Here is a 55,821-nt window from a genome sequence, read left to right as displayed (position 1 = left end):
GCCGCGACCGACCGAAGACCGGCCAAGGTGGTCACGCTGTCGGTCGGGACGGTCGCCCGGACGTAGCCGACCTTTCCGGTCACCGACCCGACAGTCCCGCCGGCCTTCTCCACCGCGGCGACGACGTCCTCGGTCGCGCCCTTCCGGGCCAGCATCAACACCGTGACAGACTTCTTCTTCGACGCCTGCGCCTGCTGCAGCAGCCTGGTGTCGGCGTTGCCCAGCTTCTCGGCCGCAGTATCCGACAGCAATTCGTCGGTCAGCGGCTGAAACTCGTCGGTCTTCCCCGCCTTGTAGATCGAGTCGGGGTTGTCGCGCCCGGCCCGGTCGTCGAGCCCAGCAAGGGGCGACCGACCCGGCCCCTGTGGCCCGTCGGGATCAGCGGGCTCGGCCTTGCTCGCGCCAGCGCTCCCGGAGCCAGTCCGGTTGGTCGGGTCGGCGGCTGCGGCCGCAGGCGCAATCAGCGCCGCGGCGATCAACACGGCCGACGCCGCGGCAATCGCACCTGTTCGTCTTCGTCGCGCCATCGTGCTCCTAACCAAGGAGTGAAACAGAACAGTGCGGCCAAACCCGCAGGCACGAGAACACCTGAGCCGCCTGGCCAATCTCGCAGTTGGGTCCGGGCAGGATCAACGGACCGAGTAGGGCGGATGTCCGCCATGGCGAATGCCCGCCACACTCGGAGCGGATCCACTGCTCCCAGTCGGTCGACCATGTCGGCGAGGTCCCTCAGCACCCGCCATCGGTGCGGATTGCTCGCCCAGAACCCAGCAGTTCATCCACGCATTCCGCGCATCCACATGTCTGGTGGAACTCACCGGCCACCTGGGCCTGTTCTGAAAGTCCGTATCCCAACCGAACGTGATCGCTTGATTTCTGCTGGTCAGGCATGGTCTAGCTCGGCATGAGGGAGGTATGCGGCGTCTTGTTTCGGCTCCGTGATCGAGGGGTGCGCGATGGCGTCAGTGCCGGGAGTGCTGGAGGAGCGGGAGACATCGGCCCGGGTTCGGGTGGGTGGGCTGTGGGAGGAAGTCGCCCGGCGCGCTGAGGTGTTGGAGGCTGCGACGATCGAGCTCGACCGGCGGGTGATCGCGCGGGAGGAGCTGGTCGAGGCCCTGGCGGCCTCGGCTGCCAGGACCACGGCCGTGACCGAGGCGGGGACGGAAACCGTGTCCTCGCCTGCGTCGGTACCGGGCTCGATCGTGCCGCCTTGGCGCGAAGGACTGCCGGTGACAGTGCTGGCGCTGGACTACAGGCGGATTCCGGGCGTGCTCGACAAGCGGCAGCCCGCGGGCCAAGGGCCGCTGAAGTTCAGGGAGATCACGGTTCAGCCGGGCTTGGAGGCAACGTCGGCGAAGGTCGAGGGGGTGCGCTCGAAGGCCCGGCGGCCGGCGAAGCGCGGGTAGCTCCTACAAGAGACGTCGGGGGCATGCAGCATCGATCGACGGCCCGTGACCGTGCCAGACGCCGGCCCATCCGCGTGACCATCGACCACCGAATCACCGCCTCGCTCCTGGCTGCCAACTTCTCGTAGTCCCGGGCCAGTCGGCGCGAACGCATCAGCCACGCGAACGTGCGCTCTGCCACCCAGCGCCTGGGCAGCACCACGAACCCCTCCATGTCTGTCGGTGTGCACGTCGAAGTGCCCAGCAAGGCACACGCGAACATGCTCACCGCATCGCACACCATGACAATCCAGGGCCCCGCCTTGGCCGGCGAAGCCAGCCCACCGTCCTACGCCTCCGGCGGTATGGCTGGCGCGGAAAGGTCGACAACGCGGGCAAGGGCGGCTGTGACGGGTGCGCAGTGGCCAGGCAGGTGCCTGGAGGCCCAATCGGCTGCCAGCGCCAGGAAGTCGGCCAGATCGCGCTCGGCACCGGCGAGCAGCTTGCGTAACGCGGCGACGGACAGCTCGATCACCGGACTGCCGCTCTGCTCGGCGTTGACAGTGAGCCGGACGGTGTCGCCGAAACGCTCCGCAACCGGTGACACGGGGTCGTGGCCGAAACCGAGCAGGCTGCCGCCGTCGATGAACTGGTGCCAGTCGCGCCAGTCCTCCAGTCCATCACAGCAGCCAGGCAGGAAGGTGACGCCTGTGGAGTCGTCGGTGACCCGCAGGCCGCCGGCGGCGACGAGGTTGTCGAACGTCAGCAGTCCGTGAAGGAACGAGCCAAGTGCGTCGACCGGACGAGGCGGGCGGTCGCCGTCGGGGTCGATGTCATTGCAGCCGGCGATACGCCTCACCGCCGACCCGACCTCGGCGGGTGAGAGCTCACCGCTGAGAGGCAGAAAGCCAAACGACTCGACCTCGGCGACAGGCCAGAGGTCGAAGCCGTCAGGTTCGTATATCTCCAGGACGGGCTGCATCACGATCACGGGCAAAGTGTTCCGCATCCCCCGCCCGTATCGCCTCCCGATTACGACCCCGGGATTCGACGGGGGATCCGGGCTCCTCTCGCGTCTGCGCAGGGGATGCTCCAGGAGCGGCCAGTTCGTTTCCGGCCCGGGTGGCCGCGATGTCCAGGGCGCAGTCGACCGGATCGGTGAGAGCGGGGCGCCCCGTACACATCTCTCGTACGGGGAAGCAAGCGGCAGGAGCGTCCTCAGGGCGCAGGGCAAGCGGGGCGTACGTCCGTAGCCGCACCGGATCTCCGAGCGGCGGCCAGGCAGCGTGTTGAAGCTGGATGCGGCAGCTCGTGTACACCCTCTACCTCCCGCTGGGCCCACACAGCAAAACACTTCAGCCCGTCCCCATCCGGGAGACGGGCTGAAGTGTTTTCGGGCCGGCATTCCGACAGAATTCCCGGTGGATCCATGGCTCTCGCTGGAATTCGATTGCGCGCGGGGCTTACTGGGTCACCGGTCTTCTTGGAGTTTGAGGAGTTCGTGAATAGCCCTTGATGCGCCAACTCGTCGTACGTATCCATTTGCTCGATACGGCCTTGGTTGAGCACGATGATGCGGTCGGCGAGGCAAGTATTGGCCAGGCGATGGGTAATGGGTGATGAAGATGGTGGCCCGTCCGGCAGCACGCACGGCCGGGCCGGCTTCGGCCTCTTGCGGAAACGAGTCCAGTCGGCATCCTGACGGGCCCGTCACGAGCTCTGCTGGAGTCGCTCCGCAGTCTGAGCAGGGGTGTCGTAGTAGCCAGGCCGTGCCAGCAGGACCGAGCTGAAGTAGTAGCCCTGCTCTTCCTCTGGTTCGTCGTCGGCTGCGAACGGGCGCCAGAAGCTCAGGAGCAGGTCAGAGGCAATGAAAGACGCTGGATCGTCGGGGTCTGCCTCGATCGAGGTGTACTGGCTCATGCGTTGCACCAGCTCGCGGGCCGGGATTGCGAACACGTCCAGGCCCCGGAAGATGACTCGGTCTGTCTGCCTCGACGGCCTCCCGAGCTCAACGGCTTCGAGCATGTCTCGCGTGCAGTGGATGCTGATCATCAGTCCACTGGGACGGAAGACGTGCTGACCCGACCGGTCGGACTCCGAGACCGCGGAGAGATCGCGGAGCGAGTCCAGCGCCGTATTGGCCCATTGCCGCGTCATACCGATCCGCAATGGGCCAAAGCCGGTTGGTGGGGCGAGGTCGAAGTCCATGCGGGCATGATCCCAAACAGGTCTGTCAACGAGACACGAAGGGCCATCCGGTCCCGAGACGTTACAGAGCGTGAGAGCTCCACAGAAGTTGGACCAGAACCTGAGTTGAACAGCAGTTGGCGATCAACTCGCTCGCAGATGTTCACGGGAAATGACGGTGCTGCCGTCAGTGAGGGCGTTCGCGTCGGTCGCGGGGATGACCGGCACCTCCGGGAAAGCAGGCACGGTAATCTCGGGCCATGCCCGAGACACCGGTGGCGCACTTCTACGACGAACTGGCCGACGACTACCACCTGATCTATTCGGACTGGGACGCGAGCGTCCGTCGGCAGGGGGGCGCCCTGGACGCCCTGATCGGCCAGGATCGTGCAGCGGTCCTCGACTGTTCCTGCGGCATCGGTACGCAGGCCATCGGCCTGGCGCTGCACGGGCATCGCGTCACCGGGACCGACCTCAGCCCCCGCGCCGCCGCCCGCGCTGCCTGTGAGGCCGCCCGCCGGAGCCTGAGCCTGTGCACGGCCGTCGCCGACATGCGACGCCTCCCGATTCCTGACGGCCGGTTCGACACCGTCGTATGCGCCGACAACTCGCTGCCTCACCTGCTGACTGAGCAGGACGTGCACGCCGCCCTGACCGAGATGCGCCGCGTGCTGCGTCCCGCCGGCCTGCTACTGGTCAGCACACGCCCCTACGACGATCTGCTGCGCGACCGCCCGGCCTCGGCACCTCCACAAGTCCACCGGACCGCCGACGGCGAAGAACGAACCGTCACGTTCCAGCTCTGGCACTGGCACGACGACGGCGAGCACTACGACCTGGAACACTTCCAACTCCTTCCGGCAGGCGGAGAGTGGCGCGTCCAGGTCCGCCGGACCACCTACTGGGCACTCGGCCAGGACCGGCTGGCCGGCCTCGCAGCCGAGGCCGGGTTCGTCGACCCCGAATGGCGGATGCCGCAGGAGACCGGCTTCTTCCAGCCGCTGCTCGTGGCCCGCGCCGGTGAGTAGGTGCCTCCACCCCGGCACGGGAGGGCAGCGGGGCTCCGTTTCGGGATGATCTCCTGGTTCGCACGGACGCCGTCTCTCTGGAGGCGTGCCTGGAGGTCTGTCTTCCGCGACTGCGTGAACTTGGCTTGGTGATTCCCGATTGACGGTTCGGTCCAGAGCGGGCACCAGCCGTGATCGAGCTTCCCGAAGGGTCATGGTGGGACTGGGGCATTGTTGCCTGGGACCCCGGGCGGTTGCGTCTGGGCGCCGGGCACGACATTTCGTATGCCCACGGCCTGGAGCTGGTGTTCAGCGACCCGGTCTTCGTCACGTGCCCGGCCGTCTTCCAGGAACCGGTGTTCCGTGCGCCGACGCCTGACGAGCTCCGACTCATTGCCCGGCAGGTCGGTGAGACATCTCCCGTACTGATTGCCTTCGAGGCCGATGCGGGCGGGTCGAGTCTCGCCTCCGGCCTGGTCGCGGCCGGGCAGCTCGACATCGTCCAGGGAACCGTCTTCCGGTACTGGCGCGAGAATCTGGCGGTCGGGGAACGTCTGGCTCCCTGGGTGGAGCCTCCGGCTTGATCGATCCTCGGCCTATGCGGCCGCCGCACCAAGGGCTTCGCCCGAAGACGGGAAAGCGGCGAATTCGTCGAACAGCCGGCGGTTCTTGAGGCAGGGGTCGGCGTACAAGTGAACGTGGCTCTGGCAAGATTCTCGTATCCGGAGATCACCTTGACTTGGGTGTCGACCCGGTCACGTTCGCTTGAGGTGATACAGACCCATCCCTCTCCAGGGCCACCTCAGCACCGTCGGGGCTGCTCCAGTCTCCAGCGAGTTCTCTGGCCGAAGCGTTGTTGTAAGGGCTGGTGATGCCCTGGGCGACAGCATGGCGGTATTCGCGCAGGGCTCAGTTCTGCGGTGCGACCACACGGCACCCCTTCATCATCGGCGTGAAGGTCGGCGCTCGCCGGGACAGCACGCTGACCGCGCTGCAACTGCGGGTGGTGTCGAACACGAGCGCGTAGGCAACCACGGCCCGGCGGTGATGTTCCACAGCGTCGGCGAGTCGACGGCCGTCCACCGCGCCCCGCACAAGAAGGTCGACGCCTACGCCGTCTACACCCACACCGTCCCGGCGGGTGCCTTGCGGGGCTACGGCCTCGGTCAGGTGATGTTCGCCGTCGAGTCCGCGCTCGATGAGCTCGCCCGTGCCCTCGGCATGGATCCTCTGGAGTTCAAGGCGAAGAACATCATCGAGCCGGGCGAGGCGGTGATCACCCCGGGCGGCGAGGAAGAGGACCGGTACATCGCCGGCTACGGCCTCGACCAATGCCTTGCCATCGTCCGCCGCGCCCAGGCGGAGCCTGCCACCGAATCCGTCCCCGAGAACTGGCTGGTCGGCGAGGGCACCGCCCTGGCGATGATCGCCACCGGCCCGCCCGGCGGCCACATCGCCGACGCACTGGCCTTCCTCCTGCCCGACGGAAGTTCCGAATTGCGCTTCGGTACCGCGGAGTTCGGCAACGGCACCACCGCCGTGCACCGCCAGATCGCAGCGGGGAGCTCGCCACCACCGTCGATCGCATCACCGTCCGCCAGTTCGATACGGACGTCGTGAAGCACGCCACGGGCGCCTTCGCCTCGACGGGCGTCGTGGTCGCGGGCAAGGCCACCCTCCGTGCCTCACGCGCCCTGGCCGATGTGCTTCTCGACTTCTCCGCCGCCCACCTGCGCGTCCCGCACGCCGACTGCCGGCTCACCGAGGAGGCAGTGCTCCGCCCCGGCGGACGCCTTCTGCCCAAGGAGCTGTACGCAGCCGCGCAGACGGTCGGGGTCGGCGTCGCCGCCGACGGACACTTCAGCGGTACCCCACGCTCGGTCGCCTTCAACGCGCAGTGGTTCCGGATCGCCGTGGACCCGGACACCGGGGAGATCCGCATCCTGCGCAGCGTGCACACCACCGACGCGGGCAAGGTCATGAACCCGATGCAGCCGCGGCCAGGTCGAGGGCGGCGTCGCCCAGGCGCTGGGCGCCACCCTCTTCGAGAACGTCCACATCGACGAACGGGGCGAGGTCGAGACGGCTGCCTTCCGCCGATACCGGCTCCCCCAGTACGCCGACATCCCTCGCACCGAGGTCCACTTCATGGAGACGGCCGACGCCATCGGCCCCCTCGGCGCCAAGTCGATGAGCGAGAGCCCCTTCAACCCGGTCGCTCCTGCCATCGCCAACGCACTCCGGGACGCGACGGGCGTCCGGTTCACCCGGCTCCCGCTCACCCGCGACCAGGTGTGGCTGACACTGGCGGATCAGAGCGTGAGCAGTTCCTCGTAGAAACCGCCGAACTCCCGGTCACGGTCGACGAGATGGATCTCCAGGATCCAGTGGCAGCGGCGCCCGGCCTTGTCGGTGCGCCGCATCGGGGTGTCATTGGCGGCCGCGATGTACGACTCGGTGTCCGCTCCGTCGATCCACTCGTGCGGGAACTCCCCGACCAGGTGCCCGGCATGCCAGCCGCCCAGTTCCCAGCCGGCCTGCGCCGCCAGCCGCTCGACCTCGGCGTGCAGCCGCGCGCCCGTGATCTCCGGGTCGGCCTCGAAGAAGCGGCGGCCCGCCGTGAAGACCTTCGGGAGGTCTTCGTACAGCCGGTGCTTGACGGGGTCGCCGCCGAGGACGAAGGTCCGCCCGAAGTCGGCCTCGTACTCCTCGAAGATCGGCCCGAAGTCGGCGAACACGATGTCGTCCGCGCCGATCACCCGGTCCGGCGGATTCTCCCGGTACGGCATCAGCGTGTTCGGCCCGGAGCGCACGATGCGCTTGTGCCAGTGCCGGGTCGTGCCGAACAGCTCGTTCGCCAGGTCCCGGATCCGGTCGCTGACTTCCCGTTCCCCCTCGCCCGGCGCGACCAGCCCGCGTTCCTCGATCTCCGCGAAGAGCCGCGCGGCCTTCGCCTGGGCGTCCAACAGCCGTGCCGAGCGGGTGGATTCGTCATCAGCCATGGAGCAGACCGTAGCCATGCGGATCGCCTCGGGCAACGGGATTCCGGTGCGGGTAGGGTGCTGGCGCGTGAGTGGGGCGATGCGCAACAGACTCAGGTCGATCCCGGTCTTCGCGAGCGTGGAGGCTGCCGCGTTCGGCGAGAAGGAGTTCCCGGACAACCCTCTTCCACTGGTGGCGGAGTGGATCCTCCCGGCGGATGCGGCCGGGCAGCTGGAGCCGCATGCCATGAGCCTGTGTACGGGTCGGCCCGTCGAGCCGGGTCCTGATCGTCAAGGACATCGACGACGGGTACGTGTATTTCGCGACCCCGCCGACAGCCGCAAGGGCCCGGAGATCGCCGAGAATCCACATCTGTCGGCCCACTTCTACCGGCCCTCCGTGGGACGACAGGTACGGATCGTGGGGACCGCGGCCGACCGGGGCCGGGCCGCCTCCGAGGGCGACATCGCCGAGCGCGGCCGTGGCTCCTGCCTCGCTGCCCACCTGCACCGTCGGGGCCCGCTCGCCGACCGGCAGGATGTGCTGGCCGAGTTCGAGCGCCTCGGCGCGGCCCATCCGGACGAAGTACCGTGCCCGCCGAGCTGGACGCTCTACGCCATCACCCCCACCGAGGTGGGGTTCTGGCAGGCGAGCATCGACCGTGTCCACCACCGGATGGGTGTACCGCCGGGCCGAGGCCGGACAGTCCACCTGGCGCCACGAACTGCTCTGGCCCTGACGGCGCGCGGCGGCGGACGGGGCCAGGCGGACGCGGGCGGGGTCGTCACGCCCAGGAGGCGTAGCCGCCGTCCACGCGAATCGCGTCGATGCCGCTGATGTGCCGGGCGCCGCAGCGGTCCTGGGGCAGGACGAGTTGGGCGCCGGCGCGGTCGAGCGGCGTGCCGTCGATGGTGGCGGCGAGCAGTACGGGCGCGCGGCCGAAATCGGGGTCGATCTCCGCCCAGGACAGCAGGGTGTGGTGGCCGTCCGCGCCGGACACCGCGATCAGGAATCGCAGGCGGTCCTTGCGGCGGGCGGGGTCGAAGAGGGGACCGGCCGTCGACAGGACGTCGTGCAGGAGCGGCCCGGTGAAGCGGTGGTGCTGGGTGCCGCTGGTGGCGCACTCGAAGCTGACGTCGGCCTCGTGCTGCGGCCAGGCGAGCAGATCGGCCACCGTCAGGCGGGCCGGACGGGTCAGATCTCCGGTGAGGGCGAGTTCCGCGATCGTGTCCGCCAATGCAGTGGAATGACTCATGGGCTACCACCTCCCGGATGCCCATACCCGGATGCCCATCCCGTACAAACGCACATGCAATCCAAAAAGATCGAGGCTCCGGCTCATGCGAAGACACAGAAGACTTTCACCTTGCATCTGCGGCATTATCATCAGCGCATGCACACCTACCGGATCGGGGACGCGGCCGCCTTGCTCGGCGTCAGTGCCGACACCGTGAGGCGTCTGGTCGACGGCGGGAAAATCACCGCCGAACGCGACGAGACCGGCCGCCGGATCATCCCCGGGCCGGCCCTCGCGGCCTATGCCCGGCAGTTGCACCGTGCGGAGCGGGATTCCACGGGCTCATCGGCCCGCAACCGCTTCTCCGGCATCGTCACCGATGTGATCCTCGGCGACGTGTCGGCACAGGTGGAAATCCAGGCCGGGCCGTTCCGGGTGGTGGCGATGGTCAGCCGCGAGTCGGCTGAGGAGCTGAAGCTGGAGCCCGGTGTTCCGGCGATTGCCGTGATCAAGTCGACCAACGTGGTCGTCGACAGACCGTAGACATGTCCATCAGGACCAGAGGGAGTGGACCCGTGATAACCCGTACTGCACGCCGGACCCTGCAGATGACTGGTGCAGGCACCGCCGCGCTGCTGGCACTGAGCGCCTGCTCCTCGTCCGACGATTCCTCGTCGGTGAAGTCGGACTCCTCCGCCTCGGCCTCCGCCTCGGACAAGCTGTCCGGCACGGTCACCGTGTTCGCCGCGGCCTCGCTGAAGGAGAGCTTCACGACCCTGGGCAAGGAGTTCGAGAAGCAGCACCCGGGTACGAAGGTGACCTTCAGCTTCGGCGGCAGCGACTCCCTCGCCGCGAGCATCACCGGCGGCGCACCTGCCGACGTGTTCGCCGCGGCCAGCCCCAAGACGATGAAGATCGTCACCGACGCGGGCGACGCCTCCGGCACGCCCGCCACCTTCGTCCGCAACCAGCTGGAGATCGCCACCCTGCCGGGCAACCCCGACAAGATCTCCTCCCTCAAGGACCTCACCAAGTCGAGCCTGAAGGTCGTGCTCTGCGACAAGGAGGTGCCGTGCGGCGCCGCCGCCCAGAAGGCCCTCGACGCCAGCAGTCTCAAGCTCACCCCGGTCTCGTACGAGCAGGACGTCAAGAGTGCCCTGACCAAGGTCGAGCTGAAGGAGGCCGACGCGGCGGTCGTGTACAAGACCGATGTGAAGGCAGCCGGTGACAAGGTGGAGGGCGTGGAGTTCCCCGAATCGGCCAACGCCGTCAACGACTACCCGATCGCCCTGCTCAAGGACGCCCCCAACGCCGATGCCTCCAAGGCGTTCATCGCGCTGGTGCAGTCCGCCCAGGGCCAGAAGGTCCTGACCGGGGCCGGGTTCCTGAAGCCGTGACCTCGACCACGAAGCCCGACGCCGCGACCGGCACCCTCCGGGGTGGGCCGCGGCGTCGGCGCGTCCGGACGGGTGGCGGCAGCGGTGCACCGCTGCCTCTGCTCGTACCCGCACTGATCGGCCTGGCGTTCCTGATCGTGCCACTGATCGCCCTGCTCGTACGGGCCCCGTGGCGCAACATGCCCGAGCAGCTGACCAGCGCCGAGGTGTGGCAGGCGCTCCGGCTGTCGCTGATCTGTGCCACCGCCGCCACCGCCGTGAGCCTGGTCATCGGGGTTCCGCTGGCCTGGCTGCTGGCCCGGGTCGAGTTCCGCGGTCGTGGCCTCGTGCGCGCTCTCGTCACGCTCCCGCTGGTCCTGCCGCCGGTCGTCGGCGGTGTGGCGCTGCTGACGTCGCTCGGCCGCAACGGCATCGTCGGAAAGTGGCTGGACGCCTGGTTCGGCATCACATTGCCGTTCACCACGGCAGGGGTCGTGGTGGCGGAGGCGTTCGTGGCGATGCCGTTCCTCGTCATCAGCGTCGAGGGCACACTGAGGGCCGCCGACCCGCGGTACGAGGAAGCGGCGACCACTCTGGGCGCGTCCCGCTTCACCGCGTTCCGCCGGGTCACACTCCCGCTGATCGCGCCGGGCATCGCAGCCGGCGCGGTCCTGGCGTGGGCCCGCGCGCTCGGCGAGTTCGGCGCGACCATCACCTTCGCCGGCAACTTCCCCGGCCGTACCCAGACCATGCCCCTCGCCGTCTACCTCGCCCTGCAGAGCGACCCGGAGGCGGCGATCGCCCTCAGCCTGGTGCTGCTTGCCGTGTCCATCGCGGTGCTGGCCGGACTGCGCGACCGTTGGATGACCGCCGGATGACCGAAACTCACGACCTCCACACCGGCACTGCCCCGAACGGGCTCGACGCCCGACTGGTGGTGGACCGCGGTGCCTTCCGCCTCGACGTGGCGCTGACCGTCGCGCCCGGCGAGGTGGTCGCCATGCTCGGCCCGAACGGCGCCGGCAAGACCACGGCGCTGCGCGCGCTGGCCGGCCTGACACCGCTCACCGGCGGTCACCTGTGGCTGGACGGCACGACGCTGGAGCGTACACCTCCGGAGTCCCGCCCGGTCGGCGTCGTCTTCCAGGACTACCTCCTCTTCCCCCACCTGACCGCCCTGGACAATGTGGCGTTCGGGCCGCGCTGCCAGGGGGCGACCAAGGCGGAGGCACGCGCGCAGGCCGCCGAGTGGCTCGACCGCCTGGGACTGGCGGATCACACCGGTGCCAAGCCCCGGCGGCTCTCCGGCGGCCAGGCGCAGCGCGTCGCCCTCGCCCGCGCCCTCGCCACCCGCCCACGCCTGCTCCTCCTGGACGAACCCCTCGCCGCACTCGACGCCCGTACCCGCCTGGAGGTCCGCACCCAACTCCGACGCCACCTGGCAGAGTTCGAAGCAGTGGCCGTACTCGTCACGCACGACCCACTCGACGCCATGGTCCTCGCCGACCGCCTGGTCGTGGTCGAGCACGGCGAAGTCGTCCAGGAAGGCAGCCCAGCCGACATCGCCCGCCACCCCCGTACGGACTACATCGCGCAGCTCGTCGGCCTCAACCTCTACCGGGGCCACGCGGACGGCCACACGGTCCGCCTCGACACCGGCCCTGCCATCACCACCGCGGAGATCCTGTCCGGACCGGTCTTCGTGGCGTTCCCCCCGAGCGCCATCACCCTCCACCGCAGCCGCCCCAGCGGCTCCAGCGCCCGCAACCTCTGGCGCTGCGAGGTCGCCGGCCTGGAGACCCATGGCGACCAGATCCGCGCCGCCCTGACCGGCGATCTCCCGCTCGCTGCCGATCTCACCGCGGTCGCTGCTGCCGAGCTCGGCCTGCATCCGGGCGCGGAGGTCTGGGCGACGGTGAAGGCTGTGCAGACCCACGCGTATCTCGTCTGAGAACGCGCAAGGACCGGAGACGGCGATCTGCTTCTGAAGGTCTCGGTCCCGCTGCGGTACAGCGACCTCCCCGCCGACCGACGCCCCCGCCACCCCTGGCAGGGCTGGACGAACGAGTACGACTACGCGGACCATGACGACAGGTACTGCCACGCCTGCGAGCCCGAGATCAAGGACCGCCCCGCCGTTCTCACCGTCTCGCACATCCTCATCCCCACCACCGGCTGGAACCTGCCCGCCCCGCAGCACACCGAGGGTCGCGCCCTGGTCGACAGTGGCGCGGCCTGCGCCGCCGCGCGGTCGCACCGGGGCTTGAGGGCCAGTGGGTGTTCCAGCGCGAACGCGCCTGAGTCGAGGGGCGCAGACCGGCCCGAGGCGGCCACGGCCATTCGCAGAAGGGTCCACCGAGTGCTGCCCTTCGTGCGAATCCACAACAGGGGGCAGCCGACCAGCCAACTCCTTCATGGCTTCGGTGACTGACCTTCGACAGGGCCCACCGGATGTAATTGTGCTATTCCGCAAACAGCAACTGAAACGAGACACGGAAGGGGCAGCAGAGCCTTTCTGATGACCAACCAAATTTCTCCCGCCTCACCAGAGCACATTGCGCGCGCCTAAGGCTTGTCCCGCAATTGATCTCGGAGTGGCCAGGCGCGATGCTGTCCCAGTTCGGTCCGTTCGCCTATCCGGCGAGGACGAGGTTGTGCAGGCGGGCAATGCCGGCCATGGCGTGGTGGACGCCGTCTCCTCTCAGGCGGCAGTCGCGCAGAATCTTCCAGGTCTTCATGCGGGCGAAGGCGTGCTCGACGCGGGCCCGGACCTGTTTGTGTGAACGGTTGTGCTCCTGCTTCCAGTCGGGCAGGTCCTCGCCTTTGCGTCGCCGGTGGGGCATGACGAGTCCGGTGCCCGGATAGCCCCCGTCAGCGATCGTCGTGGTGGTGCCGACGGCGGCCTTGGCACCGGATTCCTCCCATGCCTTGCAGTCGTTGCGGTTGCCGGGCAGAGGCTGGCCAACCAGGACGACGAGCCGGGTGTCGGCGTCGATGACGACCTGGTGATTGGTTGAGTACCGGTAGTTCTTGGACTGCTCAGCCACTGTGTGGTCCCGGGTGGGCACCAAGGTGCCGTCCACGATGAGCACGGTGTCCTTCCGGAACCGCTTGCGCGGCTGGAGTGCGAGCAACGGGCCGAGATGGTCGATGATGCGGTCTGCCGCCGACTTCGACACCCCGAACAGCGGGGCAAGCTGGCGCATCGTCAAGTTCGTGCGCCAGTACACCGCGATCAACAACGCTCGGTCTTCCAGCGGAAGACCCCATGGACGCCCCTTGCGGATCGCGTCCGCTCCGTCGCGCCGAAGCGCGGTCACCAACTTGGCGAACTGGCGCGGGCTCAGCCCGGTGAACGGGCCTATCCAAGACGGCTCTGACGCCGTGATCACACCAGCCACGTCATGATCATTCCATCCCGTCCCGACCGGATGGAAGAGCCGTCAAACCTCTGGGATGAAGGACGGCTCGATACCCATCGCAGCGACGCCCTCACGCACAGAGCGGTCGAACTCCTTGATCTCCGCCACGAGAACATCCCAGACGATGGGCGAGGTCCAGCAGTCGGGCTGGAAGTCGGAGCCGACTCGCCAACCTCCATCAGAGCCCACGATGCGGATCAGTCCCGCATCCGCTTGCATCGAGTCGAACCTGAAACCCTCCTGGCCGGCGAGCGGACTCTGGAGCCAGCGCGCCAGGTGGTAAGCAAGCTCGGCCACGGGAAACGCTTCCTCGGACCACACCGCCCTCCCCTCTTCCCAGATGGACAGCTCTGCCTCTATGTCGAGGAGAAGCAGCTCCAGGGGAGCCTCGTGTGTGGCGAGACCGCGCCGCGGCAGATCCGACAGTCCAAAGCTCCGGCAGACGAACCTCACCGCTCGGCCTCCATGAAATCCGAGGCCCGCTACACCTCCAGGCCATGCAAATGCGGACAACCGTACCAAGTCATGCCGGTCACCCTGCCTGGCACACCATTTGCGGGACAAGCCTTAGTCGCGCTGATCCCCCGCGGGTGTCGTCGGCCGAGTTGACTTCAAGGCGGCAACCGCAGAGCCCCCACTTGCTGCCCCGGGTAGTCTGCGCGTGCGGTGTCCCGCATGGGCAGAACATTCGGGGAGTCCTCACCCTCTGCGACAAGGAAGTGACCATGACCGCGCACACCCAAGAAACGAACATCCACGAGCTTGAGCGCATCTGGATGGACGAGGCCATCGACCTTGCCACCAACAGCGTGAAGAACGGTGGCGGTCCGTTCGGCGCACTGATCGCAAAGGATGGTGAGGTATTCGCGATCGGCAACAACAGGGTTACTTCGAGCCTGGACCCGACGGCGCATGGCGAGGTGAGCGCGATCCGTGCCGCCTGCCAGAAGCTGGGCACCTTCTCGCTCGAGGGCTGCGTCCTGGTCACCTCGTGTGAGCCGTGCCCCATGTGTCTTTCCTCTGCACTGTGGGCGCGGGTCGACCGGATCATCTTCGCCGCAGATCGCGACGACGCTGCGGTGGCCGGTTTCGACGACCGCAAGTTCTACGACCTGTTCGAAAAGAAGCCCGCGGAGCTGTGGCCGATGGCGATCGAGCGAGTGGACATGCCGAACCGTACGGCGCCGTTCGACGCGTGGCTGGCCAAGTCCGACCGTATCGATTACTGAAAACCCGGCTCACCGCGCACCGGCATCGACTGCATCGAATCAACCAGACCTCTCTGGATCCCAGAGCATTCCGGGACTGAAATAGAGAAGTGAACCTCCGCGAGGATAAGTGAATACCCCGCAAGCTGGGTGCCGGCATGACGACCGGGTCGTCCGCCACCCTGGGATCTTCTCCAGGGATCTCGACGACGGCCGAATGCTGACCTTCTGACGGCGCATCAAAAGTGACCCAATTGGTGATCTCCGCCTGGCTCCGGCCTTGGTGATCAAGAGCAGGCGGGGAGGCGATCCTCGTGGAGGACTGGGCAGAGATCCGGCGACTGCAGCGGCAGGCCGCAGCACCGCGGGGCGGTCCATTTGCGAAGTCGCGATCGGTCCGGTTCGCCGGTCTCGCGTGTGACGATTCATCGGTCTGGTGCCCGATCCCCGCGGCTTGCGGGGGCTGCGGGACCCGGCCTGGCACTGCTATGTGCGGCCGCTGCCGCTGTGCTCACCGGGGCCCGCTCTTTCATCGAATCGGTGAATGGATCGACGATGCCCCGCAGTCCGTCCTGGGTGTGCTCGGCTTCCGGGTCGACCCGCTCACCGACGTCCGGCCGGCGCCGCACGCAGCCACCGTCCGCCGTCAGCCGTCCGCTCCAGCATCTCGACATCGACGCGTTGGACGCGGCCATCGCCTCATATCTCCAGGCCGGAACACCACCGCCACAAAAGTCCGAGCCGCCGCCGAAGCCTGCGCTGCCTGCCGTCGCGGTGGACGGCAGGACGGTGCGCGTCTCCTGAACCGCTACCACCACAGTGATCCAGCTGCTGGCCGCGATGGACCACCACGGCGTGGTTCTGGCCCAGCGATGGATCGCCGCCAAGAGCAATCAGATCCCTTCCTTCCAGCTGCTGCTGGATACCATCGACCTCAAAGACGCTGTGTTGACCGGATATGCCGTGCACACCCAGCACTGTCACGGCGCCTACCTTCGCCAAGACGTTGCCCACTACCTGGCCGACATCAAGAAGAACCACCCCGGTCGGTATTCGGAGGCCAGAAGGCTTCCCTGGACCGACATCCCGCTGGACCACTTCTCCCGCGACCGGACCCACCACCGCGGGGTATCGAGAACCTCCTGCACCACGTCTGGGACCGGCACGTTCCGCGAGGACAACTCCAAGCTCCGCACCGGCACCCCTTTCCGCACCATGGTCAGTCTGCTCAACCTCGCCATCAGCGTCTTCCGTCAGAACGACGAGACGAACATCGCCGCCGTTCTCCGTCGCACCAGCCGTGACTGTGGCTGACCGCTATCGGCCCTCGGTCCCATGGGATCAGGCACCCCGGACAGACCCCGAACATGCAATGCCCCTGACTGCACTGGGCTGAAGATGCCGATCCGGTCGATGGCGCAGCATCTGGGCATCTCGAAGAACACGGTGAGGAGGGCCCTGGCGAGCGACGGGGCCGGCCGAAGTAGCGGCATGACGATCCTCAAGGGCCGGATCTGTGAGCTCCGGCCGACCCATGCCCCAATCGATCTGGTCTCCCGCACGGTCTATCGGCCCGGTGAGCTGTCCCAGTGCGACTTGTGGCTCACCGACGCGCACAGCCCCCGCCATGGGCAGCCGGGACGGCCGCCGATGTTGGTGATGGTGTCGGCTACTTGCAGGTGATCAGGAGTCTGAAGAATATCCATGTCAGATCGTGCGACAAGCCATCTGGGCTGGTCGGTGCTTTGACCTGGGGTGATTGAACGGTCGCCGTCGACCTGGTGGCGCTTTCAGACCTGGCTGGGCCGCGACCACCACGTCCGCGTCGACACCTGCGACTGCTCTGCCGACTCCGCGGCGATCGACCATCAGGTCGCTGTACTGGCCAGCAACGACCAGATCACCGTCTTCGCCTTTGGCGGCGAAATCGTCGCACAGCATGCCCCCGCTGCTGGGCCCGCCGTCAGCCCCTCACCGACCCCGAGCACACAGGGCGCGCGGGACGGGCTCGTGGAGACCTCGGGCCAGCTCCGTACCTCCGTACCACCGCTGTCTCGCTCACCGAGATCTCCAACAATCTGCGCAGGAGGATGTTCGGGTCGTCGAAGGGCGCAAGCCGGCTCCTGCCTTGGTGAGGCGGATGCTTGTTGAAGTGGCTGGCGCAGTCGTGCCGAATGGGTGCCCCGCATGTGTGCGTTCTCACGAGCGCGGGGCACCGCTTCGATCCGGGTAGAGATTCAGTTGCCTTCGGTTTCGAAGGTGCGCAGCAAATCGGCAGCGACGCTCACGGCAATTGTCGCGGGTTCCTTGCCCGTGATGTCAGCCAGCCCGATCGGGGTCTTGATCCGATCGATGGTGACCTCGTCGTGACCGCCCTCGGTGGCGAGGCGTTTACGGAACCGCACCCACTTGGCCGCCGAGCCGATCAGTCCGATGGAGCCGAGATGGGTTGTACGCAAGGCGGCGTCGCACAGAGCTGCGTCCTCGGCGTGATCATGGGTCATGATCAGGACGTGGGTGCCGTGCGGCAACTCTTCCAGCACCTCCTCGGGCAGCAGAGGCGTGTGATGGACGCGCACCTGCGCCACCGCGTCTGCCAGCACGCCGAGCCGCTTCTCGGTGAGGATGTCGGAGCGGGTGTCGATCAGATGGAGGTCGAGGTCCTGACGTGCCAGGATGCGCGCCAGTTCCAGCCCGACGTGCCCGGCGCCGAAGACCGCGACTGCCCGTACCACCGGCAGCGGTTCGAGCAGCACCGAGACCGTGCCACCGCAGCACTGCACGCCATGCTGGTTGGTCACCTTGTCGTTCAAAGCGAAATCAATCAGCTCCGGCTCGGGCTTGGACACAGCGAGCATCTCCCTGGCCCGATCGATCGCTACGGCCTCGACATTGCCGCCGCCGATCGAACCCCACGTCTCGGTCTGCCCCACGACGAGCTTCGCACCGGCATCGCGCGGGGCATGGCCGCGCACGGTCGCAACGGTGACCAGTACGCCGGACTCCCGGCGCGCTCGCAACCGTGCGACCGCGGCAACCCACGTCATGTCAGGCACCGTTCAGCGCATTTGCATCGGTTCGGATCTCGCCGTCGGCGGCGTGCCCGTTGCCGGTGTCGCCGCCGGCGACCAGCCCGTCACGGGCACGACCGTTCCGAGAGGCATCGTCCGAGCGAGCCGCCTGGATCGCCCAGTACACCGCCTCCGGGGTTGCGGGCGAAGCCAACTCGACGCTGGCCCCGCACGGTCCGAACGCGGCGGCGGCCTGCCGCAATGCCTCCCGCACCGAGAACGCCAGCATCAGCGGAGGCTCACCCACCGCCTTGGACCCGTACACCGAGCCCTCTTCGGTGGCGTTCTCCAGGAGCGTGACGTTGAACTCCTCGGGCATCTCCGAAAAGCTAGGCAACTTGTAGGTGCTCGCGGCCTGGGTCAGCAGCCGGCCGCGGTTCGGCCCGTCAGTGGCGTCCCAGCGCATGTCCTCGAGCGTCAGCCAGCCCGCCCCCTGCACGAAGCCACCCTCGACTTGACCGATGTCGATCAGCGGGGACAGGCTGTCGCCGACATCGTGCACGATGTCCACCCTCCGGATGCGGTACGCGCCGGTGAAGCCGTCCACCTCCACCTCGGCCGCGGCGGCGCCGTGGGAGAAGTACTTGAATGGCGAGCCCCTGAACGTCTTCGCGTCCCAGTGCAGCCCCTCAGTCCGGTAGAAGCCGGCCGCGGACAACTGAACTCGCTGGAAGTACGCGGTGCGCACCAGGTCGTCCCAGGCCAGCTGCCTGTCGCTGCCCAAGGTGCGCGCGACGCCCTCCACGATGCGCACATCCGAGGCATTCGAGCCCAGCTGCGAGGCGGCCACCTGCAGTAGCCGCTCGCGCAACTGCTCGCAGGCGTTCTTCACCGCCGCACCGTTGAGGTCCGCCCCGGAACTGGCGGCGGTGGCAGAAGTGTTGGGCACCTTGTCGGTTCGCGTCGGGGCCAACCGCACCTTGTGCAGCGGGATACCCAGCGTGGTCGCGGCCACCTGAAGCATCTTGGTGTGCAAGCCCTGGCCCATCTCGGTGCCGCCGTGGTTGATCAGGACCGAACCGTCCTTGTAGATCAGCACCAGCGCGCCGCCCTGGTTGAAGGCGGTGAGGTTGAACGAGATTCCGAACTTGACGCCGGTGACCGCGAGTGCCCGCTTGGTGTTCGGGTGTGCGGCATTGAAGGCGGCGATCTCGCGCTTGCGATCGGCGATGCCGCCGTTGTCCTGGACCTTCTGCCAGACGGCTGAGATCCGTTCGGGATGGACGACCGGCTGCCCGTACGGAGTCGCCTGACCCTTCTGGTAGAAGTTGCGCTCCCGCAATTCGATCGGGTCCAGGCCGAGCAGCGGCGCGCACCGGCCCATGATGTCCTCGATCACCAACATGCCCTGCGGTCCGCCGAAGCCGCGGAAGGCGGTATTGGAGACCTTGTTGGTCTTGGCGATACGACCGGCGATGCGCGCGTTGGGAATCCAGTAGGTGTTGTCGATGTGGCACAGCGCACGGGCCACCACCGGCTCGGACAGATCCAGGCTCCAGCCACCGTCTGCGGTCAAGGTGGCGTCCAATGCCCGGATGCGTCCGTCGGCGTCGAAGCCGATCTTCCACTGGGCATGGAATCCGTGCCGCTTACCGGACATGGTCAGATCCTGCGTCCGGTTGAGCCGCAGCCTAACCGGCCGGCCGGTCAGCTTGGCGCCGAGTGCGGCGACGGCCGCGAACCCGTGCGGTTGCATTTCCTTGCCGCCGAAGCCGCCGCCCATCCGCAGACACTGCACGGTTACTTCGTGGCTGTGCAGGCCGAGTACGTGCGCGACGATTTCCTGGGTCTCCGAAGGATGCTGGGTGCTGCTCTGGATGAACACCTGCTCGGCCTCGTCGATATGGGCCAGCGCCGCATGAGTCTCGAGGTAGAAGTGTTCCTGGTCGGAAAACTGGAACTCGCCGGTGAACACATGCGCGGAGTCGGCGAAGCCGGCGTCGACGTCGCCGGTCAGCATCACGGGCTGAGCGCCGTGAAAGCTGTCGGCCGCGAAGGCGTCCTGCAGCGTGACCACGGAGGTCAGTTCGTCGAGCTCCACCTCGACGGCCGCCGCACCGAGCCGGGCCGCCTCCAGGGTTTCGGCGAGCACCCATGCGACCGCGTGGCCGTAGAACATGACCTCGTTGGGGAACAGCGGTTCGTCATGCTTCATCCCGGCATCGTTGACGCCGGGTACGTCGGCACCGGTCAGGACGCGGACCACGCCAGGCACGGCGAGCGCGGGCTCGGTGTGCAGCGCGGTGATCCTGCCATGGGCCTTCATGACCTGGACCGGGTAGGCGTGCAGCACGTCCTTGGTGCGACAGACCAGGTCGTCGGTGTAGAGAGCGCTACCGGTGACGTGCAGGGTGGCGCTCTCGTGCGGCATCGATACGCCGACGGCAGGCTTTTCAGGGCGCTCGGACAAATGACTCATGGCGACACCGCCTCAGTGGTTTGCGCGTACAGCTTCAGCAGACTCTGGCCCAGCATCGCGGAACGGTAGAGCGCGCTGGCGCGGTGATCGTTCATCGGTGTGCCCTCGCCCCGCAGCGCCCGGGCCGCGGCCTCGACGGTCTCCGCCGACCATGGCCTGCCCTCCAGGGCCGCCTCGGTGGCGAGGGAGCGGATCGGGGTCGCGGCCACGCCGCCCAGGCCGATACGTGCCTTGCGGACGACCCCATCCTCGATGTCGAGCGCGAAAGCGACTGCCACGCTGGAGATGTCGTCGAAGCGCCGCTTGGCGATCTTGTGGAAGGCCACGACCTGCGACAAAGGCAGCGGGATGTGCACCGAGCGGATCAGCTCGCCCGGACGGCGCACGCTCTGCCGGTAACCGGTGAAGTAGTCCGCCAACGGGACCTCGCGCTCACCGTCGGCGTCGGCGAGCACCACCGACGCCTCCAGCGCGAGCAGCACCGGCGGGCTGTCACCGATGGGAGAGCCGGTACCCAGGTTGCCGCCGAGGGTCGCACTGTTGCGGATGAGCCGGGATGCGAACTGCGGGAACAGCTCGGCCAGCAGCGGGACGTCACCGTCCAGACGGCTTTCGATCTCGGTGAGCGTCAGCGCCGCCCCGATCTCGATGTGGTCGGATTCGACTCGCAGCTCCCGCAATTCGGACAGCCGGTCGATGGCGACCACGCAATCCGCCCTACGGGAACGGATATTCACCTCAACGCCCCAGTCGGTGGAGCCGGCGACCACCACCGCATCGGGCCGCCCGCGCAGCAACTCCAGCGTTTCGGCCAGGGTGCTCTTCCGAAGGAAAACACTGCTGTCCTGAATGTACTCGGTGGCCGCCGGTGCGGGCGGGGACTGCTCGCGACGCTGTGCCAGCGGGTCCTCCTCGGTGGGTGCACCGACGGCGAACGCGGCATCGCGAATCGGGCGGTACCCCGTGCAGCGGCACAGGTTTCCGCTCAGGGCGTGCAGGTCGAAACCGTTCGGACCGTGCTCGGCGTCAGTGCTGTCGTCCGAGTCCGCATGCGCGCAGCGCGTGGGTCGGTAGTACTCGGCGGCCATGCTGCAGATGAATCCCGGCGTGCAGTAACCGCATTGGGAGCCGCCGCGCACCGCCATCTCCTCCTGCACCGGGTGCAGGGTTGGCGGCTTGCCGGGTTCGCCGGCCGTGGCGAGACCCTCGGAGGTAATGATCTCCTGATCGTCGAGCGCCGCGACCGGGATCAGGCAGGCGTTGACCGCCACCCAGTCGGTGGGCTTGTTCACTCCGGGACGGGCCACCAGGATCGAGCAGGCTCCGCATTCACCCTCGGCGCAACCCTCCTTTGTTCCGGTGAGGCCACGCTCGCGCAGGAAATCCAGCGCTGTGGTGTGAGGCGCAGCCGGTGAAATCGGTGCTTCTTTCCCGTTGACCGTGATCCGCGCCGCTACCATGACAGGCCTTCTTTTCGGAGCGCGATCGGTCGATTCATCATGTTCGCCAATTTTCAGGCAGCTTTCTGTGTTCAGTCGCGCCACGTGAGAGGAGTGGGCGCAGAAAGGCACGTGACAGCGACGTGCTGGAAGGTGGTGCCGGGAATCCCGGAATGTGCCACGAACGGGCACATCAGAACGGCGTGCTCAGCAGCCGTGCGCGATCCGACCCGGAACCCAGACCGTGCACTGGGCGAGGCGACCGAGATCGGAGCTGGTGTACATCCGCTGGTCGCCTCCTTCCGGTAGTCATGGTTCGACGACTACCGCAAACTAGTGGCTCGGGTCACAGAGGTCAAGAGGTTGACCTCGGTGTCTCGAGGAACCGATCGGATTCGCGGCTGGGGCGCCACCGCTGGTTGGCCGAACGGACCGTGTGCACCACGAGGCGCTCTGTCTGTATCCCCGGCTCAGCCGGGAGGAACCCGGAAGGAGGTTTCTGGGCCGGATGACTTACCTGGATCCGAAAAGTGAGGGGGACAACAGCATGTCAGAAAAGCGGTGACCGGCCTCAGTTGTCGGAAACGGCATGCTGGGCGGCCCGCACGATATGGCAGAGACTGGATTGCCTGAAGCCAGATCTCCAGAAGATGCAAGCTTCCATCCGCCGGAATTGACAGCTGAAACCGGCGTCATGCTCTGCTCTGGCTCCTATGGTTGGCCAGGGTTCTTCCGGGGTGCGGGGCGATGCCCAGCGAGGACATTCAAGGATATGTGTGGGACGACTTTGTCGCGCTAGAACGTGCAGACAGGGACGAATGTGGGATCACCCATGGGATGCGATTCCTATGGCGACGGAGGCCTCGTGGCAGTCGCCGGAGTAACGACCGGCCAGGGAGGACGGGAAATCCGTCCACATCGAGCGAAGGAGGTCAGGTGATTCGGACACCACGGAATAGGGAGGTATGCGTAATGCGGAGCACCAAAACGGTGCTGGGTGTCCTGCGTGAACGCGGCAGGCGTGGCCTTCCGCGTGATGAGCTGTATCGGCAGCCTTTCATTCCGCAGTTGTATCCGCTGGCCTACGGGCGGATCTACGCCAATCATGGTGCGATGGCGCCCGGGGTCACGGATCCATGACCAGCGGCTTCCACGGCTGGTGCACAACATGCTCAAGGCCGGGTACCTGGAGGACTGGAATTGGGGTGCCACGCTCTCCGGAGCGCCGCAAGGCGAAGTGGCCTCCCCGGTCCTGTCCAACATCCACCTGCACATGCTGGACGAGTTTGTCGAGACAGTTCTGATTCCGGAGTAACCCCGAGGGAAGCGCCGGGCCAGGAATCCAGCGTATGGCGAAAGCCCGCTGGTGCGGCTATCGAGTCCAGGCCCGCGTGTTGCATCAGCGGATGGCCAGCCTGCCGAGCGCGGATCCGAACAGTCCGGGATATCGCAGACTGCGCTACATACGCTATGCGGACGATCATCTCGATACGGGCCTCACCGCGCGGCCGACCCAAGCACGCACACCGGGCATGACGAACCCCCTGTGCCCTGGCTCGTCTCCGATGTTGGTGTGTATGCCGTCGGCCCACACGTATTCGTAGTCTGGCTCTGTGAAGTCGCGACCTATGAGGGCGGCATGATCGACCTGCCCCGGGCCTCTGGCGAGTTGCCGGGCCGAAGTGGACTGAGGGAGCTGAGGTGCTCGGCATGGAGTGCCCAGTCCGCCCTGTACCCGAATGCCGTCCATCCCGCGTCCCGTGCCGGTTCAGGGCTGTACGAGATGGTCCGCAAGGGCGCCGGAAGTACGTCGAAAGTCATCGAGTCGCTTGTCCATGGCGGACAGTTCACCTTCCAGGATGGCCCGCAGGTCGGCGCACCAGTCGAATCCCGGCTGCCGGCCCCTGGCGCAGGGCAGTAGGGAACGGATCACCTCGGTGGACAGTCCCGCGTTCAGCAAGACTCGAACCTGCTGCACGGTGACCGCCGCCAGCACCTGAGATTCGCACAGCACTGGCCCTGGACCGACATGATCAGCGACGCCCTGGCACGGCTCGAAGCTCTCCTGAACCCCGGCTGACCAGCCAGTTCCCGCCCCTACGAGCAGCACCACCCCGACCGGAGCCGTGGAACCCGGCACCCACCCGACGCGACAGCCGGGCCATCAGCCTGACCACTACCAGCCCGAACAACCGAAACGGCCCGCCGAAGAAACCGGCGGACCGTCACGAAGGATCGACGCTGGTCTCTTGTGGTGCGATCACGCCCGCCCCGCATAAGGATCCCACTCCGTGCGGTGCCCCGCTACGCCCCTGTCCCTGCCTGTGTGCGGAGACAGGGCACTCCTCGGCGCTCCGGTCTGCTTCCCGACCCGAAAGCGCATGCTGCTCGGTCGTTTCGTCATCGCAATGACGACTGGCCGACAGCACGCCAGTTACTCGTGCGTGAATTTCTGACGTTCGGGCAGGTCAGCCGGTCTGGGTGTAGTGCTGGAGATAGAGGAAGATCGAATTCAGGCCCGATCCCACGTGAACGATGTGCAGTTGCCCACCCGACGAACCGAAGTCCCAGGCAGCGAGCCCCTGAACCTCGTCTCCCGCCTCGACGTCCTGGTGGAATTCGTAAGAGACCCCGCCGGAGACCGTATCGATCGAGTAGACCGACTTGGCCGAGTCATCCACGGAGGCATAGAGCCTTCCCTGCCACATCGCGGCACCCTGGATTCTGCTCAGGGGCTGCGACAACGTCACGGTTTTCACCACCGGAAGCGCCGAGCCAGCCGGAAGGGTCAGTAAATCGTCCAGGCTGTAGGCGACCAACCTGTTCGTGCCCTGCGCAGCGTCCTGAGTCCAGGGGGCGGTGTAGAGCAGTCCGGAGGCGGCATCCACCGCAACCCAAGGCACCCCGCCCGGCATCTGTTCAAGAGGCAGTTGCACATAGCGGCCCGTGTAGCTCAGGTCACTCGCTTTGTACAATGCCAACAGCGGGTGCTGATAGCCGTCGCCGTCCTCGATCGGGGCGACCACATAGCCGCCGTAGTACTCCACGTCCCCGATGTGATCGCTACCATACTTCCTGCTCAGCTCCAACGGAATCGGGAATGCCGACGACGCCACCTCCGAGTCGTTCGCGACAGTAGCCTTCACCATCCCGCCGGGCCCTGCGTAGTAGAAGTACATCCCGTCCGTCGCCACCCCCTGTCCGCGCTCCAGCGCGTTGAACCCGGTCCAGCGCTGATAGTCCGCCGTCCGTGTCCAGGCCGCTGCCATCGCGGGAGACGCTGCGCTCCCGATGAGTGTCGCGACCGCGAGCATCGCACCCGCAGCCATCCTGCCCAGCTTCATCTGGTATTCGCCCTTCTCTTGTTCCAGTATTCGCCGACCGTGTTGTCTCATGGAGAAAGGATTACAGCGGTACGGGTCGACGAGCGTCAATGCCGCGATTCGGCCTCAGTTCGCCATCTCGCTGGGGGCGTTCATCGGGTCTGCCGCTGATCTCGTGACGCGGCCGGATCAGTTCCTCAGGAGGATGCGAGTGCGGAGGAGGTCGAGCTTGGCCCGGGGACGGATACCCGTTCGGGGCCTGGGCCAAGAACCAGCGATTCGCCGCCCGGGCCGCGGACACCAACGCGCAGCGCCGGGAAGCCGGCCTCCCGGTCGAACCCATTGCGGGCGCATTGGCCGAGGCGCGGTGCGCGGCGTTGGAGGGACCGGTTCGACGGCGTCCGCATAGCCGACATCGCGGCCCACGCCGGCGACTCCGCAGCCTTGGTGCACTACCACTTCACCGGCCGCGACCGGCCGCTGACCGACACGCTCGCCCACTCCTTCACCCTCGCCGAAGCACGCCTGGAAAGCCGGACACAGAGCACCGACCGCGACACGCCCGCCGAACGTCTCGCCGACCTCATCGACTTCGGACTCCCGCTCACCCACGACGACGTCCTCGAATGCCGCCTGTGGAGCGAACTGGAGATCCGCTCCACCGGATCCGGCGAACTCACCACCGCCCACGCCGAAATACGCCGCCGCATCCTGACCCCGCTCGTCGCCTCCGTAGAAGACGGCCTGGACCGCGGCGACTTCCACGACTGCGCCCCCAACTGAAGCCGCTGGGCGGCGGGGACCGTCCCGACAGGCTGTCAGGACGGCACTGACGGCAGTGTGGTGGTCAAGCCCGGCACATGGCTCGACAGCACCCGCAAGTGCGCCGCGGAGCTCAGCGCGGAACGGCGAGCCAAACTCGACGGGCTCGGCATGCGCTGGTAAAAGGCAGACGGGGCGGCACACGGACTGAGGTCATTCACGGGGCGACCAGTTCGCCGAGCGGAGGCGTGCCGGCATCGGACGCGGGACGCGCGAGATGCAGTGCGGTGTGGAAATGGCCGGCCGATTCCTTGCCGTCCGGGTCATGGCCATGGGTGGTGACCGCGTCGATGGCGTATTGCTGCTCGGCAGCGCCGGTGAAGCGGCGTTGGGCGAAGGTGCGCCCGGCGTACGTCTCGGTGGTCAGACCGTGACCGGCCAAGTGCTCGGCGATGGGCGCGTAGGAGCCGGTACGCAGTACGAAGGCGGCGACCCACGGCAGTGTGCGGGCGCTCTCCAGGAGTGGCTGGAATGTGGCCCGGGACAGGAAGCTGGCACCACCCGTGATGGTGATGAGTCGGATGCTCCGGACCGCGTCCAGCAGGTCTCGGGTCGGCTGGGTGGCCTCCAGATTCTCGGCGAATCCGTCGTCGAGCAAGCCGACCGCTCGTGCGTAGGCGATGGCGTTGGGCGCGATATCGAGACCGATCACCGGAACGGCGTCCCGTCTACGGCGGGCGCGGAAGAAGGACCTGTCGTGCTCGGCCAGTTCCTCCGCGGTCATGGCCACCACCTGCGGCGACGTGTAGTGGGCATACAAGTCGTCCAGGGTCAGTTCGTGGTTGAGCAGAGCTGCGTTGACGCCGTAGGAACAGCACAGGTCCAGTACCGCTTCCCCCGGGGCTCGCAGCCGGAGTGCTGCCAGACGGCGGAAGATGTGCTGTGCGTGATGCGGTGTCCGGTAGCCGAACGCGCCGAGTTCACGGAAGAAGGCGCGTGGATCGGCCCGGTCGTAAATGTCGTCGAACGCTGTCATCGTGCGCTGCGCGGGCTCCCCCGCGCAGTCTTCCCGTACCTCGGCCATCACATGCTCCGTTCTGCCGGCCGGGCCGCCGTCCATGGTCGCCACAGCCTCCCGCACAGGGCGGGCCGGGGAAACAGGCCGCTGACGGATCCAGCCATTCCCGGCCGAACAACAGTGGGCAGACTTGGGGCCGTTCTGCGGTCACGACCCAGGCCAGGCCGAGGCCACCGTCCTGGTCCCGGCCTTCCGGGAAGCGCCACTGGAACGTCGGCTCCACGGCGTGTTCGCCCTGACCGCCGACGAAATCCCCCTTGCCGGCCCCGCGGCCGAGGTAGCGGGCCTGTGGTTCGCGGGAGCCTCCTGGGTGACCCACGCCAGAGGGATCGGCCGACAGATCGAAAACATGCTCCTGAAGACCGGCAACCTCCTCGTCGACCCCGAACGGCCGGCACCCGGCCGCTTCGCCACCTGGAGCGACGAAGAGATCCGCGCGACCGCACTCGGCCACTACCAAGGCATCTACGACGTTCAGTGACAGGCCTCACTCGAACAGCAACCTCATGCCATCCGCTGCGAACCCACGACCGCACGGTGCAACTGCTCGCAAGGGGAGGCAAGGCCGCCGCGTTCGATCGCCACGGAGCCGAACCGGATTGGCTCCCGGGACGACGCCGTCACACCGCCCGCCCGGGACCCCCTGCACCCACACCCGTCGCGACGAGACACGCCTGGTCGGGTTCCAACCGCCCGGTCGGTCCGTATGGCCACGGGCGGCGTGACGCAGCCGACCTGCGTCATCAGTGGCAGTGCCACCGTCCAGGACGGCATGAGTGCAGGTGCACAGCGGCCGGTGACGCGCTGGGCGAGCCGCCCGTCCAGGACCAGGTCGAACGCTTCGCCGGTGCGCCGGAGCGGGGCCTCGCGGGTGGCGAAGTGGTGGTGCACCACCGAATACGTCAACAGGGTGCTGTTGGGCAGATCGGTCGGCCGCAGTGTCGGGACGCCCGTGGGAGGGCCGTAGTAGGCGTGCACTTTGTGCGGGCGCAGGGCCGGCCGGGAGGAGTGGAACGTCCCGGTGCCGCCGCCGTCGTCGACGACGTCGGCCCCCCCATCCGCCGGTCAGTTCCCTGATCCGCTCCTCGAAGCCGTCGCCGGAGTGGACCAGCACGTGGTCGGCGCCGGCCTCCTTCGTGACGGGAGCCTTCCCCTCGCGGGAGACCTGCCCGATCACGCGGCCGCCATGGGCCTTGACCACCTGGGTGAGCAGCAGGCCCACCCCGCCCGCCGCCGCGTGCACCACGGCGGTGTCGCCCGGTCCGATCGGGTAGGTGTCGGTGCTCAGGTGGCTGGCGGTCAGGCCTTCCCGCGGATCGCCCTCGTCCGGCACCTGACCCCATACGGACCGTTCCCCTTGTGTGGTCCACATACATCCCCTCCCCTGTAGCCCCTTCCCTAGCGTGTGCGTCGCATCGGCATCGTGGCCAAGGAGGCAGGGACATGCGGTACAGATGGAACGCTGGGCGCCGGTGGTGGCTGCTGCCCGCCCTGCTCCTGGCAGTGGCGGCCGGGCTGCCGGCCACCGGCGGAAGCGCCGCGGCCGCCGAAGCACCCGCGTATCTCACCCTTGAGGCGAGCTACGGAGCCGGCACCGTCACCAACGGCTGGGAGCGTGTCGACCGCTATCTCGACACCACCAGCGGCTTCCGCGCCGAGGGCTATCCCTCGGACGGACGAGGCGACCAGGACGGCAAGCGAGTCACCTACTTCGGTGGCGCCTCCCGCCCGTCCTCGGGCCGCTTCCTCCTCTACTCCGCCCCCGGCTGGAACACAGGATCCCGCACGACGCCCGTCCTCCTCGTCCACGGCGCGAACGACACCGCGGACCGTGCCTGGGCCAACCCGGGCGAGTCGGGCGGCTACGGCTGCGGAGCCCTGTCCTGCCCATCGACCGGGCTGATGCAGTCTCTGTCCGCGCGCGGCCACCGCGTCTTCGCCGTCGGCTTCGCACACAAGCAGGGCGACAACCTGATGCAGGCGCAGATCGTCGGCGACGCCATCGCCGTCATCAAGGCGAAGCTGGGCGTGAGCAAGGTCGATCTGGTCGGCTGGAGCAAGGGCGAGATGTCGACCCGCGCGTATGTATCGTCCGTGAAGCCGAACTGGGGGCGGACATACGCCGGCGACGTACGGAAGCTGATCACGCTCGGCGGTCCGAACGGCGGCTACGACTACCCGTACGCCCACGGCTGGGCCCACGACTTCTCCGTCTGGCCCGAGTGCGGAGGAAAGATCAACGCCCCCTCCCCGCACTCCCACATGACCTGCTACGGCCAGTACACCGCGCACCCCGAGTTCTCGATGACGCCCTCCGGCGGATACGACAACTATCCCGGCCAGCGCCAGATGCTGGCACGCTGGGACGGCACATATGGAGTCGACGGCGCCGCACAGGACTGGTACACGACCTATTACGGCGGCCAGGGCTTCTACACCGCGGGCAGCGGCATCCAGGCCGCAATCGACACCGGATCGCTGATCGCACCGCTGCACAGCGCCGGGATACCTGCCTCCGTCACCACCTATCTACTGGCCGGCGGATCCCCCGACATCGTCGGCATCTTCAACGAGAACCGCGGACCCAGTGACGGCGTCGTCTTCATCTCCAGTGCGCTCGACACGACCGGCATCCCCACGATCGGCGGCAAGGCCACCATCACCACCGCCAACCACCTCGAACTGGGCTGGCACAGCGCAGCCATCTCCCAGGTCGCCACCTGGCTCTCCTGAAGGACCCGACATGGCCTCAATCCGCACCCGCCGCGTCTCCACCGGCCGGCTGACCGTCCAGATCCTCGACGTCCGGGACGAGGGCGAACCGGTCGTCTTCGTCCACGGCAACGTCTCCTCCTCCGCCTTCTGGCGCACCACCCTGCTCGCACTCCCGCAGCGCTACCGCCCCGTCGCAATGGACCTGCGCGGCTTCGGCGGCACGGACCCGCTGCCGGTCGACGCGACACGCGGACTGCTCGACTACACCGACGATCTCGCCGCGCTGCTCACCGCCCTCGAAATCGACCGGCCCCACCTGGTGGGCTGGTCCATGGGCGGAGGGGTGGTCATGCAGTACCTGCGGGACCACCCGGCCGCGGTGCGTTCACTGACCCTGGTCAGCCCCGTCTCCCCGTACGGCTTCGGCGGGACGCAAGGGCCGGACGGCACCCTCAACTCCCCCGACGGGGCTGGATCGGGCGGCGGCACGGCCAACCCCGAGTTCGTCCAGCTGCTCGCCAAGGGCGACCGCACCGAGGACTCGCCGCTCTCGCCCCGCACCGTCCTGGCGACCTGCTACGTCAAGCCGCCGATGCGCCCCGAGCACGAGGACGAGTACATCGATTCCATGCTCACCACACGGACCGGCGACTACCACTACCCGGGCGACAGCGCGCCATCCTCCGCCTGGCCGGGAATCGCGCCAGGCACCCGCGGGGTGCTCAACTGCCTTGCACCGACGTACTTCCGCATCGGCGACCTGCACGTGATCGATCCCAAGCCACCGGTGTTGTGGGTACGCGGAGAGGATGACGTCATCGTCTCCGACACCTCGATATTCGACCTGGCACACCTGGGCTCGATCGGCGCGGTGCCGGGCTGGGACGGGACCCCCGCCCAGCCGATGGTGGCGCAGACCCGTCATGTCCTGGACCAGTACGCGGCAGCCGGCGGCTCAGTACGGGAGGTCGCCGTTTCCGGGGCGGGACATTCGGCACACCTGGAACGCCCCGAGGAGTTCGGCGCAGCACTGTTGGGGATCCTGTCGGCATGATGTGTGCGTCACGCGTCCGGGCGCCGTCCGAAGCCGCCGGGACCCGGACGGGCCGGCGTCCTGCACAGGCAGTCAATTACGCCGCACCGTCTTTCGGCCCAAACCCCGCGAACCCCACGCCGACAAGGCAAACGACATCCCTGAACCGCGGAAGTGGCTGCGCGGTATACGCATCGGCGTCCGCATCGCCCGCATTCGCATCGAATCCAACGAACGGCTCGGGCGGTTTCCCATTCCGGCCGCCCCTTGCGGATGGCGTTCGCGCTCTCGAGCCGTAGGGCGGTCACCGGCTTCCCGGGCTGCTTCGGGCTCGGCAAGGTGAACGGGGTTGTGCAGGACAACTCCGTGGCCGCGATCACGGCGGCGCTCGTGCGTGGGTGCCCGGCGGCGTCGGCTGCCCCGGGCCCCTTGCCGCTCAGATGGCCAGAATGCCGCCGTCCACCGCCACATGACTGCCAGTGGCGAATGAGGAGCGGTCGCTCAGCAGCCACAGGGCCGCTTCCGCCACCTCTTGCGGCTCGGCCATCCGCTTTTGGATCTGGCGTGCGACGAATGCCTCCTCCAGGGCCGGATTGGCCGTCACCGCCGCGTTGATCATTTCCGTCCGGGTGGTGCCCACGATCAGGGAGTTGACGCGGATGCCGTACGCCCCGTACTCGGCAGCCGTGGCTTTCGTCAGGCCCAGGACGGCGTGCTTCGCCGCGACGTAGGGGGATGGTGCGCCGGTGGCGATGAGGCCCGCCGAACTGGCGGTGTTGACGATCGTCCCGTGGCCGGCGTCCAGCATGACGGGAATCTGACGGCGCAGGCAGTTCCATGTCCCACGTACATTGACATCCATGATGCGGTCGAAATCCTCTTCCGGCAGTTCGTGCGATCTGCCGAATGTGGAGCCGGCGTAGCCGGCGTTGTTGAAGGCGCCGTCGAGGCGGCCGAAGCGTTCGATGGCCGTCGCGACGGCGCGCTCGACATCGTCGGCCCGCGTCACGTCGCCGACGCTGCAGGCTGCTTGTCCGCCGGATGCCTCGATCTCATGGGTGAGGTCCTTGAGCCGGTCCTCGCGACGGGCCATGAGGACGACGGCCGCGCCTTCGGAGGCGAAGAGCCGCGCTGCGGCCTCGCCTATGCCGCTCGACGCTCCGGTGATCATCACGGTCCTGCCGGTCAGCAGGCCGGTGTTGTGCGCTGGGGGTGTCCGATCGTTCATGATGCGAGTAAACCTGAAGCGGCGGGCCGTCACACGACTTTCACCAGACGGCCGTTCGATTCGGTGATGTGGTGCGGACTCGATGGCGCATTGTGCTCTCAGGGTTGATGAGGCGAGTCCGGCGAGTGGCGACGTGAGGGTAGGCGCCGGCCTCCTGGTAGACGAAGCCGGTTGCCGGACGTGGCGGGCGGCGTGCGTTCGTCTCGGGCAAGAAGAAGCAGAACACGATGAAGGCCACCGTCATCGCCGACAACCGAGGCCGCACGTTATGGGTTGACGCCCTGCGGCCTGGCCGGATGCACGACGCGACCGCCGCACGCAACGAAGGCATCGACGCCTGCTTCCGGCACTTCTCCGACGTGGAGGTGCTCCTGGACGACCGCTGACTCGGGCTCCGCCGTGACCACCCCGGCCAGGCGGTGGCCGCGCCCCGGGAGGAGAGCGAGATCAGCCCGCCCGAAGTCCACGAAGCCCGCCTGCGAGCCCGCCACCAGCACTCCTCGAAGCGCATCACCGTTGAACATGCTCCCGACGACCACAAACGCTGGAAAAACTGACCCGCTGAACCCACCGACGAGACGTCCTGCCGGCCACCTACCAGGCCATCACTGGCCTCGTCTCCGACCGCACCGCGACAGCCTGATCAACACTCTCCCAGCAGCCCACCACACCCTCGCCGGACAAGCCGCTGTCCCTGGTGCTCACCAGGGTGGCCGCGCCGTAGATCCTGCGGGGCGGGCACCGCCGCACCGGAAGCTGGTACCTCTGATCTCCCCCAGCCGGTTGCGCCATGCCCCTGGAAGCATGCTGAGCGCCTGAAGACGGAGGACGGCCTGGGGGGGCCGTCAGGACGGCACTGCCGGGGGTGTGGTGGTCAAGCTCGGCACATGGCTCGACAACGTCCGCAAACGCGCCGCAAAACTCCCCGAGCAGCGCCGGGCGGACCTCGATGAGCTCGGGATGCGTTGGTAGCCGAACGGGAGCGGGGCGGTCCGGAGAAGCGGGCGTGGCCCCGGCTGACTTGCCCCCTGAGCCGCGACCATACACACGTACCGGCAACAGTCAGCGCCACGATGCGCCGGCCCAGCTGGGGGCCGGGCCGGCGCATCGTGCGTTACGGGCGCGGTATCTCTGTGGTGACCTGGTCGTACCGGACGAGACGAGGGGTGAAGGAATACGAGGGATGTCTCTCCTGGAGGCGTGCCGTGGCATCGTCGAGATACGCCCACATGTCGGCGGGGTCGGCGCCGACGCCGAACGTCGCGTCGTTCAGCACCTCCATGTCGGGACTCGCGATGTATGCCACGTACTTGAGGGTCTGGCTGCCGCCGGCCATGGTTGTCTCGGTCTCCTTCGAAGTGCTGTGTGGTGTGTTCCCGCCCTTGCCGCCCGTGGTGTCTGCGGCCTGTGCTGTTCCAGTTGTCGTGAGAATTGTCGATGCGGCAACTGCGCCAGTAGCACCCAAGAGTGCTCGCCGGGAAATGTCTGACACAGTTCTCCCCCTGCCTTGATGGCCCTCCCTGCGAGGGCTCACGGCTGACGTTACAACCACGTCCTCGCGGTGGAAGGACCATTGCGGTGACCAGGGTCTCGGCGCCGGAAGCTCCGCTGCGGGGATGGGCCCTTCGGTCTGCCCAGGATGTCGGAGCCGTAGGTCGCCCGGTACCTGTTACGGACTGCGGTGAACCTCGGCGGCCGGCAGCGTTCTTTGTTCTGCAGGCCCGAGTGGATGACGGCATCAGCCCGGAGGACGTGACCCCCGTGGTTGGACTGGAAGGCGAGCAGCAGTTGCGGCCGTTCTCGGACCAGCTGGTCGAAGCCGGCCCCAGAAAACGGTATGCAACTCTTCATCCAGTTCGCCGTTGCGTGTGGACGAGGCGCCGTGATCAGTTGCTTGGGGTTAGCCGATACCGGGTACCGAGCGACGGAACTCAGTGGGCGGAAACCGGCTCGGACGACGGCCGCCACTCCCGCCTGATCAGCCCGTAGACCCACGAGTCAGAGACCTCGCCGTTGACGACGCAATCTTCCCGCAGCGTCCCTTCACGCACGAAGCCGAGCTTCTCCAGCACGCGGGCAGAAGCCACGTTGCGTGTATCGGCCTCGGCTTGGACGCGATTTAGGTCCAGCGTGTCGAATGCCCACCGCAGCAGAGCGCGCGCGGCCTCGGTCGCGTAGCCGTGGCCCCACGCTGCATCGTCGAAGCAGTAGCCAAGCGACGCGCTGCGGTAGTCCGGATTCCACCCGTTCAGGCTGCACCAGCCGATGAACGCCCCGTCGGAGACACGATCTACGGCCAGCCGCGCCCCGGTGCCCTCCTGTGCCATCTGCCGGCAAGCCGTGATGAACTTCTCGGCGCGCACGCGTTCGCTCCACGGTGGCGCGTCCCAGTAGCGCAGCACGTAGGCACTGCTGTGCAGCGCGAAGAGGCCGTTCGCATCCGCGTCCTCGAAGGCGCGCAGTCGAAGGCGAGCGGTGTGCAACGAGGGGGTGGGCAGCGACGTCCTCATGTTCCCTCTCCTGATCGGTGACCGATCAATCAGACATCCGATGCGGGTCACTCGCAACGGGGTTTCTCGGCGGCCTGGCAGACGAGTGCGCTCATCGGCGCCACCGGGCGCCCCCGGAGGGCGGCACCTGAGGTGATGCCCGGTTCGGCCTATCGGTTGGGCTGAGCGGGCTGGGTGCGGCCCACGGGAGGGGCTACGGCCGTGGCAGGGTGAACAGCCCCTGCTCGGTCTCGGCCAGGATCCCCCGCTCGGCGAGCCGCTTGAGCTTCAGACGGACGTTGTTGATGTGGCTGGGAGCGATCTGCAAGTCCATCGCCTCACACACCACCCGCGCCCGCAGCGGGATATCGGCCGCGGCGAACACCGCCATGATCTGCTGGTAGGCCGGATGGTCCGGCAGCTTCGCGGCCGGCGGCACGGGCAGTGGCGGATCGGGCAGCTCCAGCAGTGTCTTGCAATGAACAGCTCGACGCCGCTGCCCGCGGCACGACTACCGGGTCGACCGCCCCGTCGGCCGGGTTGTCGTCAGGGGACGCGGTACGCTTACGAGCGCGCCTTGTTGATGGACAAGAAAGCCTTGACCGATGGCCTCCGGTCGGTAAAGAGCGATCCCGGCATGGGAAGCGATGTTGATGTCCACAACGAGGCACAGTTCGACGTGCTGCTGACCTCGGCCCCAGCCCGCTCCCGCCGTTGCCGGTTCTGTCCATTGACCGCACGCCTTTCCGCTGTTGTGTCGGACAGAGGCGGTCCGGCCGGCGCCGCCGACGGTTGCCGTCGCGGCACCGGCCAGCCACTGGCTGCCGTCAGGCGACGGGCTGCTGCTGGGTGACGCAGTGGATTCCGCCGCCTCCGGTGCCGAGGTGGTCGATGTTGAGCTGTTCGATGACGCGGTCCGGGTAGAGGCGGGCCAGGGTCGCCTTCGCGGCCTTGTCCGCCGTCGTGTCGCCGAAGTGGGCCGAGATGACTGCGCCGTTGCAGAGGTAGTAGTTGGCATACGAAGGGGAGGACAGGACCCGCTTCCATAGGAGAGCAAAGCCGGCACGATTCACGTCCACCGACAGCACCGCAACGTCCGCGATCGACGGGAACAACAGCTCCTTCAGCCGGAGCACGGCCTCTTCCAAGGCCCGGACTTTGAGCCCAGCCACCTCGATGGCGGCTTGTTCTCAGGTGACTTCGGTGCCTCCCTGAGAGGCTCAACCTTCACCCAGAGCGACCGCATCACGGAATTTGTACCAGAACCCCTGAGACCATCGAAGCCACGGCCGCCGCACTGCGGGAAGCGGCCGACGGGACCGCGGCGTTCCACGCCTGGCGCGATGCCCCGGACCACCGGACACCGAGCGAACTCCTGAGCAGTGTGACCTGATGGCGGCCCTGAACGCCTCCGTCAAGGCGGCCGGGGAGAGTCGCGGCCCGGACGCGACCATGCACACGATGTAACCGCGCAAGAAGACCGCGATCAAGAAGGCCGCCCCGGCCAGGAAGACCACCGCGAAGAGGACCACGGCCGGAAGAGGCGCACAGTGAAGAAGACCACTACGAAGAAGACTGCGGCCTCGAGGAAGCGCAGCGCGTCCTGAACGGACGGGCGCGGAGCAGGATGGTCATGGGGTTGCCGCGGATCGCTCCGATGCTCGCGACGCCGGGCAGTCTGCCGCCTGCGGACGTGAAGAACCGCTGGGCGTTCGAGGTGAAGCAGGACGGGCAGCGGGCCATGGTCTACCTGCCGGGTGACGGAAGCACGGTCTTGCGGTCCCGGTCCGGGGCGGAAATCACCGCCGTCTACCCGGAGCTCACGACACTCGGGTCCGTGCTCGGCCGGCCCGCGGTCCTGGACGGCGAGATCGTCGCACTCGACAGCGAAGGGCGCAGTGACTTCGAGCGGCTGCAGTCCCGCATGGGACTGACCTCCGCAGTGAAGGCCGCCCGGATGGCCCTGTTGGTGCCGGCGCATCTGGTTCTGTTCGATGCCGTGTACCTGGACGGCCGCGGCCTGACCGGGCTGCCGTACACCGAGCGCCGCACCCTCCTGGAGGGCCTGGGACTGGACGGGAAGCACTGGTCGACACCCGCGGCAGTCGTCGGGCACGGCGAGCAGGCGCTGGAGATGACCCGGACCGCAGGGCTGGAAGGCTTGGTCGCGAAGCGGCTTGCATCGGTGTACGAACCCGGGGTCCGGTCCCGCTCGTGGATCAAGATCCGGCACGTCCGGACCGTCGATGTGATCGTGGGCGGGTGGGTGCCCGGCCGAGGCCGGCTCACCGGCCTGCCCGGCGCCCTGCTCGTAGGAGAGGCACATGCAGGCGGCCTGCGGTACGTGGGCAGCGTCGGCACCGGATGGAGCGACACCGAACGCACCACACTCGCCGAACTGCTCCGCGTCGCCGCGATCGACGAGTGCCCCTTCGACAACGCACCGGGCGTGGCCGGAGCCCGATGGGTCCTGCCACGCCTGGTCGGCGAGGTCCGCTACACGAGCCGGACCAGGGCGGGGCTTCTGCGGCAGCCCTCCTGGCACCGGTTGCGCCCCGACCTCGCCCCGGACGACATCACCTGACCAGGCACCGGGCGCCGCGCACCCGCTGCCGCCGCTGGGTCGCGGACGGCACGCCCGACCGGATGCCGCTCACGTCACAACGGCCTGCCGCCCGGTCAGTCACCCGCTCGCGGATCGGGCTGCGGCTGGGGCTGGGCCGGCTGGAGGGCCGAGCGGTGCAGCCCCCTGCGGTCGTAGAGATGGGTGAGGACGAGGCCGAGGACGAGCGACCCTGCGAAGCCGATGGCGGTCATGGTCCAGGCGCGCCCGAGCCCCGCGTCGGTCCGCGCTCCGAAGTAGAGGATGGACCTGACGCCGTCAACCACCTGGCGGAACGGCTCGAATTCCGCCAGGAAGCGGTAGAAGTCCGGGAGTGCCTGGAGTGGGATGGTGGCGCCGGCCGACGGGATGGCCAGGCCGATCAGGACCAGCATGGAGACGATGGGGCCCGGGGTGCCGAAGGCGGCGAGCAGGGCGAGCGCGGTGATGCCCATCGCTGCCGTGGCGCATGCTCCGAAGATCCACAGCAGGCCCAGGTGCGAGGCGTCGATGCCGACGACGCCGACCGCGCCGGCCATCGCGAGTGCGGAGGTCAGCATCGACAGGACGACCATGAGCACCGAGCAGACCACGAAATGGTGCAGCCGCGTCATGTGCTGGGCGGGCTTGACGAAGCGGAACGGGCCCTTGTCGTTGGCCATGTAGCCGAGCGCCGTGTCCACCTGGGTGTGGATCACGTTGGCGCCCAGCATGCCGCCGAGAACCAGGACGAGGGCGTAGAAGAAGGCGCTCAGTCCGAGGCCGCTGTGGGAGCCGAGCGGGTGCCCCTCCTCGACAGTCGCCTTCACGGGGTCGGCGATCATCAGCTGGGCAGCGGCGCCGGGTGCGGCGGGACCGCCGGCGTGGGCGGCGTCGGCGCGCCGTCCGAGTTCCTGGGTGAGCCCGTGGCCCACCTGTGCGGAGGTGGTGGCGACGACCTTCTGGTTGATCTCGGCGGCCATGCCGGAACCGAAACTTCCGGCTGCAGGGTTGGTCAGCACCGTCATGGTCGGCGGGTGCGATTCATGCTGGGGCGGCCCGGCGAGTGCGGCCACGGAGGCGGAGAAGTCCTCCGGGATGACGAGCGCGCCGAACACCTTGCCACGGGCGAGCAGGTCGTCGGCGGTGCGGCGATCGACCTTCTTCCAGGAGACCTTGTCCTTCATCTCGGTGGACCCGGTGATCTGCGTGGCGATCTGTGCGCCCAGGTCGATCCGCTGTCCGGCCGCCTGCGCCCCCCGGTCGCTGTTGACCAGGGCGATCGGCAGATCCTTCGTCGAACCGACCGGGTCGTTGTTGGCTCCCAGGTAGAGCATGGACAGGACGAGCGACAGCAGGCCGAGGATCACCGCCGACGGCAGCCACACCCCCCGGCGCCGCAGCAGACTGCGGGCGCTCGCCCGGGGCAGGTAGGTCGGTTCGGGCATGACGAGGGGCTCCAGCTTCAGTGGCGCGCCGGCAGGACGCTTGGATCGAAAAGTGAGATGGATTTGCCGTCTTCGCGTATGGACGACGCATATGGACGACACATTGGAAAGTATCACTTCCTAGCTAACAAGTGACACTATCCAGTCGTGGCGGTCATAGGAGCGTCTGGGAGACTGATCACACACAGAACAGACCGAGCGAGAGCGCACATGAGAATCTCTGACCTGAGCCGTCTGTCCGGAACACCGGTCGGGACGATCAAGTACTACCTGCGTGAAGGCCTGCTGCCGCCCGGTCGACAGCTGGGAGCCACGCTGAGCCTGTACGGGGACGAGCATCTCCAGCGCCTGCGCCTGATCCGCGCCCTGACCGCCCGTGGCGGCCTGTCGATCGCCGCCACCCGCGACGTCCTCACGGCGATGGACGAGCCCCTAGATCCGCTCGCCACGCTCGGTGTCGTGCACTACGCACTCCCCACGCCGGTCGACGCCGCCGAGACAGACGCGGTGGACGAGCAGGCGCCACGGGTCGACGAACTGGTGCGGGCCATGGGCTGGAACGTCTCCGAGGACTCGCCGCACCGCCGCGCCCTCGCCGCGAGCCTCATGGACCTCGGCCGCATCGGAGCCGACTACGGCACCGAGGACCTGCTGCCCTACGCCGAACTGGCGGCAGCCGCCGCGAAGCTCGACCTGGACCGGATCAAGGAACTCGACGACACCGAGGACCGCTTCAAGCTGGCCGAGCACGCCGCCATCGTCGTGCTCCTTCTGGAGCCGGTGCTGGCCGTCCTGCGCCGCCTGGCCCAGGAGAACGAGACCCGGCGCCGTGGCGTCTGGACCCGTACGGCCGAGGCGGCCGACATACACCCCGGTCCGGTCCCCACGGCCGATACCGAGGGCACTCCTTAGGGGTTGCTCGGCTCAGGGGTTGCTCGGCGAACTGTCGGCGTTGCACGAAGCCGGCGTGGTCCACGGGTATGTGCGGCCTGCCGACGTCCTTATGGACGAAAGGAGAAGGAGGTGGCTGCTGCTGCCGGAGGTGGCCGCCATGGCACCGGCCGACGCCACCGAGGACATCAGGAGGATCACCGGCGCCACGGACTACATCTCCCCCGAACGGCTGAGCGGCGGCGCTGTCCCGGGTTGTCGTTGATCGGCGGGGCCGATGACCGGGAGGTGCCGGTCACGCGGTCCGCTCAGGTATTCAGCAGCCGGTTGAAGAACGACCGGTAGCGTTGCAGAGCGACACGCAGTTCCTCGGTCGGTACTTCCTCGCCGCGCTGCCACTGGCCTTCGAGCCCTTGTTTGTGGTCGGAGAAGGTCCGGGCGAGTGCCTGCTTCACTTCCGCGACCAGGGTGTCGGCCGAGCTGACCGCTTCGCGGGGGTCATCCACGAAGTCGCCCTGGATCCGCTGCCACCGGCCGCGGAACGCCTCCTGCTCCTCGCCGAGAAGGGTCTCACTCCCGTCCCCGTCCGCGCCTGTGGCGGCCGTATCGGGCCCGGCGGTGGCCGCCGGTGCGTTGCCGCGTCTCGCCATCACCGCCCGGAAGGCCGCTGGGGTCAGCCGTCGTGGCTTCGCCCGGGAAGGTCGGTGGAACTTCGGTCGGGGTTTCACGGGCTTCCGGAGCCGGGGCACCCCCACCGCCGCGTAGATCGTCAGTGGACAGTTTGCCTGCATCGGACCCGCGAGGGTCCGGAGGTCCCGTCGCCATTGCTTCCTCCATCCGTTACTCCCGCGGCCGCGGCTCAGCCCTTCGTGGGCGTGGACTCGTTTGCGTGGAGCAGTGTCTGGTGGACCGACCAGAGGACCGACACGAACGGTACTGCCACCACGGCCCCGAGCACTCCCGCCGCGATGGCGCCGCCGATCACCGAGAGCGCGACCACGACTGGGTGCAGGCGAACGGCCCAGCCCATCACGAGCGGATGCAGCAGGTGGCCCTCGATCTGGCCGATGACCACGATCAGGACGAGGACGACGGCTGCCACGATCGGGCCCTTGGCCGCCAGGGCTACCACGGCCGCGACCGCGAGGGCGATCGGTGAGCCGATCAACGGGATGAAGGCGGCGAAGAACTCCAGCAGCGCCAGCGGCAGAGCCAGTGGCACTCGGAGTGCGAACAGGGCCAGCCCTACGAATACGGCGTTGGTCGCTGCCACCAGGATGATGCCGTGGGTGTATCCGGTGAACGTACGCCAGGCTGCCCGGCCCGCGATCGCCACCCGGGCCCGGTCCTTCTGCGGGAGTTGACCGCAGAACCAGTCCCACTGCCGGTCGCCGGAGTGCATGAAGAAGACCGAGCAGAACAATGCCAGGGCGAATACCGTCATGAGCTCGACCAGTCGGCCCACACCGCTGACGGCCGTGCTGATGAGGGCGGAGCGATGGCTCGACAGGTACTGCCCGATCCGGGACTGTAGGTCGTCGAGCGTCCTCGGATTCAGCCGGAACGGTGGCCCCTCCAGCCAGTGTTCGATCCTGCCCAGCCCGTCACCGAACTGCCGTTCCAGCACGGCGCGTTCTCCGGCGACCGCCTCGCCGACGAGTGTCAGGACACCGAGGACGAGAACGATACTGCCGAGCAGCGCGACGGCGACGGCGAGCGGCCGCGGCATCAGGCGGGCAAGGAGGTCCGCGACCGGGCGCAGCACTGCGGTCACGACCAGGCCGAGGAAGACGGCTACCGCCACCTCGTGAAATCGCCCCAGCGCCGAGAAGACCGCGTACACGACGGCTCCCACCGCGAGGATCCGCCAGGCGTAGGCGGCGGCCATCTGGAGCGTGGGGTTCACGTGTGGTGTGTACCGCGGGTGGAGCGGCGCCTGTCGTGCGCCCGGGCTCCGGGCCGCGGTACCGGTCATGCCGCGCAGCGCACGCCGTGACGCGGCGCGGATCCGGTGCCGTCGTCCTTCGGACGGAACGCCAGGGTCCGTATTGTCGGGCTGCGGATACGAGGGCCTGGGCATTCCCTGCTGTTATCAGGAAAGGCCGCGTCGTTCCGGGCTCCCGGGCCGACAGGTGCAGGATGTCACCCCATGGGCGCATGAGCCACCGGCTCTCGGAGGCCTCCCGCAGGAACGGATTTGTGTAAGTCACTGACAGGCCACGAGGGGTGATGAGTGAACCGGGGTCATCGACCTGATGGCGGCCCTGAACGCATCCGCCAAGGCGGCCAAAAAATCGCTTGAGCAGACTTCACTCATTGACGTCGCACGTCCGGTTCGGTGAGGGCCGTCGGAAAAGGGCCTGGTTACAGGCACCTCGCTGGCGGCCCACCCGACCGCACGGCGGGTTCGGCGAGAGATTCGGAGAAACGGACCACGAGCAATCCCGGCACCGCGCTCCGGGCCTACTCAGCGACCTGTGACGCTGAATCACGTGCGGAGGACTCGTTTCCGAAGGAGCGGGAATCCGGCGCGGGCGCGCATCCGCCGTTTGAGCATATTGATCCGGTTGACTCTCCCTTCGACTCCTTCGACGGGTCCTGAGTGCCAGTCGGTGGTGAGGCCGGCGGTGACCGCGTCGAAGTCGCTTTCGAGTCCGGCCGCGAAGGTGCTGATGCCAGGCAGGCCGGCTGTCATCGCCTCGGTGATCCATTCGACAGGCGCAGGGCGTCGAGCGTGGTGAGCATTCCCGCGAACACACTGGTCAGTTCGGCGGCGGAGGACAGTTCCGGGATGAGGTCGAGGACTGCCTTGCGGTGGATTTCTCCTCTACGGTCAGGGTGGGTGAGCCAGCCGGTCATCTGACGTACCGACGGTGGTGGCGGGGCGGGTGTGAAGCCTTCCCGCTGGGGCAAGTCGTCTCCGAACGCCTGTGCCGGTGCAGTCCGCGGCAACCCAGCGGCCCTTGCGGTGATGGGCACGGACCAGTTCTGGGCCGCTTCTTTCGGGTCATCTCGCGGACCGGATGAAGATTCCCGCGATGTGGAGGGCAGCGAGGTAGACGGTGGCGGTCTTGTCGTAGCGGGTGGCGAGGCCGCGCCATTGGTCGGGTAGCCGGGTCACGGCGACGTGACCCGGCCCCCGCTCAGAACCGGACGAGCCTGTTTCCAGGCATCACGGCTCAAGCAAGCCCCAAGGCTTCACAGGTTCTGCTCTTTTCCGATCCCTATCACCCGAATGGTGCCGGTGATGAGCGCTCGACCACACAGAGGACGGATTCCCTTCTGGCGGGCTGCCAGGGGTGAGGCTGATCCTGTCCATCGGTGGCGGTGTGCGCGTTTGGCGGCGTTGACTCCAGTGGTCGCGGAGTTCAGGGGCGCCGGGTGACGACTTCAGGCATCCGCGAACCAGGAGCGGTCCTGGGCCCAGTGGGTCACCCACCCCGCGAAACCGGGCGTGCCCGGCATCACGGAAGTGTCCGGCCGGGTGCCGAAGGGCATCGCGCCGTTCTCGTCGATCAGCCAGACGTGACCGCGCTGCGAGCCGGTGACGATCAGGTGCCAGTACATGCCGCAGCCGTCGGTGCCCAGCAGCAGTGAGCCATGGTCGAACACGGAGTCCATCCGGGCCTCGAACTCCTGCTCCGACAGTGCCGCCTCGCTGTCATCTTCCTCCTCCCACAGCCATGCCGCCAGGAGCGGAAAAGGCTCGGCAAGGAGGCGCTCGGGGCGGGCTGAGCCCCAGTCCGAGGGGCTTTGCGCGAGGGGCAGCAGACCGTAGTGGGGCGGTCCCCCGCGCAGTCCGTCGCAGATCTCCGCCACGAACGTGCGGTACGGCTCCGGGAGCACTATGCCGTGCTCCGCCTCGAAAGACCGCACCACCTCCCAACCGGCCGGCGGTACCGCCTCGGGACGGGACATGAAGATCTCGCGGAGGGCGGCCAACTCGGCTGGGTCGCAGGTTTCCGTGTTCATGCCGGTCATCATGCAAGGTCCGAAAGAGACAGCCCAGGCCCCGCCCGTCCTGGGAGGCGCGCCGGCGCTGATGCCGCCGGGGATGTGCACCAGCACGCCGTAGACGTTGCGGCCCTCGAGCTGGGCACCCGGTTTAACAGGTCAGACCATGCGGGCCAGCCATGTATCGGCTCGTCTCCGAGGGCCGGTCCGGAACGGGATAACGGGCCGGCCGGGCTGGTGTCGGTCTCGTCCTCGACGGCGTCGGCGTCGGCGAGCCACGGAGTGGCAGGCCCGCTACGAGGTCCTGCGCGGCGGGCCCTGTGGGTGTAGACCGGGCTTATGGGCTTGAGACAGCGGCTTCCGCGCCGACAGCTTTCTCGGCAAGCGTCCGATGCCTTGCTGGCGGTCCCGCTCGGGCTGATCGTGACCATCGTGCTGGCCGATGTGCTGAGCCCGCGCGGTGTGCCGCTGGGGCCGCTGCTGATCGTGGCGCCCGCGATCACGGCGTCATTCGCCGGTCCCGTCCTGACCGGGGTGATGGGTGGTACCGCGGTGGCGGCGCTCCTGGGCATCGGCCTGGCACACGAGAACCTCCTGGGGACGCTGTACTTCGATTCGCAGATCATCGCCCTGCTGGTGGTCTCGGTGATCGTGACCGTGTTCCGGTACCTGCAGGTGCGCCACGACCGTGAGCTGACGCAAGTACGGACGGTGTCGGAAGTCACGCAGAACGTGGTCATGCGGCCCCTGCCACGCCGAATCGGCCCACTACGGGTGGCGTCGATGTACCTGGCGGCGCAGGAACACGCCATGATCGGCGGCGACCTCTACGCAGCCGTCCGCACCCCTACCGGCACCCGGCTGATCATCGGCGACGCGAGGGGCAAGGGCCTGACCGCGATCAGCGACGCCGCCCTGCTTCTGGGCGCCTTCCGCGAGGCCGCGCACCGCGAGGCCACGCTGCCCGCCCTCATGTCCTACCTGGAGCACAGCGTGTGCTGGAACCTGGCCGAACCCGCCGAAGCGGAGACGGCCGGGGAATGCTTCATCACCGCCGCCGTCCTCGACATCCCCGACAAGAGCGCTCAGGCACAGATGGTCACGTGCGGGCACCCACCGCCCTTGCTGCTGCGCCACGGGCAGGCAACCGCGCTGTCTGCGCCAAGGCCCGCGCCGCCGCTGGGTCTGGGCGGGCTGAGCCGCCCCGACTACCGCATCGACACATTCACCCTGGAGCCGGACGATGTGCTGCTGCTGCACACCGACGGCCTGACCGAGGCCCGCGATGCCCAGGGCGTCTTCTACCCGCTGGCCGAGCGCGCCGCCGCGTGGACGGACGAGAGCCCCCCGGCACTGATCCGCCGCCTGCGCACCGACCTGCTCGCCTACGTCGGCGGGCACTTGGCCGACGACGCCGCCGTGATCGCCCTCCAACACACCCGCAGCCAGTTCCCCACCGAGCCGGACCGCCGAGTACACGAACCTCACCCGAGCGAGGAGACGGCGACGACGGTCCGCAGAGGAGTCACTACCCCTTGACGTCCGTCAGGTACAGGGGCGCCGAAGCGGCCGAAGGACCAGCGCACCGCGGGGAGCCGGACGGTACGGCAGCGGTGGGCTGAAGCCGTAGCGGATTACCGCTGTCAAAACTTCTGAGGCAACGCCGGTTTCCTGTTCCATTCCTACGGTCACGGCCCCCGCCGATGCGGCACCGACCCGGGCCTGCACGGCCTCCCTCACGCGCTCGGCCGTCGGTCCGTATTCACCCGTCGGGGAGCGCACAGGCGCACCCACCCAAGCCCGGGTCGACGACCCCCAGCGGATGCGGGGACGGGGGCGAAGCCGCCGCACCACGCCGGCCTCCACCAGTGGGGCTACAGGCAACTGCTTGCCGGCGTGGCCCACTCCCGGTCCACCTGACCGGGTACGACACGTCCCGCCGACGACCAGCGGGCAGCCGGCGCCGCGAAGACCGGCTCGTCCGTCGGGGCGGGAGCCGATGTCGGTGCCGTACGGCCGGTGACCGGGGAGGGTCGCGGCGCACACCGGTTCGCCGGGCCGGTGACTGACCATCGCATCCAAGCGGTGGACGGTCGTCTGTAGGCGTCCCGTAGGAACATCTCTTACGGTCTTGTGACGCGCCGTGCCGGAACCGGTCATGTGACCCACCATCTGCCTAGCGTGGGCAACATGCGCGTACTGGTTACCGGCGGAGCCGGATTCATTGGGTCGGAGATCGTCCGTACCCTCACGTCGGCCGGGCATCAAACAGTCGTGTTCGATGCGTTGCTGCCTTCGGTACACGGTGCGGCAGCAGACTCTGCGGACTGCGACGCCGAGCGAATCATCGCGGACGTTCGCGATCGGGAGGCGGTGGACAGGGCCCTGCGGGGCATCGACGCTGTGTGTCATCAGGCAGCGATGGTCGGCTTGGGAAGTGACTTCGCGGACGCGCCCGAGTATGTCGGGTGCAATGACCTCGGGACAGCAGTGCTGCTTGCGGCGATGGCCGATACGGGTGTGCGAAGCCTGGTCTTGGCTGGTTCGATGGTGGTCTATGGCGAGGGACGTTACGAGTGTCCCCTCCACGGCACGGTCCGGCCGGGGCCGAGGACGGTGGCCGACCTGGACGCGGGTCGGTTCGAACCGCGCTGTCCGTGCTGTGGTGCGGAATTGACACCTGGCCTTGTCACCGAGGAAGCGCCCACGGACCCGCGTAATGTGTACGCGGCCACCAAACTCGCCCAGGAACATCTCACCGCGGCCTGGGCGCGCGCGACGGGAGGGTCCGCGGTGTCGCTGCGTTACCACAACGTGTACGGACCGGGGATGCCGCGCGACACACCGTATGCCGGTGTCGCCTCCTTCTTTCGGTCGGCTCTGGCCCGTGGAGAGGCCCCTCGGGTCTTCGAGGACGGCTGCCAGCGGAGGGATTTCGTCCACGTACGGGATGTGGCCGCCGCGAACGCCTTGGCGCTGGAAGCCGTCAAAGGACATGGACAAGGCGATTTCACTGTTTACAACACCGGGAGCGGGGATCCCCGCACCATCGGCGAGATGGCCTCGGCACTGGCTTCAGCACATGGTGGCCCTGTTCCTGAAGTCACCGGCGAATACCGGCTCGGTGATGTACGGCATGTCACCGCGGACTCACGACGACTGCGGGACGAGCTGGGCTGGAAACCACAGCAGGGGTTCGCCGAGGGAATGGCGGAGTTTGCGACGGCCCCATTGCGGGGGATGCGCCCGGACACCGGAAGGCTCTGAACATTTCGCTCCGGTGAGGTCCTGCCCGGATGCTGAAAGTGATGGCTCCTCATGTGTATGCCAGAGGGAGTGTGATCTCGAAGCAGCAGCCGCCGGCCACGTTACGGACGCCCGCGTGCCCGTTGTGCGCCTCGACGATGCCGCGCACGATCGCCAGCCCGAGGCCCGCGCCGGCCGGGGGCGTCCGGGCATGGCTGCCGCGCCAGCCCGTGTCGAAAACCCTGGGCAGGTCCTCCTCGGGAATCCCGCCGCAGCCGTCGGTCACCGAGAGGACCACGGTGTCGTCCCCGCGTCGCGCTGTCACCGCGACCGTCCCGTCGGCGGGGGTGCGGCGGATCGCGTTGATCAGGAGGTTGTCCAGGACCCGGCTCATCTCCTTGCTGTCGACCTCCACGGGAACGGCGTCGATACGGCTCCCGATCAGCCGCACACCGTGCTCGAGGGCCAGCGGGCCGGCGCCCGCGAGGGAGTCACCGACCAGGTCGTGGACGGAGGTGCGGGTGGGCGACAGGGTAAGCGTTCCGGCGTGGATCCGGGAGAGCTCGAAGAGATCGCCGACCATGTCATTCATGCGCTCCACCTCTGTGCGGATCTGCCGCAGGTAGCGCCGGGAGTCTGGGGCCATGCCGTCCTCCAGCGCCTCGGACATGGCCCGCAACCCGGCGAGCGGGGTCCGCAGGTCATGCGAGATCCAGGCAACGAGCTCACGCCGCGATGCTTCCAGTGCGCGCTCCCGGCCGCGGGAACTGTCGAGCTTGGCGCTGGTGGCAGCCAGTTCCTTCGTCAGGGAGGCGAGTTCGGCCGTTGCCTGCTCCGCGGGGGCGGCGAACGTACCGCCGTCACCGAACGAGCGGGCCGCGAGCGTCAAGTCGCGGCTCCTGGCAGCGACCCAGCGCCCCAGCAGCACCGCAGTGATGAGGGAAACCACGGCGGCCATGGCAACAACAGTCGTGACAACGGTCAGATCGTGCGGCGACAGGAACATCGCCCAGGCGACCGCGAGCGTGCCGGCAAGCATCGCGGTCACGGCGACAGCAGCAACGACAGAGACCGACACCACGAGCGAACGATGCCGGAAGAACCGCAGAGCGAGCGCACCGAGCAGTCCGGCCACCGCGGCACCCAGAAAAGCGAACAGCGCGATGAGGAGTATGTCGGTCACGACACGCCCGCATCGGTCGTCGCACCAGGACGCGGGCCCGGGGGCAGGTCCAGGCGGTAGCCCACACCCCACACCGTCTGAATCAAGCGTGGACGGGCCGGGTCCGTCTCGATCTTCCCGCGCAGTCGCCGCACGTGAACCGTCACCGTCGACAGGTCGCCGAAGTCCCAGCCCCAGACCTCCCGCATCAGTTCCTCCCTGGTGAAAACCTGGGAAGGATGACTCAGAAGGAAGCCGAGCAGGTCGAACTCCCTCAGGGTGAGGGCTAGTTCCCGGCCCTCGCGTGTCGCGCGGCGGGCCCCGAGATCGAGGCGGAGCCCGGCACCCTGCAGCGGGGCGGCGGTTGGTGCAGCAGCGCTGCCCCGGCGCAGCACCGAGTCGACGCGCAGCACCAGTTCGCGCGGGCTGAACGGCTTGGTGACGTAGTCGTCCGCGCCCGTCTCCAGGCCGAGAATGCGGTCGTCCTCGTCCCCGCGCGCCGTAAGCATGATGACCGGCACGTAGCCATGAGCCCGCATCCGGCGGCAGACCTCGATTCCGTCCATGCCGGGCAGCATCAGATCGAGGACGACCAGGTCCGGCCGGCGGTCGGCGAAGCACCTCAGTGCCGTCGGGCCGTCGTCCGCCCGCTCGACGTCATACCCCGCCCGGACCAGGTAGCTGGTGACGACCTCGGCGATCGTCGGATCGTCGTCGACGACCAGGATGTGACCGCGTTCGGTATCGGTACCGGGCCAGGAGTGAGTACCTGGGCCTGAGCCGTCCGGGATGTTCTCCATCTCACCACCCTGACACGCAGGTGCGGCGCGCGTGGGCCCGATCCACTTCCACCGCGCCGACGTCTATTTTTCGTAAGAAAATGGAGCCCGGAATGCCGGTTTCTGCTCCGTAGGGTGAGAGGCGTGACCGACTCCCCCCTGACGGGCCCTCCGTATGCCCGTATCCCCACGCCGAGTGCCGATGTTGTTCTGCCGTGCCTGGACGAGGCCGCGGCACTGCCCCGGGTGCTGGGCGCCGTCCCGGACGGCTGGCGCGCGATCGTCGTCGACAACGGCTCCACCGACGGATCGGCCGAACTGGCCCGCTCGCTCGGCGCCACCGTCGTACACGAGCCGCAGCGCGGCTTCGGTGCCGCCTGCCATGCCGGACTGCTGGCCGCCGAGGCGGAGTTCGTCTGCTTCTGCGACTGCGACGGCTCGCTCGATCCCGGCCTGCTCCCCGCCTTCGTACGCCGGATCGCCGACGGCGAAACCGACCTGATGCTCGGCCGCCGCCGCCCCGAGGGCCGTGGGGCTTGGCCCCTGCACGCCCGCGTCGGCAATTTCGCGCTGGCCCGGATGCTGCGCCGCCGCACCGGTTTGCGGCTGCACGACCTCGGCCCGATGCGGGCCGGGCGCCGAGCGGATCTGCTGATGCTCGGTCTCACCGACCGGCGCAGCGGCTACCCGCTGCAGATGGTGGTCCGCGCGGCGGACGCCGGGCTTCGGGTCTCGGAGACCGACGTCCCATATTTCCCGCGCAGTGGAAAGTCGAAGGTCACCGGCACCTGGCGGGGTACTTGGCAGGCGGTGCGCGACATGCGCGCGGTGCTGCTGCAGTCACCGGCCGGGACGGCTCCGGGACCAGTGCGTCCGGAGGTGCCCCGGTGAGCGCCCCGACCGGCCCCGGCGTGGCCGAGGACTTGTCGGGCCCCACGACCGTGCTGGTCATCGCCAAGGAACCGGTGCAGGGCCGGGTCAAGACCCGGCTCACCCCGCCGTTCACGCCCGCCCAGGCCGCCCGGCTCGCCGAGGCGGCGCTCGGTGACACTCTGCGGACCGTGTGCACCCTGCCCGCCCGGCGCCGCGCCGTCGTCCTCGAAGGACAGCCGGGACCGTGGCTGCCGCCCGGCATCGAGGTGTGGCCGCAGGGAACCGGCCGTCTCGACGAACGGCTTGCCGCGGCCTTCGCCTGCTGTACCGGCCCGACTCTCCTCATCGGCATGGACACTCCCCAGATCACCGCCGCCCATCTGGCTGCCGCGCTTCGTCCTGCCGCCTGGGACGGCTGCGACGCCTGGTTCGGACCGGCCGACGACGGCGGCTTCTGGGCGCTCGGGCTGGCGGTCCCCGCCCCGGAACTGCTGCTCGGCGTTCCCATGTCCGTGCCCGAGACCGGCGCGGTCCAGCGCCGGCGCCTGGTCGACGCCGGGCTGACCGTGCGCGACCTTCCGCAGTTGCGTGATGTGGACACCGCGCAGGACGCCGTCGCTGTCGCCGCCGCCGCGCCGCACGGCCGATTCGCCGCGACGCTCGCTCTGCTGGCCCCGGCGGAGGCCCGATGAACCAGTTCCCTCACCGCGGCAGGCTGGTCGCGGCACCCCCGCCTCCCGGCCGTGGTGCCACGTCCTGGGGCACCGATCCGTACGCCGACGCGCTGCGCAACGGCCATGGACCGCTCTTCCTCCGCCGTACCGACGGCTGGCTGTTGCCCCTGGACGTCGAACGCTGGTGCGCGAACGCCGACGCCGCGGACCGGTCGGCACTGGGCCGCTGTGAAGGCCCCGTTCTGGACGTCGGCTGCGGGCCCGGCCGGCTGGTCGCCGAGCTCGCCGTCCGCGGTCATCGCGCACTCGGCATCGATATCAGCGAGACCGCCGTCGCCCACACCCTTCGACTCGGTGGCGCGGCGCTGCACCGCTCCGTCTTCGATCCGCTGCCGGGCGAGGGCCGCTGGGGCACCGTCCTGCTCCTCGACGGCAACATCGGCATCGGCGGGAACCCGCCTCTCCTCCTGCGCCGCACGGCCGGCCTGCTCGCCCCGGGTGGTCTGCTCATCGCCGAGACGACACCGCAGGACATCGACGAGAGAGTCCAGGTCCGGCTGGACGACGGACGCGGGACGGCGGCCGCCGACACCGGCGTGGTCGGTACCGCGGCCGCCTCGCCCTTTCCCTGGGCCCGGCTCGGCACACCGGCCCTGCTGCGGTACGCGCAGGCGTGCAGCTGGCAGCCGGTCGATCAGTGGGAGGCGGACGGCCGCCCCTTCGTGTGCCTGCGCCGTGACCGGACGGTACGGAGGACGAGCAACAGCGCCGAGCCCGCGAACAGCAACCCTGTGATCAGCAGCCAGTTCCCCAGGAAGACATCGAGGGACAGCCCGCTGTAGGGCTCGTACCGCACCGCGTGCCGGGTGATCAGGGGCCACCACATCAGCAGGAGCAGGCCGGAGAGGAAGGCTGGTACGCGAATGTAGTTGACCAGCCGGGTGCGGGGTTTGAGCGCCCGGCGCAGGACCAGGTCCGCCGACGCGTACAGCGGCAGCAGCACGAGATCGTGCAGGAGCGCGGAGCCGATGAACCACACCGCGATCGCGAACGTGTCGCCGGCCAGCAGCCGTACGCCCGCATAGCCCGCGAGGGCGAATGTCGCGGCCAGCAGGAGGAGATGCAGCGGCCCCTCCCCGTACCAGCGCCTGAGAACCACTCGTGGATTCACCCGGTTGCCCGCCTTCCCTCTCACAGTGCCTCGAACGTCAGCCGGGCCACCCATTTGGTGTTGAGCACGCCAGGGGCCGCCGGGACGATGACCCGCGCCGGATATCCGTGATCGAGCGAGAGGGTCTCGCCGTTGACCTGCAAGGCCAGCAGCGCGCGCGGGTCGCGCACCTGATTGTCGCGGAGGGCCACCTTCCTGAACGCCCCGCTGTGCTGGACGGACTCCACCAGCACTCCCGGCGGCCGGTCCGGATACCCCGCGAGGGCCGCCAGATCTCTCAGACGCACTCCGCGCCACCACTGGTCCGACGTCGACCAGCCCTCCACGCAGGCGATCGGCAGCGCGGCACTGTACTGGTCCATGGCCAGCAGTTGTTCCCTGCTGAGCCGGATCTTCCCGGCGGGCCCACTGACGGTCAGTCGCCAGTCCCGTCCCGTGTCGGCCGCCGTCACTCCGGCGGCTGCGGCCGTCTTGTTGATCTGGAAGCCGTTCGGACCCGGGCCCGGTTCAGCCGCGCCGCGCGGGGTGAGGAGGGCGACCTGCCGTAGCGGCCCGTCGAAGCTCCGGCCCGCCGACGTGATCAGCAGCAGCAGCGACCCACCGCCCGTCATGGCGAGTGCTCCGCGCCGGGAGATGGTCGGCACGGCCGGGTCGGGTGCGGCCAGTTCATCCGCCTCGCCCGGCGCGGAGCCCTCCAGCCGGCCGCCCCGCAGCACCCGGACGGCCCGCGGCAGCTTCAGCCCGGTATGGGCGAGGAACGCGGCGAAGAACACCCACGCCCCGTAGAAGTGCAGCGGATAGAACGACCCCGGGAAGACGTACTCCAGCTGGATGTTGAGCAGTCCCGTGATGAACTCGAACAGTGCTCCGCCGACGAGCAGCAGCAACGACACCCGCTCCAGCGCATGCCCCGCCGACCGGACCGGCGGCAGCACGAAGAGTTTCGGGATCACCGACCAGAGCTTTGCCAGCAGTACGGGGACGAGGGCGATACCCACCGTGACGTGCAGCCCCTGCGTCAGCCGGTACAGCCAGTGCGGGCCGGTCGGCCAGGCGAAGAGATAGAACCCCAGCAACCCCTTGCCCGGCGTCTTGTCGTTGACCGGCGCGAGATCCGGGTTGTACGCGGCGTACGACAGCAGGCCGGTCACGAACAGCAGGGTGAGCCCGGCGAGCAGAACCAGCCCGAGCACCGCCGTGAACCGGACGCCGCGCACCGGGCTGCGCCAGAACCCGGGTGCGGAGGGAAGCCGCCCGGCGAAGGCCGTGCCGCGACCCGATGCCGAGTCCGGAAGCGAGGAAGGGGAACCTTTTACGAACCGTCTGTCACCCATGTCCCGAAGTTATGCCGCGACGCCCGAACTCAGGGCGTACGACCCCTGACGAAACTCTGACGTCACACTCCGGATCGGGCAGCCGGAGCAAAATCTGACGGTTCGGTGACACGCACCTGTGGCACCACACGCAACCGCCCTGCTGTGCGTAGCGTGCCTGCGTGAAAACCGAGGACCGCCGCACAGAGCACCCCGTCATCAACGAAACCGGTCACCGCACCGGCCGCCGCAGCGACTTGATCGCCGCCGCGGTGGGCATTCTGCTCGTCAGCGCTGCCGTCCTCGTCGGCCGGTCGATCCAGGACGCCGACGGAAGCCTCTACGTCCACTGGCCTCCCCTGCTGGCGTCCTGGTCTCCGCACACCGGCCCCGGCACCCCGGCCGCCGTCGCCGTGGCAGCGGCCGTCATCGCGTACGGGCCGCCACTGGCCGACCGTATCCGTCATCGGACGCTGCTCCCGGCCGCCTGGGCGGCGTCGCTCGCCTGGGTCTTCTCACTGGCGCTGATCGACGGCTGGGGCCGGGGCATCGCCGGACGGCTCACCACCAAGCATGAATATCTCCAGGCCATCGACCGTTTCCAGGACATCGGTGCAGCCCTGCGCGGCTTCGACGACCACATCCTCATCGGCTCCCCGGACAACTGGCCCACCCACGTCGCCGGTCATCCACCGGGTGCCACACTCACCTTCGTCCTGCTCGACCGCATCGGGCTCGGCGGCGGGTCCTGGGCCGGGAGCTGGTGCATCGTGATCGGCACCTCCGCCGTCCCGGCCGCCCTGATCGCGCTCCGGGCCCTGACCGACGAACGCCTCGCGCGCCGCGCAGCCCCGTTTCTGGTCCTCGCACCGGTCGCGGTGTGGACCGGCGCCTCGGCGGATGCCTACTTCGCAGCCGTCGCCGCTTGGTCCGTGGCATTCCTCGCCCTGGCCGCGACCCGTTCGGGCCGCCTCCCCATGGCCGCCGCATTCGCCTCCGGTCTGCTGTTCGGGCTGACCTGCTACCTCAGTTATGGTCTGACGCTGATCGCGATTGTGCTCCTGGCCGTCCTCGTCCTCACCCGTAACGCCCGCCCTGTCCCCCTCTTCCTAGCCGGAGCGCTGGTCGTCCCGGTCCTCTGCACCCTGGCGGGCTACGACTGGTGGGAGGGTTACCGTCTGCTCGTCGAGCGCTACCACCAAGGAGCCGGAGGCATCCGCCCTTACTCCTACTGGGTCTGGGCGAATCTCGCCTGCACGACAATCGCTGCGGGCCTCGCCACGGTCGCCGGACTCCGCCGCGCCGCGGCCGGCGCTCCCGGAGCCGTGAGCGCCCTGCGCAGCAACACCACCCATGCGTCCCAGCGGCTGATTCTGCTCACTCTGATGGCGCTCCTGGCGCTCCTGGCCGCCGACCTGTCCGGGATGAGCAAGGCGGAGACGGAACGCATCTGGCAGCCCTTCATCCTCTGGCTGCTGCCCACCGCCGCCCTGCTGCCCACCAGTACCCGGCGCGGCTGGCTGACCGCGCAGGCTGTCGTCGCCCTGCTCGTCAACCACCTGCTATGGACCGAATGGTGACGAGAAAGGACCGCTGGACTGTTCCGCCGGCCGCAGTCGGGCTCCGTGACAGTACGTCAGAGCCGGGAAGCTTGCTGGGCAGCACCGGGCGGACCTCGGCCAACTCTGGATGCGCTGGTAGCCGGGCGGGGCGGGGAAAGCCGGCCGTCATTACGGCTGGGCGTGCTGGTCGTTGAGGTTGCTCTGGCTGCGTGTGGCGGACCTCGTCCGTGTGCCATGTGTGGGACCGGGGTGCCCGGCGGACGGACAAGGCCTGGTAGACCTGACCGGAACTTCGCCCTCGACGAGTTCGATCCCTTGGGTATCCGCCCCACCGCCGGAACCTGCCCCCGGCATCCTCAGTGCAATTGGATCAGATCCCACCGATTTCCGTAAAGGTCGTGGAAGACAGCGACCATGCCGTAACGCTCCCGTCGCGGCTCCTCTTCGAACGTGACACCGGCCGTCTTCATACGCGCGTAATCACGTTCGAAGTCCTCGGTGTTCAGGAACCAGCCGACACGCCCTCCGGTCTGGTCCCCGATACGGGCGGACTGTTCACCCATCGCGGCCCTGGCCAGGAGGACACCAGCTTCCCGTGCCCCGGGAGGCCGGACCACCACCCAACGCTTCCCGTCGCCGACGGGTGTGTCTTCCAGAAGGTCGAAACCAAGGACCTCCGTGTAGAACGTGATCGCCTCGTCGTAATCGCGCACGACAACAGTCACCAGTCCGAGATGAGCCATCCGACGATCATGCCCGACGCCGGTACCTCCCTCCCTCCTGTGAACCTCTGTGGTCGCAGCACTGGAGATCGTGGCGAGCGACCGGCACGCCGAACTCCGTCGCGGTGCCCATCCTCAAAACAGGAACCGTCCATAGCTCCCGCAAGCGGTCCTCTCGGTTGTAGGCGTCCCGTCCCTTCCCTCCGGGCCTCCGAAGGTGCCTGGGTCGCGTCTGCCGGCCCGGTGGCCGCGGGCCGTCGCTCGCCGGCTCAGCCCACCGCGCCGCGTGCCGGGACGGTGACCGGCAGGGCCGCGACAACTCCTACTGGCTGACGGGCTGTGGCTCACCGGAGTATCCGTCCAAGCCCGCCTTCCAGCGACGTTGCTCCTCGATCCAGTGCACGTAGCGCGGTGATGCGTCGCGGAGATCGATGCTGAGTGGATAGGGGTCGAACTCGTCCAGGAGCAGCTTGCGAAGGAATTCGACCAGGCCGCAGGAGAACAGGGTGAAGTCGTCGCGGGTATGTCGGCCGCAGACCAGGACCGGCCACTTGTCAGGGTCGGGATCAGTGGTCAACCAGCAGAGGATGTCGGGGCCGGAGGTGATGCCCCAGGCGAGGATATGCTCCGGGTCGATGTCCAGGCCTTCCTGGCCGCCCAGCATCTCCCAGGTGCCACGGGCGTTCTCCGTCTCCTCCTCGAAGGTTCCGGGGTCCCACTGGATGTACTCCTTCGGCAGGGGCATAAGGATGCAGACTTCCGCGAACGAGCCGGCACCGTACACGGACATGAAGGCCATGTAGTCCCGCGGAAGCCTCGTACCCCACCGGGCTTCCGCGGCCACCCAGTCGATCTCCTCGTCAGCGCCAAGATCTGGAGGCAGGACCTTGGCCAGCGCTGCGATGCCCGTCGGGTCTTCCATGGCAATCCCTTCGATCAGGTCGCCGAGAGCCTACGAGAATGCACTGACAACCAGCACTCCGGAGCCAGATGTTGTCGGCTGTGACCAGCACTTCCCATGGAGCAGTCCCGCAACTGCGGGTTCCGCACCGGAAGGTGCTGGAAGGGTCGAAAGGTCAACTCT

Annotated in this window: 53 protein-coding genes and 5 pseudogenes (2 of these 58 cut by a window edge); 28 read left to right on the top strand and 30 right to left on the bottom strand. The window is 68.2% G+C overall.

The features are described from left to right. A protein-coding gene (locus OG842_RS38050; RefSeq protein WP_266734345.1) for a S8 family serine peptidase crosses the window boundary here: on the bottom strand, window positions 1-527 show its start. Its footprint begins 3,880 nt before the window's first position; the window shows 527 of its 4,407 coding nt (coding positions 1-527); it begins with the start codon at window positions 525-527; its stop codon lies beyond the left edge, outside the window. A 429-nt stretch (window positions 528-956) separates the two neighbouring features. Between OG842_RS38050 and OG842_RS38045 the strand changes: the two genes are divergently transcribed. After that, window positions 957-1,406, top strand: coding sequence for a hypothetical protein (locus OG842_RS38045; RefSeq protein ID WP_266734346.1), 450 nt, complete (start codon window positions 957-959; stop codon window positions 1,404-1,406). Window positions 1,407-1,455: 49 nt separating this feature from the next. Here the strand turns inward: OG842_RS38045 and OG842_RS38040 are convergent. The 3 genes and pseudogenes from OG842_RS38040 to OG842_RS38030 all read right to left on the bottom strand — a co-directional run. Then, window positions 1,456-1,617, bottom strand: a pseudogene (locus OG842_RS38040) (transposase); the annotation flags it as partial. A gap of 117 nt (window positions 1,618-1,734) precedes the next feature. After that, window positions 1,735-2,367 carry a hypothetical protein gene (locus OG842_RS38035; protein ID WP_328512696.1) on the bottom strand — a complete coding sequence of 211 codons (633 nt, stop codon included), beginning with the start codon at window positions 2,365-2,367 and terminating at the stop codon, window positions 1,735-1,737. Window positions 2,368-3,095: 728 nt separating this feature from the next. Next, complete coding sequence (locus tag OG842_RS38030; RefSeq protein ID WP_266734347.1) at window positions 3,096-3,593, bottom strand: hypothetical protein; 498 nt, start codon at window positions 3,591-3,593, stop codon at window positions 3,096-3,098. Window positions 3,594-3,832: 239 nt separating this feature from the next. Here OG842_RS38030 and OG842_RS38025 point away from each other — a divergent pair, with 239 nt between their 5' ends. The 3 genes and pseudogenes from OG842_RS38025 to OG842_RS38015 form a co-directional block, all read left to right on the top strand. Next, window positions 3,833-4,600: a class I SAM-dependent methyltransferase gene (locus OG842_RS38025; RefSeq protein ID WP_266734348.1), complete on the top strand. Its 768-nt coding sequence runs from the start codon at window positions 3,833-3,835 to the stop codon at window positions 4,598-4,600. A gap of 170 nt (window positions 4,601-4,770) precedes the next feature. Next, the gene (locus OG842_RS38020) at window positions 4,771-5,163 is read left to right on the top strand and encodes a hypothetical protein (RefSeq protein ID WP_266734349.1); all 393 of its coding nucleotides are present in this window, start codon (window positions 4,771-4,773) and stop codon (window positions 5,161-5,163) included. 311 nt (window positions 5,164-5,474) lie between these two features. Beyond that, window positions 5,475-6,916: pseudogene (locus OG842_RS38015) on the top strand (xanthine dehydrogenase family protein molybdopterin-binding subunit); the annotation flags it as partial. Here the strand turns inward: OG842_RS38015 and OG842_RS38010 are convergent. Further along, on the bottom strand, window positions 6,892-7,581 hold the full coding sequence (locus tag OG842_RS38010) for a M24 family metallopeptidase (protein ID WP_266734350.1): 690 nt from the start codon (window positions 7,579-7,581) through the stop codon (window positions 6,892-6,894). The pseudogene OG842_RS38015 and the gene OG842_RS38010 sit on opposite strands and share 25 nt — an antisense overlap. On the opposite strand from OG842_RS38010, the gene OG842_RS38005 reads away from it, so the two are divergent. Beyond that, the gene (locus OG842_RS38005; protein ID WP_328512617.1) at window positions 7,580-8,398 is read left to right on the top strand and encodes a pyridoxamine 5'-phosphate oxidase family protein; all 819 of its coding nucleotides are present in this window, start codon (window positions 7,580-7,582) and stop codon (window positions 8,396-8,398) included. The genes OG842_RS38010 and OG842_RS38005 overlap by 2 nt on opposite strands. Here the strand turns inward: OG842_RS38005 and OG842_RS38000 are convergent. Beyond that, window positions 8,346-8,816, bottom strand: a complete 471-nt coding sequence (locus OG842_RS38000) for a molybdopterin-dependent oxidoreductase (RefSeq protein ID WP_266734352.1) — start codon at window positions 8,814-8,816, stop codon at window positions 8,346-8,348. The two genes, OG842_RS38005 and OG842_RS38000, sit on opposite strands and share 53 nt — an antisense overlap. 138 nt (window positions 8,817-8,954) lie before the next feature. On the opposite strand from OG842_RS38000, the gene OG842_RS37995 reads away from it, so the two are divergent. Genes OG842_RS37995 through OG842_RS37980 form a run of 4 tightly spaced genes read left to right on the top strand, consistent with a single transcriptional unit; the run spans window position 8,955 to window position 12,125 of the window. After that, a complete protein-coding gene (locus OG842_RS37995; protein WP_266737222.1) occupies window positions 8,955-9,341 on the top strand; it encodes a TOBE domain-containing protein in 387 nt (128 codons plus the stop codon). Window positions 9,342-9,376: 35 nt separating this feature from the next. Further along, window positions 9,377-10,195 carry a molybdate ABC transporter substrate-binding protein gene (gene modA / locus OG842_RS37990; RefSeq protein ID WP_266737224.1) on the top strand — a complete coding sequence of 273 codons (819 nt, stop codon included), beginning with the start codon at window positions 9,377-9,379 and terminating at the stop codon, window positions 10,193-10,195. Next, window positions 10,192-11,052 (top strand): molybdate ABC transporter permease subunit, encoded by an 861-nt coding sequence (gene modB / locus OG842_RS37985; protein ID WP_266734353.1) that lies wholly within the window; start codon window positions 10,192-10,194, stop codon window positions 11,050-11,052. Before modA ends, modB begins: the two co-directional genes overlap by 4 nt. After that, a complete protein-coding gene (locus OG842_RS37980; RefSeq protein WP_266734355.1) occupies window positions 11,049-12,125 on the top strand; it encodes an ABC transporter ATP-binding protein in 1,077 nt (358 codons plus the stop codon). The genes modB and OG842_RS37980 overlap by 4 nt, the downstream gene beginning before the upstream one ends. Before the next feature lie 682 nt (window positions 12,126-12,807). Here OG842_RS37980 and OG842_RS37975 read toward each other — a convergent pair. Next, window positions 12,808-13,575: a transposase gene (locus OG842_RS37975; protein ID WP_266735643.1), complete on the bottom strand. Its 768-nt coding sequence runs from the start codon at window positions 13,573-13,575 to the stop codon at window positions 12,808-12,810. Window positions 13,576-13,617: 42 nt separating this feature from the next. Continuing rightward, on the bottom strand, window positions 13,618-14,049 hold the full coding sequence (locus OG842_RS37970; RefSeq protein ID WP_266643999.1) for a DUF7878 domain-containing protein: 432 nt from the start codon (window positions 14,047-14,049) through the stop codon (window positions 13,618-13,620). A gap of 272 nt (window positions 14,050-14,321) precedes the next feature. Between OG842_RS37970 and OG842_RS37965 the strand changes: the two genes are divergently transcribed. The 4 genes from OG842_RS37965 to OG842_RS45325 all read left to right on the top strand — a co-directional run bounded on the left by OG842_RS37965 (window position 14,322) and on the right by OG842_RS45325 (window position 16,955). Next, the gene (locus tag OG842_RS37965; RefSeq protein WP_266734357.1) at window positions 14,322-14,825 is read left to right on the top strand and encodes a nucleoside deaminase; all 504 of its coding nucleotides are present in this window, start codon (window positions 14,322-14,324) and stop codon (window positions 14,823-14,825) included. Between the two features lie 534 nt (window positions 14,826-15,359). Beyond that, window positions 15,360-15,608 (top strand): hypothetical protein, encoded by a 249-nt coding sequence (locus tag OG842_RS37960; RefSeq protein ID WP_266734359.1) that lies wholly within the window; start codon window positions 15,360-15,362, stop codon window positions 15,606-15,608. 15 nt (window positions 15,609-15,623) lie between these two features. Beyond that, window positions 15,624-16,118: a hypothetical protein gene (locus OG842_RS37955; protein ID WP_266734360.1), complete on the top strand. Its 495-nt coding sequence runs from the start codon at window positions 15,624-15,626 to the stop codon at window positions 16,116-16,118. Window positions 16,119-16,559: 441 nt separating this feature from the next. Beyond that, window positions 16,560-16,955 (top strand): Mu transposase domain-containing protein, encoded by a 396-nt coding sequence (locus tag OG842_RS45325; RefSeq protein ID WP_443064033.1) that lies wholly within the window; start codon window positions 16,560-16,562, stop codon window positions 16,953-16,955. Between the two features lie 86 nt (window positions 16,956-17,041). Here OG842_RS45325 and xdhC read toward each other — a convergent pair whose 3' ends face one another. The 3 genes from xdhC to OG842_RS37940 are packed head-to-tail and all read right to left on the bottom strand — an operon-like array spanning window position 17,042 to window position 21,754. After that, the gene (gene xdhC / locus OG842_RS37950) at window positions 17,042-17,851 is read right to left on the bottom strand and encodes a xanthine dehydrogenase accessory protein XdhC (RefSeq protein WP_328512616.1); all 810 of its coding nucleotides are present in this window, start codon (window positions 17,849-17,851) and stop codon (window positions 17,042-17,044) included. 1 nt (window position 17,852) lies between these two features. After that, a complete protein-coding gene (gene xdhB, locus OG842_RS37945) occupies window positions 17,853-20,294 on the bottom strand; it encodes a xanthine dehydrogenase molybdopterin binding subunit (RefSeq protein ID WP_266734363.1) in 2,442 nt (813 codons plus the stop codon). Continuing rightward, entirely contained in the window at window positions 20,291-21,754 is a 1,464-nt protein-coding gene (locus tag OG842_RS37940) for a xanthine dehydrogenase small subunit (protein WP_266737226.1), read from the bottom strand. The genes xdhB and OG842_RS37940 overlap by 4 nt, the downstream gene beginning before the upstream one ends. 951 nt (window positions 21,755-22,705) lie before the next feature. Here OG842_RS37940 and OG842_RS37935 point away from each other — a divergent pair. After that, window positions 22,706-23,220, top strand: a pseudogene (locus tag OG842_RS37935) (maturase); the annotation flags it as partial. Between the two features lie 981 nt (window positions 23,221-24,201). On the opposite strand, the gene OG842_RS37930 reads toward OG842_RS37935, so the two are convergent. After that, the gene (locus OG842_RS37930; protein ID WP_328512615.1) at window positions 24,202-25,128 is read right to left on the bottom strand and encodes a hypothetical protein; all 927 of its coding nucleotides are present in this window, start codon (window positions 25,126-25,128) and stop codon (window positions 24,202-24,204) included. A 372-nt stretch (window positions 25,129-25,500) separates the two neighbouring features. Between OG842_RS37930 and OG842_RS37925 the strand changes: the two genes are divergently transcribed. Beyond that, window positions 25,501-25,839, top strand: coding sequence for a hypothetical protein (locus OG842_RS37925; RefSeq protein ID WP_266734368.1), 339 nt, complete (start codon window positions 25,501-25,503; stop codon window positions 25,837-25,839). Window positions 25,840-26,035: 196 nt separating this feature from the next. Here the strand turns inward: OG842_RS37925 and OG842_RS37920 are convergent, their stop codons facing one another. Beyond that, window positions 26,036-26,902, bottom strand: a complete 867-nt coding sequence (locus tag OG842_RS37920; RefSeq protein WP_266734369.1) for a hypothetical protein — start codon at window positions 26,900-26,902, stop codon at window positions 26,036-26,038. A 220-nt stretch (window positions 26,903-27,122) separates the two neighbouring features. Here OG842_RS37920 and OG842_RS37915 point away from each other — a divergent pair, with 220 nt between their 5' ends. Further along, window positions 27,123-27,377: a hypothetical protein gene (locus OG842_RS37915; protein ID WP_266734371.1), complete on the top strand. Its 255-nt coding sequence runs from the start codon at window positions 27,123-27,125 to the stop codon at window positions 27,375-27,377. Window positions 27,378-27,383: 6 nt separating this feature from the next. Here the strand turns inward: OG842_RS37915 and OG842_RS37910 are convergent, their stop codons facing one another. Beyond that, the gene (locus OG842_RS37910) at window positions 27,384-28,268 is read right to left on the bottom strand and encodes a zinc-binding dehydrogenase (protein WP_266734372.1); all 885 of its coding nucleotides are present in this window, start codon (window positions 28,266-28,268) and stop codon (window positions 27,384-27,386) included. Window positions 28,269-28,339: 71 nt separating this feature from the next. Here OG842_RS37910 and OG842_RS37905 point away from each other — a divergent pair, with 71 nt between their 5' ends. Continuing rightward, window positions 28,340-29,629, top strand: coding sequence for an esterase/lipase family protein (locus OG842_RS37905; RefSeq protein WP_266734374.1), 1,290 nt, complete (start codon window positions 28,340-28,342; stop codon window positions 29,627-29,629). Between the two features lie 10 nt (window positions 29,630-29,639). Further along, window positions 29,640-30,665, top strand: a complete 1,026-nt coding sequence (locus OG842_RS37900) for an alpha/beta hydrolase (protein ID WP_266734376.1) — start codon at window positions 29,640-29,642, stop codon at window positions 30,663-30,665. Window positions 30,666-31,080: 415 nt separating this feature from the next. On the opposite strand, the gene OG842_RS37885 is transcribed toward OG842_RS37900, so the two are convergent. Further along, window positions 31,081-31,872 (bottom strand): SDR family NAD(P)-dependent oxidoreductase, encoded by a 792-nt coding sequence (locus tag OG842_RS37885; RefSeq protein ID WP_266737227.1) that lies wholly within the window; start codon window positions 31,870-31,872, stop codon window positions 31,081-31,083. Between the two features lie 164 nt (window positions 31,873-32,036). Here OG842_RS37885 and OG842_RS37880 point away from each other — a divergent pair. Next, window positions 32,037-32,515: pseudogene (locus OG842_RS37880) on the top strand (transposase family protein); the annotation flags it as partial. Window positions 32,516-32,986: 471 nt separating this feature from the next. Here the strand turns inward: OG842_RS37880 and OG842_RS37875 are convergent. The 4 genes from OG842_RS37875 to OG842_RS37860 form a co-directional block, all read right to left on the bottom strand. After that, window positions 32,987-33,208 carry a hypothetical protein gene (locus OG842_RS37875; RefSeq protein ID WP_266734377.1) on the bottom strand — a complete coding sequence of 74 codons (222 nt, stop codon included), beginning with the start codon at window positions 33,206-33,208 and terminating at the stop codon, window positions 32,987-32,989. 595 nt (window positions 33,209-33,803) lie between these two features. Then, window positions 33,804-34,382, bottom strand: coding sequence for a GNAT family N-acetyltransferase (locus tag OG842_RS37870; protein ID WP_266734378.1), 579 nt, complete (start codon window positions 34,380-34,382; stop codon window positions 33,804-33,806). Between the two features lie 193 nt (window positions 34,383-34,575). Beyond that, a complete protein-coding gene (locus OG842_RS37865) occupies window positions 34,576-34,800 on the bottom strand; it encodes a hypothetical protein (RefSeq protein ID WP_266734379.1) in 225 nt (74 codons plus the stop codon). Window positions 34,801-35,188: 388 nt separating this feature from the next. Next, on the bottom strand, window positions 35,189-35,509 hold the full coding sequence (locus OG842_RS37860; RefSeq protein WP_266734380.1) for an agmatine deiminase family protein: 321 nt from the start codon (window positions 35,507-35,509) through the stop codon (window positions 35,189-35,191). A gap of 485 nt (window positions 35,510-35,994) precedes the next feature. On the opposite strand from OG842_RS37860, the gene OG842_RS37855 reads away from it, so the two are divergent. Continuing rightward, entirely contained in the window at window positions 35,995-36,945 is a 951-nt protein-coding gene (locus OG842_RS37855; RefSeq protein ID WP_443064032.1) for an ATP-dependent DNA ligase, read from the top strand. 95 nt (window positions 36,946-37,040) lie between these two features. Here OG842_RS37855 and OG842_RS37850 read toward each other — a convergent pair whose 3' ends face one another. Then, a complete protein-coding gene (locus OG842_RS37850) occupies window positions 37,041-38,390 on the bottom strand; it encodes a DUF3533 domain-containing protein (RefSeq protein ID WP_266734382.1) in 1,350 nt (449 codons plus the stop codon). 210 nt (window positions 38,391-38,600) lie between these two features. Here OG842_RS37850 and OG842_RS37845 point away from each other — a divergent pair, with 210 nt between their 5' ends. Together OG842_RS37845 and OG842_RS37840 are read left to right on the top strand one after the other, a co-directional pair. Continuing rightward, entirely contained in the window at window positions 38,601-39,302 is a 702-nt protein-coding gene (locus OG842_RS37845) for a MerR family transcriptional regulator (RefSeq protein WP_266734383.1), read from the top strand. A gap of 91 nt (window positions 39,303-39,393) precedes the next feature. Then, window positions 39,394-39,546: a hypothetical protein gene (locus OG842_RS37840; RefSeq protein WP_266734384.1), complete on the top strand. Its 153-nt coding sequence runs from the start codon at window positions 39,394-39,396 to the stop codon at window positions 39,544-39,546. 43 nt (window positions 39,547-39,589) lie between these two features. Here OG842_RS37840 and OG842_RS37835 read toward each other — a convergent pair whose 3' ends face one another. The 4 genes from OG842_RS37835 to OG842_RS37820 all read right to left on the bottom strand — a co-directional run bounded on the left by OG842_RS37835 (window position 39,590) and on the right by OG842_RS37820 (window position 43,265). Further along, on the bottom strand, window positions 39,590-39,934 hold the full coding sequence (locus tag OG842_RS37835) for a hypothetical protein (protein ID WP_266734385.1): 345 nt from the start codon (window positions 39,932-39,934) through the stop codon (window positions 39,590-39,592). A 206-nt stretch (window positions 39,935-40,140) separates the two neighbouring features. Further along, window positions 40,141-41,169: an AI-2E family transporter gene (locus tag OG842_RS37830; RefSeq protein WP_266737228.1), complete on the bottom strand. Its 1,029-nt coding sequence runs from the start codon at window positions 41,167-41,169 to the stop codon at window positions 40,141-40,143. Between the two features lie 803 nt (window positions 41,170-41,972). Continuing rightward, window positions 41,973-42,194 (bottom strand): hypothetical protein, encoded by a 222-nt coding sequence (locus OG842_RS37825; RefSeq protein ID WP_266734387.1) that lies wholly within the window; start codon window positions 42,192-42,194, stop codon window positions 41,973-41,975. A gap of 477 nt (window positions 42,195-42,671) precedes the next feature. Further along, window positions 42,672-43,265, bottom strand: coding sequence for an SMI1/KNR4 family protein (locus tag OG842_RS37820; RefSeq protein WP_266734389.1), 594 nt, complete (start codon window positions 43,263-43,265; stop codon window positions 42,672-42,674). Window positions 43,266-43,631: 366 nt separating this feature from the next. On the opposite strand from OG842_RS37820, the gene OG842_RS37815 reads away from it, so the two are divergent. Next, window positions 43,632-44,774: a PP2C family protein-serine/threonine phosphatase gene (locus OG842_RS37815; protein WP_323185833.1), complete on the top strand. Its 1,143-nt coding sequence runs from the start codon at window positions 43,632-43,634 to the stop codon at window positions 44,772-44,774. Between the two features lie 651 nt (window positions 44,775-45,425). Further along, window positions 45,426-46,502 carry an NAD-dependent epimerase/dehydratase family protein gene (locus OG842_RS37810; protein ID WP_266734393.1) on the top strand — a complete coding sequence of 359 codons (1,077 nt, stop codon included), beginning with the start codon at window positions 45,426-45,428 and terminating at the stop codon, window positions 46,500-46,502. 49 nt (window positions 46,503-46,551) lie between these two features. Here OG842_RS37810 and OG842_RS37805 read toward each other — a convergent pair whose 3' ends face one another. Together OG842_RS37805 and OG842_RS37800 are read right to left on the bottom strand one after the other, a co-directional pair. Beyond that, window positions 46,552-47,664 (bottom strand): sensor histidine kinase, encoded by a 1,113-nt coding sequence (locus OG842_RS37805; protein ID WP_266734394.1) that lies wholly within the window; start codon window positions 47,662-47,664, stop codon window positions 46,552-46,554. Beyond that, entirely contained in the window at window positions 47,661-48,443 is a 783-nt protein-coding gene (locus tag OG842_RS37800) for a response regulator (RefSeq protein ID WP_401878013.1), read from the bottom strand. Before OG842_RS37800 ends, OG842_RS37805 begins: the two co-directional genes overlap by 4 nt. A gap of 123 nt (window positions 48,444-48,566) precedes the next feature. Between OG842_RS37800 and OG842_RS37795 the strand changes: the two genes are divergently transcribed. The 3 genes from OG842_RS37795 to OG842_RS37785 are packed head-to-tail and all read left to right on the top strand — an operon-like array spanning window position 48,567 to window position 50,811. Continuing rightward, the gene (locus OG842_RS37795; RefSeq protein WP_266734396.1) at window positions 48,567-49,313 is read left to right on the top strand and encodes a glycosyltransferase family 2 protein; all 747 of its coding nucleotides are present in this window, start codon (window positions 48,567-48,569) and stop codon (window positions 49,311-49,313) included. Beyond that, the gene (locus OG842_RS37790; RefSeq protein WP_266734398.1) at window positions 49,310-49,987 is read left to right on the top strand and encodes a TIGR04282 family arsenosugar biosynthesis glycosyltransferase; all 678 of its coding nucleotides are present in this window, start codon (window positions 49,310-49,312) and stop codon (window positions 49,985-49,987) included. Before OG842_RS37795 ends, OG842_RS37790 begins: the two co-directional genes overlap by 4 nt. Further along, window positions 49,984-50,811 carry a class I SAM-dependent methyltransferase gene (locus OG842_RS37785; protein ID WP_266734399.1) on the top strand — a complete coding sequence of 276 codons (828 nt, stop codon included), beginning with the start codon at window positions 49,984-49,986 and terminating at the stop codon, window positions 50,809-50,811. The genes OG842_RS37790 and OG842_RS37785 overlap by 4 nt, the downstream gene beginning before the upstream one ends. Window positions 50,812-51,160: 349 nt before the next feature. Here OG842_RS37785 and OG842_RS37780 read toward each other — a convergent pair whose 3' ends face one another. After that, entirely contained in the window at window positions 51,161-52,474 is a 1,314-nt protein-coding gene (locus tag OG842_RS37780; protein WP_328512613.1) for a molybdopterin-dependent oxidoreductase, read from the bottom strand. Between the two features lie 161 nt (window positions 52,475-52,635). Here OG842_RS37780 and OG842_RS37775 point away from each other — a divergent pair, with 161 nt between their 5' ends. Next, complete coding sequence (locus OG842_RS37775; protein ID WP_401878018.1) at window positions 52,636-54,033, top strand: hypothetical protein; 1,398 nt, start codon at window positions 52,636-52,638, stop codon at window positions 54,031-54,033. A gap of 338 nt (window positions 54,034-54,371) precedes the next feature. Here OG842_RS37775 and OG842_RS37770 read toward each other — a convergent pair whose 3' ends face one another. The 3 genes and pseudogenes from OG842_RS37770 to OG842_RS37760 form a co-directional block, all read right to left on the bottom strand. Then, window positions 54,372-54,758 (bottom strand): VOC family protein, encoded by a 387-nt coding sequence (locus tag OG842_RS37770; protein ID WP_266734403.1) that lies wholly within the window; start codon window positions 54,756-54,758, stop codon window positions 54,372-54,374. Between the two features lie 301 nt (window positions 54,759-55,059). Next, window positions 55,060-55,659: an SMI1/KNR4 family protein gene (locus OG842_RS37765; protein WP_266734405.1), complete on the bottom strand. Its 600-nt coding sequence runs from the start codon at window positions 55,657-55,659 to the stop codon at window positions 55,060-55,062. Window positions 55,660-55,813: 154 nt separating this feature from the next. Further along, window positions 55,814-55,821, bottom strand: a pseudogene (locus OG842_RS37760) (oxidoreductase) (its annotated part continues 79 nt past the right edge of the window); the annotation flags it as partial.

Source organism: Streptomyces sp. NBC_00376 (assembly GCF_036077095.1).
Lineage (GTDB): Bacteria > Actinomycetota > Actinomycetes > Streptomycetales > Streptomycetaceae > Streptomyces.
This window is presented reverse-complemented; position numbering and strand designations above follow the sequence as displayed.

Excerpts from the sequence above, each read along its gene's own strand:
- OG842_RS38045 (WP_266734346.1), top strand. The coding sequence starts at position 957 with ATGGCGTCAGTGCCGGGAGTGCTGGAGGAGCGGGAGACATCGGCCCGG.
- OG842_RS38035 (WP_328512696.1), bottom strand. The coding sequence starts at position 2,367 with ATGCAGCCCGTCCTGGAGATATACGAACCTGACGGCTTCGACCTCTGG.
- OG842_RS38030 (WP_266734347.1), bottom strand. The coding sequence starts at position 3,593 with ATGGACTTCGACCTCGCCCCACCAACCGGCTTTGGCCCATTGCGGATC.
- OG842_RS38025 (WP_266734348.1), top strand. The coding sequence starts at position 3,833 with ATGCCCGAGACACCGGTGGCGCACTTCTACGACGAACTGGCCGACGAC.
- OG842_RS38005 (WP_328512617.1), top strand. The coding sequence starts at position 7,580 with ATGGAGCAGACCGTAGCCATGCGGATCGCCTCGGGCAACGGGATTCCG.
- OG842_RS38010 (WP_266734350.1), bottom strand. The coding sequence starts at position 7,581 with ATGGCTGATGACGAATCCACCCGCTCGGCACGGCTGTTGGACGCCCAG.
- OG842_RS38000 (WP_266734352.1), bottom strand. The coding sequence starts at position 8,816 with ATGAGTCATTCCACTGCATTGGCGGACACGATCGCGGAACTCGCCCTC.
- OG842_RS37995 (WP_266737222.1), top strand. The coding sequence starts at position 8,955 with ATGCACACCTACCGGATCGGGGACGCGGCCGCCTTGCTCGGCGTCAGT.
- OG842_RS37980 (WP_266734355.1), top strand. The coding sequence starts at position 11,049 with ATGACCGAAACTCACGACCTCCACACCGGCACTGCCCCGAACGGGCTC.
- OG842_RS37965 (WP_266734357.1), top strand. The coding sequence starts at position 14,322 with ATGACCGCGCACACCCAAGAAACGAACATCCACGAGCTTGAGCGCATC.
- OG842_RS37960 (WP_266734359.1), top strand. The coding sequence starts at position 15,360 with ATGCCCCGCAGTCCGTCCTGGGTGTGCTCGGCTTCCGGGTCGACCCGC.
- xdhC (WP_328512616.1), bottom strand. The coding sequence starts at position 17,851 with ATGACGTGGGTTGCCGCGGTCGCACGGTTGCGAGCGCGCCGGGAGTCC.
- xdhB (WP_266734363.1), bottom strand. The coding sequence starts at position 20,294 with ATGAGTCATTTGTCCGAGCGCCCTGAAAAGCCTGCCGTCGGCGTATCG.
- OG842_RS37940 (WP_266737226.1), bottom strand. The coding sequence starts at position 21,754 with ATGGTAGCGGCGCGGATCACGGTCAACGGGAAAGAAGCACCGATTTCA.
- OG842_RS37930 (WP_328512615.1), bottom strand. The coding sequence starts at position 25,128 with ATGAGACAACACGGTCGGCGAATACTGGAACAAGAGAAGGGCGAATAC.
- OG842_RS37920 (WP_266734369.1), bottom strand. The coding sequence starts at position 26,902 with ATGGCCGAGGTACGGGAAGACTGCGCGGGGGAGCCCGCGCAGCGCACG.
- OG842_RS37910 (WP_266734372.1), bottom strand. The coding sequence starts at position 28,268 with ATGTGGACCACACAAGGGGAACGGTCCGTATGGGGTCAGGTGCCGGAC.
- OG842_RS37905 (WP_266734374.1), top strand. The coding sequence starts at position 28,340 with ATGCGGTACAGATGGAACGCTGGGCGCCGGTGGTGGCTGCTGCCCGCC.
- OG842_RS37900 (WP_266734376.1), top strand. The coding sequence starts at position 29,640 with ATGGCCTCAATCCGCACCCGCCGCGTCTCCACCGGCCGGCTGACCGTC.
- OG842_RS37885 (WP_266737227.1), bottom strand. The coding sequence starts at position 31,872 with ATGAACGATCGGACACCCCCAGCGCACAACACCGGCCTGCTGACCGGC.
- OG842_RS37875 (WP_266734377.1), bottom strand. The coding sequence starts at position 33,208 with ATGGCCGGCGGCAGCCAGACCCTCAAGTACGTGGCATACATCGCGAGT.
- OG842_RS37870 (WP_266734378.1), bottom strand. The coding sequence starts at position 34,382 with ATGAGGACGTCGCTGCCCACCCCCTCGTTGCACACCGCTCGCCTTCGA.
- OG842_RS37855 (WP_443064032.1), top strand. The coding sequence starts at position 35,995 with ATGGGGTTGCCGCGGATCGCTCCGATGCTCGCGACGCCGGGCAGTCTG.
- OG842_RS37850 (WP_266734382.1), bottom strand. The coding sequence starts at position 38,390 with ATGCCCGAACCGACCTACCTGCCCCGGGCGAGCGCCCGCAGTCTGCTG.
- OG842_RS37845 (WP_266734383.1), top strand. The coding sequence starts at position 38,601 with ATGAGAATCTCTGACCTGAGCCGTCTGTCCGGAACACCGGTCGGGACG.
- OG842_RS37840 (WP_266734384.1), top strand. The coding sequence starts at position 39,394 with ATGGACGAAAGGAGAAGGAGGTGGCTGCTGCTGCCGGAGGTGGCCGCC.
- OG842_RS37830 (WP_266737228.1), bottom strand. The coding sequence starts at position 41,169 with ATGGCCGCCGCCTACGCCTGGCGGATCCTCGCGGTGGGAGCCGTCGTG.
- OG842_RS37820 (WP_266734389.1), bottom strand. The coding sequence starts at position 43,265 with ATGATGACCGGCATGAACACGGAAACCTGCGACCCAGCCGAGTTGGCC.
- OG842_RS37810 (WP_266734393.1), top strand. The coding sequence starts at position 45,426 with ATGCGCGTACTGGTTACCGGCGGAGCCGGATTCATTGGGTCGGAGATC.
- OG842_RS37800 (WP_401878013.1), bottom strand. The coding sequence starts at position 48,443 with ATGGAGAACATCCCGGACGGCTCAGGCCCAGGTACTCACTCCTGGCCC.
- OG842_RS37785 (WP_266734399.1), top strand. The coding sequence starts at position 49,984 with ATGAACCAGTTCCCTCACCGCGGCAGGCTGGTCGCGGCACCCCCGCCT.
- OG842_RS37780 (WP_328512613.1), bottom strand. The coding sequence starts at position 52,474 with ATGGGTGACAGACGGTTCGTAAAAGGTTCCCCTTCCTCGCTTCCGGAC.
- OG842_RS37770 (WP_266734403.1), bottom strand. The coding sequence starts at position 54,758 with ATGGCTCATCTCGGACTGGTGACTGTTGTCGTGCGCGATTACGACGAG.
- OG842_RS37765 (WP_266734405.1), bottom strand. The coding sequence starts at position 55,659 with ATGGAAGACCCGACGGGCATCGCAGCGCTGGCCAAGGTCCTGCCTCCA.